Source organism: Pandoraea iniqua, assembly GCF_902459685.1.
Classification (GTDB): domain Bacteria; phylum Pseudomonadota; class Gammaproteobacteria; order Burkholderiales; family Burkholderiaceae; genus Pandoraea; species Pandoraea iniqua.
The window spans coordinates 1-57671 of record NZ_CABPSF010000013.1 but is presented as its reverse complement, the minus strand read 5'-3'; the positions used below and the strand labels follow the sequence as shown (position 1 = coordinate 57671).

Genomic DNA, 57671 nt, shown 5'->3' with positions numbered 1-57671 from the left:
CGAAGATGTTTTGCCGGCGCTAAGACTTACCGTGAGTCAGGCTGCTGAGCAGTTAGGCGTGAGTCGCGTTGCGTTGTCGCGAGTCCTGAATGGGCATGCCGGCATCTCGATCGACATGGCATTGCGTCTAGAGTTGTGGCTTGGCGTCGAGAATGGAGGTAGAGCCTCTGCGTGGATCGCGCAGCAGTCCGATCATGATCTGCGGCAAGTGCGTGAATACGGTGCGCCCAAGGTGGCTCCGGCCCGTCTTCCGAAGGAGCTTGCGCACGCTTGATATGCGCAATACGCGGTAGCGTGAGCCGCGCATTCATCAACCCGTTCGTTTGTCACGTATTTTGCCCCGCCGTTTGGCGGGGTTTTTTATTTCAACGGACAGATACTGTTGAACTCCAATAGAACCGCTGGGAGTTCTGATCCGGAGTGGCGGAGCGCGGTCAAAGTACGCGGTGTCGCCTTGGCGCGCGAAGGCGCGGCCCAGAACTGTCGCTGCTCAGTATGTATATTACTGAATGTCAATGTCCTGAAGAATAGTGCGTGGCGAGTGACAACTACGGCGTCGCAGAAATGTTCCGCTTCATATCGGGATGGTTTGCCAAGGTTGGGGCATCGGATGTGCGCGCGAGGAACGCCCCCAAATTGAGCGACGTGATCCGAAGGCAGTGCCATATCGAGCCACCTTGCGACGCGTACACGAGTGTCGGCCGAATTTATGAGGAAATTCGTGGAAACCGTCGAGCGCGGCTCTGTTTTTGTTCGTCACGTTGTTACGCTGACTGCGCGTAGGTCTGGTTCTTCCTTTTTGACTCGATTCGGTGTATCAGCCTTGGTCGACTGCAGAAAGGGTAATTTGGAGAAATGCGTGGGCACTGATGCTGAACACTTACTTAGCGAGCGGTTTGCGCTCATTTTGCGAGGGGCGCTTTCGGCGGTCTACGTGATGGTGTTGATCTTGGGGGATCCTGCTAAAGGAGCTCCCACAACGCGATGGGCTATGGCCACTGAATACCCCGAATCGACAGTCTCTGGGGAGGGTCTCTCCGCGTTTGCACGTCTCGTCAAAGAAAAATCCCACGGCGAGATTGAGGTCATACCGTCATTTGGCTCAGACATTTCTTCCGCTCAGTTGATCGCGTCGATTAAGCGCAATGAGACAACTGGGGGAGATGCATTGACGAGTGCGTTAGACGGTTCCAGCTCCATTTTTGAGCTCCCGGCACTGCCGTTCATTACGCAGTCAACGGAGGATGCAGTTCATCTGAATGAACGCGCGCGCCCACTATACGAGGCCGAGTTGCGCAAACGCGGCATAACATTGCTCTACCTCTCAATTTGGCCTGCCACTGGTCTTTGGTCGAAGCGACCAATACGAGCGCCCGAAGGCCTCTCCACGCTTTCCATAAGAACGTATGATCAAACTTCCGAGAGTGTGATGCGACAAGCGGGGGCTTTGGCAAAGCAGATGCCGCTCAAGAAAGTATTCCCATTGCTCGAAGACGGAGAGTTCAACGCTGTGATGTCGTCCGGTGACGGCGGTGCTGGTCAAAAATTGGCTGGCTACCTTTCCACATTCACCGCGATCCGCTACGCGTGCCCGGTTTCCATTGCCATGATCCGGACGTCTAGTCTGACGGCACTTCCAGCCAGGCTGCGACATGCGGTATTGGACGCGGCGGCGGAAACAGAACGTCTGCAACGCGCATCGGCGGTCTCCCGCACGGAAGCCAATTATGCAATGATGCGAGCGCACGATGTGACCGTCGTCGATCCCCCTGATAGTGACCTAAGCGAACTGCTCCGCTTCGCAGCTAAGGATGCGATAGAGGAGTGGCAAGCCAAGGCATCGAAAGATGCTTGGGCGATCTTCCAAGCGTTTTCCAACCGACAGTCGACGAAGGACGAGCGTCAACGGTGATTCCTCTCGCGGAATCGATGATTTGAGGGCGAAATGACCTGCCCGGCAGGGTTTCCTATCCGAAGGGTCGTAATTGAAACTGGTCTGCACTCTGTGCCATGGGGGGGCATCCGTTGATGCCATTCTGGTAAGAGATTTTGGATTGCATGGAAAGCGTTCGATATCGTTACATTGGCATGCGCGCATGCGATCCGGTAGTCTCGACTGAGCCATTTCGCGATACCCGATTTGGCGCCTAAATGTCACATTCGGGTGGGCCGAATTTCCTGTGCAGCCTGTTACATAGGGATAAGGCGCCAGGGGCGCTGAGTAATGCGAGCAATGAGTGCCAAGGCCAATCGTAGGCGCCAAACGCGTTGCGGGTCGCGAACGTGATATAGGAAAGCGTAATAACCCACGCCAACAGTAATGCCGAAAGGGTGATTCCGCCTTTCCATTTCGCGAGGGCGGGAAATACTAGCGCAATGATTGCGCCCGCCAGGATTGCTGGAATGCCGCCGAAAAAATATGATCCAAACGCACAAAACAATGGGCCGAACGTGAGCGTAACGAAAACAGATTCGTGTGACTTCGTCAATACACTGACGGCGACGAAAAGGCCTAATACGCCCCCACCCATCGGCGGGCCTGCGATTCCAAGCCAGATAGCCCCATAGAGCGTGCGGGATAACGTCTTGCTAACCATGTTGACGAATCTTTTCACTACCGGCGAAGCGGGTCAAGAGAGTGGATTTGGTGCGGCTCTCTTTCGCGGAGAAAAGTGCGGTTGATGAGAGGTTTCTTGTCTTCCTTCTCCATCGAGTAAGAATTTGGAACTCGGTTGGCCGGGAGTCGTCGGCACGCGTTGGCTTGCTATAAGGGGGGGGCACGCTTGCTCGGGTGAAACAGATCGACAGGTTCGCTTGGCGCGTTAGGAGAATGTCAAACATGACTACCGCGGGAGGGGCCGGAGTGTTTCGTCCCGAAATGTTTGGCGCATCGTTGAGATGTCGTGTTCCAGCAAATATCGGTAATGCTTCCGAAAGATGGCGGCAAGCAGTGCATGATTGGGGCCAACGACGTCCATTCCGCGATCGTCGTAGGGAAGGGCCATGATCCGCTTTTCGAGATTGAAGAGGTAGACTTGGCAATATGGCTGAGGACGGATGTATCCGAACTGTGTGCTGAGGGCGCACCACAAGAGATTCGGAATCAGCGCAACCTCCGTGCGAAAGGCAACGTTGAGAATAACTTCCTCATCATTCGCATCAAGCCAGTCAATCGGCTCGATAGAGTCCGTCCAAATCGAGCGTTCGTCTGGGATGGTAATACCTGCTGCCAAAATCTCGGAGAGCGTCGCTCGATGTGACATAAGTCCCTCACTTTGACGTGTGGGGCGCCGTAGGCATGCAACGATGGTGTCCGTGGAGGGGAAGAGGTCGAGGCATATCTCGCGTGCTTTTCGCATCGCGGTGAGGAATTGTGGGATAGCTGAGCCACTTTCGGATAGCTCGAAGCGAAGGCCGCCCGGATAGGTGAAGAAAAGCGGTCGACAGAATGCCTTCGCATCGAAGATCGTCTCGATAGTGTCGCGAAGATCCAAATTTTCACCCCCGACTAATGCAGCAAGAGCCCCTCGCGAGCCCTAGTGAGGTAACAGCAGTGCAGCCACCGCATTGCGAAGGTGGCCTAGATGTTGTCAATTCAACAGATCCGAAGTTTCAAAAAAAGCCCCGGCTGGTTGGCGCAGCCGGGGCTTTGTCCTGCGAGATGAATCGCTTCCGTACGATTCAAGCCCGATCGTACTCGAGGGGTGCTGCGATGGATGTCAGCGTTCCGTGAAATGCGAAATGCCTCAACAGGAGGGCGATTTTTTGTGGAGTCCATGCCTGGGTTGAGTGATGCAGCACGTGCGCCGGACAAGGTATTACGATCCGCGCGCAGTTGCCCTTTGGGGCAATATTGGCTCCTTGGGATATCGACGCTGTTCAACGTCGGTGAGGTTGTTCTTGAAGTTTGCAGCAGCGAGGCCATGCCGATTTCGCTAACGCTATAGTGCAAGCGGGTGTGCGACGTTTGCGAGGGCGAGATGAATGCTGGTATTCGTGCCGAGTGACCGGTGACGGCAGGAGATGCTCACTTATGGATCAATCATTTGACAGTAAATCTTACGTGGGAACGGGCAGTCGAGTACTTCTATTCGATAAAGGGACGCAAACCGATTGCCCAACTCTTTGGACCTGGCGCGAGCATCGTGAGTCACAAGCTTGGCGTGATGTCCGTCGGGGAGTATGAGCGGCGGCTGGCGGATTCCGCCGATGAAGTCGATCTGATTCGAATCTGTCGCCGAGATTTCGCGGGGAGTCTCATGTCGCTCTACATCCAACTAGATTTCAAAGTTGGGGGTAAGTTTCAGTATGTTGACGTCTTCGAGTTTGATCGCTCGCTGCTGATCAAGCGTCTCTATCTCTGTAGGGTCTCGGACGCATCGTTTGATGGGGATGAATGCCTGTTGACGATATGAGCCACCGCAAGCATCAATGCTTGATGCTTCGAATTCTCCGGTTCACTAAATGGCTTTTTTCTGTCGTTATCTATGCGGGATAAGGTGTAGCGTAACGGCGAGATTAATTGCCGCCAAAATAGAGTGAGATCATGCGTGTGAGCAATCCACCTGCGTTGGGCGTTCCGGGCATGTCACTACGTCAACTTGACCGACGTGACATCGATGCGTGGTTTTCTTACCTTCGGTTGCCGGAGGTTGTCAAGCATACGAGTTGGGACGTTGAATCAGCTCGCGATCTATGTCCTCTATTCGAGGCGATTGAGTCCGACTGCAGTGATTCAATTGTTCGGCTAGCAATCGTGGATGATGCGTCGGGCGCGCTCGTGGGGACCGTCGGGTTCCACACGATTTCAACAGTGCATCTGACAGCCGAAGTTGCATACGATGTAGCCCCGTCGCATTGGGGGCGAGGCATAGGGCGGGCGGCATGTGAGGCAGTTACGAAGTGGGGATTTGGAATTGCTGGATGGGTGAGGATCCAGGCGGTTGTTCTGGAAACCAATGCGAAATCGATCGCTCTTCTCGAGTCTTGTCAGTTTCGGCGTGAGGGCTACTTGCGCTCGTACCGCATGGTTCGAGGTGTGCCGGGTAACTTTGTGATTTTTTCCCGCTTGCGTCAAGAGTTTGAGAGCTTCCACTGACGCGTATTGTTGATGCGGCGAAGGGGATGAAGAAAGACCTCGAGCCCCTTTCAAGGGGTGTGTTCTGCTATTCCCCGTACTTGATCACGCCGGTTTGCGACGCGAATCGGCGGCCTCGACTCGCTGCCGAAAAGGTGGACATGTGACGTTCCGAGCGGTGGACCGCGCGGGGAAAATTCGGTTTCGTTCGGGACAGGGAAGGAAGAAAGAAAACGCCCCGGACTGCGCGCACAGCCGGGGCCCTTTCGCATTCCAAAGATCCCGAACCATCGACCAAGAGGGCATCGGACATGGAAAATGAATCGGGTCAACGATTCAGGGGCTATTGTGGCCAAATGTTTGGGCTTTGGGCTGGGGCGCATGAGTAAACAAGAAGTACCTTGCCGATCATCGTGAGCTGACGCTGGGATTGACCTCGCTTTTGTGGTTCGACGACGACAATCTGAAGATTGGAGTCTGTCGGGAATGGGGCGTCTGTGTGACGATTCTTTCTGCGTAAGCTCGCGAGCCTTGCTCATTTTGATGGGCAACGGCCATTGCCAACGGAGTACCGTCGTCTAGGCCTGAAGAAGGTGTGCTGCGGAAATTCGCAAATTCGTTGGGGCGCGGAGATATGCTTCACAAAGCCGCGTTACGCTGTGCAAGCGTTATGTTGACTCCTGCCGACCTGACGTATTGTTCTGTTCGACCCCTCCATTGGCCTCTCAGGGGCAATGGATTAATGCCGCTTCCCCAAGGAGCGGCATTTTTTTGTGAGGCCATTGTTTGACATGATATCGATGCAGGGGTGTTCTTGTGCTTTGCGTGAGGTAGTTCGCGAAAGCATCTGGACCGTGGCTGAGGAAACGAGGCCTTGGTTATGATGAACGTGTGTCGTGCGCGCCTCTCCGTCCGCATGGCACCGTGTGCTCCAGTTGCCCTGACCTCCGGGGCAATGGCTTCTCGCCGCTCCCTTTGGGAGCGGTTTTTTTCGGCATGTTTGCTAGATGACCTAGTACTTTTGATGCTGTTGAAGAAACGAACGCCGCGATGACATTCAACTTGCGAACATAGGCGATGCCGGCCTAGTCTGAGATTGACTGCCGCGAAGCTCTGGCTTGAAGGGGCCAGAGTCAACGGGCAGTCGGCGGTGCACCTCCACCGCATCCCTCCCTGCCTTGGCCCCTCTGCGGCATGGAGATTAAGCCGCTCCCGCCAGGAGCGGCTTCTTTTTTATGGGCCGAGGAAAGTGCGATGTGAAAAAGCCACACTGGTGATTCGCTTGGGCGACTATTGCACGCCGGGCTTCAAACTCGGTGGGGTGGCGTTAACCGCTTACCGGGGCGGTCCGGCTCCTGCTGATTTTGGCCACAGACCTTTGCGGGAGATTCCGCTGCGCAAACGTCGCGGTTGTTAAGTTCCGCAATTCTCGTTTTGTCAGCTTCATCTTGTCGCCCCGCCGGTTGCGTACGTAATGCTAGGTCATCGTGACCGATGTGTGCCCGAGTTGTTTCTGAGCTTGCCAGATAGGGGGGGGGCGCGACGTTCAGAAACTATGGGGAAGATCAATCCCCCGACATTCCTGAGAGTCCAACCGGCATGGTCGACCCGGGCAAGGTCGATGCGAAGAGCGTGATGCGCCGTGGGACGGTCTCACACTAGCTGGAATTGCGCCTCCGGCTCGTCGATAGATTGCAGATGCAGAAGGGCTCTCAATCATAGGCCAGAAGTGCTTACGATCCCGGCAGCAGTCCACCTGAGAGAACGAAATGTCCGCCAACTAGGACGCATATTTTTGTGGAAAATCGCATTTTTGCGTGCGCTGCTGGTCGTGTGTGCGGCGCTTCGGCTAACCGAGAAGATCGACACATCGACGGCTGCGGGGAAGCTCATCACAAACGTTTTCGCCAGTCTGACCGAGTACGACAGGAATCTAACGCGAGAGCGGACGATGGCGGGCCTCAAAGCCGGCAGAGCGCGAGGGCGTAACGGGGGCCGTCCCCCGAAGATCGGCCCGAAGGAACTACGCGAAATAACGTGTTGCTGGCTGATCCGAGCATGACGGTCACCGATGTGGCGAATCGATACGGTGTTAGTCGCACGACTATCCATAAGCATGTGAAGGGAGGTGCGGATGCTGGCTAAGTTGTTGTGTGAGTTGATTTACAGCGCGCGAAATCCTGTTCGCATTGTGGCGAAGATCTACGCGTGGTGTACCGGCGTGCAGCTCGGCATTCTCTATATCTTGGCGAGCATTGCAGACGCACCGCTTACGACGTTGCTGCATCCCGCGTTGCGTGCTTTGACGGCGCTCGCGATTCTATTTTTGGTGCCACGGTTGTTCGACGCGGCTCTTAAATTTCTTTATGAGCACGCTTGATGCTGCGCGCTCTTCTTTCGGTCGTGTTGGCGGTCGCCGCCGCAAACTGTTCGGCCGTTCTAGCACAGGCACCCACGAACGAGAAACCGTGGTTGTCGCAGGTCAAGAGGTGGACTGCCAGAAACTCGGCAGCGCAAAGGGCGGCCCCGAGGATCATTTCAGGCCGCCGCTTTTGGCTACGGTTATCGGTGCTGGGCGAGCCTACTTATATTCCGCGCCCTCACCCGAGTGCATGACCAAACGCATATTCATTATTCCTGGCGACGGCGTCACGGTCTACAAGCCTTACAAGAATTGGTGCCAGGTCATGTATATCAACCGCAAAACCGACGAAGATTTCGAGGGCTGGATCGAGGGGCGCCGTCTGCGGTTGGGCGGCACGACAGGTGCTGAGAGCGATCAATAATCCAATAGTCGCGTCCACCGGGATTTCACTTCCAGCGATCGAACTTCCGCTTGCTATGAAAGCCGTGACGAGATACCACCTTGCCGACCAGAAAAAGCACCCCGTAGGGTGCTTTTTCACATTCTCCAATTTTATCGTGAGCCGAGTAGTAAATAGGCTCTGCCGACTGTGGGCACCGTGCTGCGCGGGGCAATCGAAATGGAGAATTCCATGCGCCTTTATATTCAAGAAACCATCATTAGCCAGTTTGCCGGCTGGTCGTCGTCCATGATGCCGCTGGTCACTCTGCAAATGCGTTGTGCAAAGAAAGGCATTAAAGCGGCTCAGTTTGAGGAGGCCATTGATGAACTGGTGAAGGCTGGCCGCTTAGAAAAACCGGCCTTCAACCGTATCAGGCTGCTGTAAGTCTCACCAACCAACAACAAAGGCCGGGAAACGTGCAGCTGTAAGCGGCAGCAGAAATGCGCTTGCCAGCGCGGCGCGTTTACTGCTGGCGGCGTGCGCGGCGATGGCACGCTATGAGGCGCGCCCGTTCTATGGCGAGGCCGGTTGATCTGCTGCGAGGCTTGCATCTCGAATGGCATGGACATCGGTTCGGTGCACATGCACGTCGTCAACAACGTGGACGGCTCCACCCGATCACCTGGACCTGTTATTGCTGCCCGCACGCCACAGGTGTCAGCACAGTAGTATTTCATTGGATTGTCCCTGTCCACTATGAGTCGGCGGGGCGGTCGTGGCCGCAGACCTGCCCCTCAAATTGACGATGCAACGGATCTACACAGGGAAGTCGCATTTCTTCCTGGTGGTCACTCGGCGTGCAATCGTTGTGCCTCACTCTAGGCGTCATCGAAATGATGGGAGACTCACGTGGCGATGTTCATAGAGACGATCGGCGGGCATGCGGTAGCAATCGACGTCGGTGAGCGACGTTGCACTGGCTGCTATGACTGGGAATATGTCGCTCGCCTTGGTGAAGACCTAGTGGCGGCTCGAAACTCCCATCAAGCGCTTTCTACTGAGAGGCGAGCTTTGGAAGAGGCTCGACATCACTTTGCACTGCGCGTTGGCGTAAAGTTGGAGTAGCCGAAGGCCGTGCCAGTATAGGAGAGTGGGCATTTCGCTTCAGGCGCGGCGAAGGGGGGGGCGCAGGGTGTGAGCGGTGTTTGTCGAGATGGATGTCGGCGGCGCTGCGCCATTCAAGAGCAGCGGCTATGGCGATGAATTTTTGTCCTCAGCGCTTGCTGTCCTCGTCGAGAAGACGATCGGCGAAGAATTCGCCGACGAACGGGGTGATAGCGGGAGTATTTGGGCTGGGGCAGGGCGACTAAAACCAGATGTAGGAGAGAAGTGCTAGGTCGAGAGTCGCATGGATTTCTTCGTCAGATAGCTCGTACCCGGTGCCGCAATGTTGGCACCTGACTTCCCTGATCTCCTGCTCGCAAACGGCGGCAAGCGACTGTGCGTTGAGGCGGTGACATGCGGGACATTCAGTGCTTATCGGAACGTCGAACAGGTATTCTGGTTTCAGCCGGTTCAGCAGTGTCTTTAGCACGTCTCAATCTCCAGAACGAGTTGGTGAACCCATGGCGCCGGCCTTGATCGCGGACATCGTCGTTGTTCGACGACAGATGCGCATAGATGGTCACCTAAGTCGCGAAGCCGTTAAATGCGGGAAATCGCAATCTATTCTCGTTCGTATTTGCATTCATGTTTTCAAAGAGCGCCGGCATGCAGAGGCGAGGACGCTCCAGAGGACCGCCATTGCGTCTACCAATAAGGTAGTAGCTTCGGGCGACCGATGGTGGGTAACTGGACCAAGTGAGCAAAGGCGCGGCGAGTATTTGACTCGTGCATGTGCTGAGCTGGTTACGTGTCGAACAGTTGTTCCTGCAAAGGCTTCCACTGCACAATATGATGAATCTGGCCGCTTGCGAACCACCTAGTTGCTTCCGTTGATATGGATGTGTGGTGCCGAGCTCACTCAGTGTGCTCGTGATTGACGGTAGTTCGGATGTGGTCTCGAAAACCTTTGGATAGGTGTTCGCCGAACGGGGGGGCATATATCACCAGTGCGCGACGTTTTCTTCGACGTCGTTGCGGTGCTGCGCATCGGTCTGTACGCAGAGGGCGATGGCGTTGGCCCCGTATTTTGTTAGTGAAAGCACGCAGGGATTCCCATGTTCGCTATTTCCGCGTCCCTTTGGCGGGGGGAGCTCGAGCACGGCGACGGCGCTCAGCCATCTGGCACCGGCGATCGTGTTAGTCCGTTGGCGGTAGGCCGGTAATGCGGAAAATCGCAAATCTGTTTGGGCGAAGAGTTGAACGAACATGCATGCGTTAACGTACGCCCCGCGCGCCTCCCCGGCCCCTCGGTGGTCGGCGCGTGTTGTGCTCTCCGTTTGTCTTCCCCGAGGCGAATGGCTTCATGCCGCTTCCCTGTGAAGCGGCATTTTTTTGTGCGTTTAAAAAATGCCGCTCCGCTGTTGGGGCGGTGCTAGAAGTGAACTCGACGCACGCTCAGTAGTTGCGAATGGTATTGGCGACGCCTATCCTGAAATCGGCCGACTTGCGGTTCTACCCGGGGGGGGGGGATTCGCGATCGGTCAATTGATAACTTAAGTGGTGTGCTGCGAGGATGCCGTCTTCCGGTGGATGGCATCCTCATTTTTTTGCTCTTCGTCCGCTGCGAGTCGTTGTATGACTGCACCAAATGTTGAGATGGCAGTGCGAGCACCTTGGTTCGAGGGCGCAATCTGTCGTATCGCGGCGGCGCTCAGTCTCTGTTTGCTGGCGAACGTGCCAGCGTCGTAGCAACTATTCAAAGCGCTTCGGGCGATTTGCAATTGAGCATTGCGAAAACTGTTGCGCGAGGCAATAGGCTGTCCGACGGTGCCGTACGAACAGTAGCAGCCGGACAATTGTGGGTCTCGAGAGTAGCTACGCGCAACGAACTGAACTTGGAATCGCGGGGGGGGGCATTGGTGACGAATATCCCAGGCGACTGAACGACTAGCCCTGTATTTCAATAATTTGTTCAAGGATTCGCGGAATCGAAAGCATGAGTAACTCTGTAAAAAAATACTCTTTCAAGTAGCCGTTTCGTTGGTTCCAGCGTTGGTTTCATGCGCCGCAATGGCCGCGGGTGTGCAACGCGATCCTGCGGTAGTGCTCAACGCGCTTAGGGGGCGCATATACTCTGTGGGAGAAACGACAGGCGAAGTCGACGACATGATCGCCGCCGAAGCAGATGCGGCCGAAGAGATCCTCCATTATGTTATCGGGGGCTCGACCGACGGCCTTCTTGCGCGTGAGAAAGGCAAGTCCCCGCTAGCGATAGCAGCCGAGATGGGCTACCCAAACGTTGTGGCGGCGTTGCTGACGTCCAGCCTTGTAAGGGCGCATATCAATGACGAGGATGAATGGGGAGTGACGCCGTGGATTGCCGCGAATTTGTCTTTGATGCAGAGTTCCTGGGTATGCAATCCTGCAGTTGTCGACGATCCATTCAGGTTCGTACCGATGTTAGTAGCACAGCCGTATTACACATCTAATCCAACCCCCCGAATGGGAAGGTGCGTGCAGTGCTCGAAGAGGCCGGAGCACTCGACGATTTGGCCAAGGCAAAAGATGTGTGGCTGACAAACTGCAAGAATCAATCAGAAGAGGTCAAGGCCGAGGTACAAGCCAGTACAGACCTGCAAAAAACAGTTCAGTCGCTTGGCGCAGCTGCATTGACGTCATCAAATCTCTTAAGAAGACCACAGAAGCGCTAGCAGAATAACAACAGGTCCGAGCCATAGCGACGATGCCGCTGAGCCAAGGCGACGATCTGCGCTCGCAGGGCCTGATTGCGATCCGGCGCCGGTTGATAACGGTAGGCGCTGGCGCTCATGCTGATTACCCGCAGGGCTCGGCGCTCGCTCAAGCCACTATCGGTCATATGGCGCACCAGCTCTTGGCGGGACGGTGCGCTCACCACTTTTTTCGCAACGCCTCGCGCGTCACCTCATTCTCCAGCAGCGATTCCGCTAGCAGTTTCTTCAACCGAGCGTTTTCGGTCTCCAGATCCTTCAGCCGCTTCGCGTCAGAGACATTCGTGCCGCCGAACTTACTGCGCCATAGGTAATAGCTGGCCTCTGAAAAGCCGTGCTGACGGCATAGTTCCTTGACCGGTATGCCCGTCTCGGCTTCCCTCAGGAAGCCGATGATTTGCTCGTCGGTGAATCTCTTCTTCATGTCCAATCTCCTGACTACATGATTGGACTCTAAATCGTCGCGCTACTCAAATTGGGGGAGACGTCGCACATCAATATCCCCGGATTTATGGCTTTCTACTTAGAACTCCATAATACGCCATCTGTATAACTGTTATAGCGAAGGCGGTAGTACCGACCGTTTGATTCTCGGCCTAGGTACCGCAAACTTGAATGCGGGCGCAATACGTAGTAGCGCGCCCGCCGGTCCTCGATCACGAGCTTTGCCTCGATGCAGTTGCGAAACTATTCCATCGCCAAGCATTCATCACGGAATATTCCGCATGCCGAGTCGAGCGCTGCAGCAACCTGCGAACGCATACTGCCGGTATGCGTTGCGAGATCTTAACGCATCGGACTGATGGCGGAGGGCTCACGGAATCTGCCTGGACCATCATCCTAAGGGCTGCATGCAGTTTGATGCGAAGTGCATGTGCCGCGCGCGCCTCGCCGCTTCTAGCCACCTGAATCAGCGTCATGCAGCCCAGCAGCTTGGCGGAGCTCGGAACGTATCGGACGATGCCGGATTGGGTGGGATTGAATAACTGTAGCCAGTGGGATACAATATCCCCATGATAGAACTGCGCAAAACCGATGAATTTGCCCGCTGGATTGACCGACTTCGCGACGTGTGCGCTCGCGCTCGCATCCAGGTACGTATTCAGCGGTTGGCCGACGGAATCCTGGCTACGTGCGAGCGGTCGGCGAGGGTGTTAGTGAATTGAAAATCGACTACGGCCCTGGTTACCGGGTGTACTACACGCAGCGCCGCGGCGTTTTCATACTGCTGCTGTGTGGCGGCGACAAGAGCACGCAGGACAGCGACATCAAGCATGCATTGAGCCTTGCCCGAGAAATGGAGGATTGAGTCATGGCAACAACCACTACCCGTTACGACGTTGCTGGGCACCTGCGCACCGAAGAGGAAATGCAGGCGTACATCGAGGCTGCGTTCGAGGAAGCCGGCGACGATGCCGCCTTTATCGCCAAGGCACTCGGCGACGTTGCCCGAGCGCGCGGTATGACGCAGGTTGCCCGGGATGCCGGCTTGTCCCGCGAGAGCCTGTACAAGGCGCTTTCCGGCGAGCGTAGCCCCGACTTCTCGACGCTGCTCAAGGTCATGCGCGCCCTCGGTATGCGTCTGCACCCAGAGCCAGCCTGAAGCCATGTCTCGAGCCCATCCCCGACCACCACGACAGCGCAGGCCAAGGCGAGCACGTCGCCGCGTCACGGTGTCGATTCCGATTGATGTGAGCGTCATCGAGGCGTTTCGCGCGACCGGGTCCGGCTGGCGCAAGCGAATCAATGCAGCATTGGCCGACTGGCTCAAGAGCCGCAATCCTGAAGACGCGCCGGAGCAATCATGAGCCGTAGCAAACGCAAGACGCCGATTTGTGGCGTTACGAGTGCGGTCAGCGAAGCCGAAGACAAAGCGCTCTGGCATCGTGCTCACCGCCGAAGCGAGCGCGTTGCCCTTGAGCGTGATGGCATCGAGTACATCGCCAGCAACCGCCATGCTCACTCCTCGACATGGAGGATGGGCAAGGACGGCAAACACTTTTTCGACGCTGCCGAGTGGCCGACGGTGATGCGGAAATAAGTCCCACGTCGCCTCCATTGCGAGGCGGTTTTCATTTTGGAAACCCGCGCCAGTGCTAGGGGCCTAGTTTCTGGCGGACGAAATTCGCGTGTACGGGCGGAGGTGCTCTAAACCCACTATCCAACCTACCACAAAATTGCGATTTATTCGGATTGTATCAGACGGGGCCGGACGATTTATTTTCGCCGGTATCAGCGGAGACCCTTGTTGTGATTGGGTTTTCGCGATTGCTTCGGACTGTTTCGGATTGTTCCGAATAGATGATCTGGCGGAGGCGGTGAGATTCGAACTCACGGACGATTGCTCGTCGCCGGTTTTCAAGACCGGTGCCTTAAACCACTCGGCCACACTTCCGCGCTGGAGCGGGTGAAGGGGGGGGGGGGCGAGCCCTCGTCATAAGCTTGGAAGGCTTCTGCGCTACCAGACTGCGCTACGCTCCGTTTCAGTTCACGTCTTTCAAGAGCGAAAATGTACCATGTTGGGATGTGCGAAGAGTCGCATTTATGCTACCAGTCTCCATTGCGAACCTAAGCTTTGCTGTTGAATCACTGCGCTATCGTTCGGCTGCCAGCACTTCCAGCTTTTCATTTGTACGCGTGCTCCATATTCTGAATCCGACCGAGTTGTGTTCTTGTCTGAGGGGGCTCAGACCGCAACCGGTCGTGTCATGTCTCCTCTGTTTTGGGTTTGGGATGTCGTCTACGCATGGACGACATCCCTATTTTTTTCCGATTATTATCGAGTTGGATCGCCCCGATATTCGTGGTGACTCACCTTGCGCCCCCTGAAATCGAGCGCGTTGTAATACATCACACATGTGCCTCCGCGTTTGCCCATGCTTGACTCGCGCGGTGACCGTTCCCGACCCCAAAGCGTCCAATCGCGACGCCGCAATCCTTGTCGGATGGCCCTCAGTCAGTCGTATTCCGATTCGATGCATTATGACGGGCGACGCACCCCCTAAATCCGGCAGTGGTCGGGCAGGTCTCCTCCCAGGAAAAACAGATGAAGCTCTTGGCGATTTCTGGTAGCGCCCGCCGCGAATCCGTCAACACGGCGTTGCTAATAGCATTGAAGGTCGCGGCGCCTAAGGGTGTTGACGTATCTGTGTTCCATCGCCTTGATACCCTGCCTATCTTCTCTCCCGACCTGGAAGGGCCGCGAACGCCGGTCGAAGTTCTGGAATTTCTTGAGCTCGTGTCTGGCTGCCAGGGAACCCTTATCGCCAGCCCCGAGTACGTTCGAGCCATTCCGGGGGGGGCTTAAGAATGCCATTGATTGGATGGTCTCTCGATTCGAGGTCATGGGGAAACCCATCGCGTTAGCGCATGCATCTCATCGCGGTGAGGACATGCTCGACTCGCTTCGGCTTGTGCTATTCACTGTAAGCGATGGATTTATTGGCGATATTTTCCTGCGCGTCCCGTTGATTGGTAAGACGTAATTTGAAATCAAAACTATGCTGCAATTGCCCGAGTGGCAGTCGGAGATAAGTGCATTCCTGTCAGCTTTCGCAACTGCAGTCCACACACGAAAGACCCATGTGAGAGGCTGATGCTCTCCCTTGGTCGCTTCGCAACGGCGCGCAGGTATGCGATAGGTCAGGATTGGCCCTTTGGAGTTTCAATTGGAGTGGGCGTCCGACAAGACTAACCTCGGTGAATGTGACGCCTTGCGTGCCGGCGGTTTCTAGAGGCAATGCCGTGCGGACCGCCAACTGCGTGTCGAGGGGGGGCATCCCAATGCGGAGCCTTTGCGGGCTGTGGTCTAGTCCATCACCGCCCATGCCATGTTTCCCACAGGTCGCGCCAGAATGCGTTAGTGTTGCGACGTGCTCGCCAGCGCAGATCTGGCAACGCAACGCCAAGCCACTGTGCCGCGGCATCGATGCGGCGCTCGCCGAATCGCTCGGGCGCGTCGAATAGATCGAGGTAGGCCTGACGGTAGTGACCGACCATCGTGGCGTCGTCATAGTAAGTTTCCATCCACTTACGTGATGCCGCGCCGATTTCCGCGCGCAACGCTGCGTCCGTCAGTAACTCGACTAGCGGAGCCTCTGCTGCTTCAAGTGGAACGTCGACCCAGGGTAGTTCGCACGCCCCTGTGAGTCGCCGCAATTGCGATTGCACACGATTATCGAGATGTCCCAACGTTGGCTTCCCTTGCGATAGCGATTCAAGCCCAGAGAGGTGATAGTTGCCGGTCACGCATTCGTCGAGTGCAATGGCTGCACGCTGCTTGAGCCGTAGGCAGTCATCGTGTGGCGTGCCGGTGATAAGCCTGACTTCACACAGGCCCCGGCGTTCAAGCTTTCGCAGCAGCCGTAACGTCTGCGGCGCGCCTTTCGTCTCCCATCGCTTGCGCCAGCCGGACGAACGGCCGCTCGGAGAGAACACGACCATCGGGCTTCCCGTCTCGCCCGCGCACTCCGGATGCGGCAAATAAAGCGCGTTGTCTATTGGCACGATGTTGGGGACCACGCGGGCGAAGGGGTAGAAGCGCTCCGGTCCTTGCGCAATCACTAGTTGTGGCAGCGGGTCGTTGACGATTTGCTCGCGCATCACAGCGTCGTCGCGAGACCAGAGTTCGGGAGCGGAGTGAAACTGTCGGATCAGTTTTTTGTCGCCGAAGCGTTTCGGCAGGTCAGCGCCGAACGTTGTTTCCATCGGAAAAACCTGATGGATGTGGATGACGTCTGCAGCTGCAATGGCGTCCAGCGCCTCTTCGCGCTGACGTTGCCAGTCGAGATCGACGGCGAACGTGCGCGACGCATACGCCGCAGCGTTGTAGACAATGTGCCGCGCCGCAATGTCGGTGTGCCGGTTCAATGCGGCGACAATGTTGCCCGGGCTACCCGCGACGGGCGTGTGGGAGAGGTGGACGACCTTCATGCGGAGGGAGTTTAGCCCGACGCACGGCAAATGAGTTTAGGTGGAGCGTCGGGCCAGTTTACGCCGCGTTACAGCTGTAACGCCTCCACGTCAGCATTTCGTCAGTGGCGGGGCGGTGCGCGATCGCCGTCAAAGGTTGCCGTGGCGCGAAATGCTTGGGTAATATTCGATCTGAGCGAGGTCCCTTCACTCCAGTCGAAAGCATTATCGACTGAAAAATTTGGTCGTCTTCATTGGCGCAAACGGGTTGGGCGCCTAGCTTCGGTTTCTGTCGGAAAGGAGGAGTGGGGTGGAGTCGAGGATCAAAATGGGGGGGGCAGTGCATAAACTACATTGGCAGATATGCTCGCAGCGTCGTTAAGCATCCGCCCAACTGACACCCTCACAGCTCATGAATGCGAAACAACAGGACGCCGCCGGCGCTCACCAACTGTCCCCTATTTCGCTTGCCTTGGGAAGGCGAATCAAGCAATGTAGGCACCTGGCGGAGAAAACACAGGAAGCTTTGGCGTTTGAGGCACGTGTAGATCGTACCTATATCTCCGCAATCGAGCGTGGCGTGGCGAACCCGTCGATTGAGACAATCGCGAACGTGTGCCACGTGTTGGGTATGACGCTCGCTGAATTGTTCGGGCCCCTCGGTAACGTATCCCTAGCTGCTACTGGTCTGCGTCGCAGGAATGCTGCGACTCCACCAAGAATCAAGCGTCAGCGTTTGCGCTAACGATTTTGTCGGTCAAGCAACCTGACACCCGCAAAGGATCGCTATGGGCAGGCAACGCACCCGACTGGCAACCCGCTGCCATGTGCTTTTCGCCCGGGCCGACCGCCCATCCCCTGTCGGTTGTCGGGGAAAGGTTATTTCTCAGGCTGATCGAAGAGCACGATGAGTTGGCCTCGTCGTTCGACGGCACTACTACGATACTAGGTCGTAGTAGTACCGCTATCCCATGCATCTCGAGGCCTTATAGAAGGCGAATGGCTGCTGGTTCGAACCGCTATCAATGGCTCGGAATTGTCTTCTGGCTGGGACGCCACGCCTTGCCCCACTGGATGCGACATACTCGTGCGCTGGCCCGTGGTGCTGGCCGGGCGGCCGTTTTCGATAGCCTACTGCACGCGTCGGTCGTCCCTCCCAGGACCTATCTACAAAGCGAGGAAGTTAAACGTTTTCTCCAGATTATTCAGGCCTTCGCCGCCCGGTAGTTACGCCGTGGGCCGGGCGCTAACCCTCAGCGTACAGTATCCGCTTTCTGCGCCAGACTGAGCACGCAACCTACTGAGGTTTCAGCACCATCAGGAAATATATGATGACCATTGCGGCAAACGCAGGGTAGCCCAGAAGCTCCCAGCGGCGAGCATAATGCCAGTAGTGCGCGGGAAGCGTAGATTTCTTCTCATCAGCCGATGCGGCTATGCGGCTCATCCGGATCTGGATCCAGACAACTGGAAGCCAGCAGGCGGCAGCCAGCGCGTATAGTCCCGCGGATGCGACGAGCCATGCAGAATTCAACGGATACCCAGCGAGATGCAGCATATAGGCACCTGAGAGGGGCTGGATGATCACGGTGGGCGTGGTGAACCACCAGTCTGCTCGCACGACCAGGCGAGACACGACGGCGATGGTCTCGACGGAGCCGGATCGATTTGCGAAGAAGAGATAGAACGCAGAGCCAAGTCCTGTGCCAACCATCAGCACTGAGGAGAGGATGTGGATGACTTTGACGACAAGGTATTCCATGGGCGTTACTCGGTCAAGAGAATGAACAGGATGGCAAGGATTGGTATGTTCTTTAGTAGCGGACCGAAAGGGTGAGTGAGGAAGCGCGGCATGGCGACCGCGATAATGATGGAATATCCGAGTACCAGCGCGCCTTGTATTGCCCATAGGGCCCGGCTCGGCCTTGCGAGGCAGGCGATCCCCATGCTCAGGTCAAGCAGCGCAGCTCCATACAGTGCGATTTTGGCCATCTCCCCCGTAAGTCCCACCTCGTTCAGGAGTCCGAGGCTCTCACTTGTCGGATACACGCACAGACTAATGAATGCTGTCAAGATCCACACGACCGCTAACGCTCCACGCAACAATGGGAGCCGCCATGCGGCATGGGCGCGGTGCCGAAGAAGCTCCGCTTCGTCCGGGGCGATGAAGTCATCTATTGCCAATGGTGCGCGGTCTAGCAGGGCGCTCAAGTGCTTCGTGTCGCCGACATTGCCTTGCCGAAGCATGCGCAAGGTTTCCGGGGTGAGCTTGGCCCCCGGAATCAGGGTGCCGATTTTCGCGGCAAGTGCCATCAGTGGTGCAGGAATTGTCAGCCATCGCGGCGGCGGCAAGTGCATTCCCTGCCGATAGCAGTCGAGCATATCTTTGTAGTTGATTCGACTTGCCCCTACGCATTCGATACGCTGCCTTGGCGGCGTTGCCGGACTAATTGCGCTTTCAACTGCTTCGGTAAGGTCGTCAATGTGGATAGGCCGGTACTCCACCCCCACGAGTGCTGGCACCGGAATCACCGGGAGGCTGGCTAGGGCTCTGAACATCGACGCGGATACGCCATTCTGTCCATAGACCAGAGACGGGTATAGGATCTGCCATTCCACAGGCAATCGCATCAAAACCTCATCCGCTGCGCGTTTGCTGCGGAAGTAGGCAGTATCGCCGGTGTCGGCGCCCAGTGATGATATCTGGATGATTCGCTGGACGCCTGCTTTGGCGCAAGCCTCGAACAGCGCGGTCGGTGCGCGAAAATGCACATCTTCGAAACGGGCCGCGTGGCTCTCCGTAATGATGCCAACAGCATTGATGACGATATCGATGCCCCGAACCCGCGGCAGCCAACCCTCAACGGCGGTGTCGACACGGAAGTCGATGGCAACATCATTGCTGAATACCGGCACGCGTACTCCCCTTACCACCTCGTGGCCAGCACGGGTCAGTCGCTCACAGATCGCGCGGCCAATGAAGCCTGATGCACCGCAGACAAGGATCTTCATGAGAATCAAGCCTTGATTACCGGCTGGGACGGGATCGGGATGCTCTTCATGATGGCCCCTGCCATCGCACTAACCGAGACCACAATCCCTGCGGTCGCCATCAGGAGCGCGCGGCGGGCGATTTCGCCCAGCGTGATTGTCGCGTTGCTATTGCCGAACGCCAGAGCAAGTAGTAGCGGTCCGGCAATGAGCATGATGGTCGTTGCGCGGACCCAGAAGGCTGCGCGATTCTCGGTACCGCACAGATCTCCCAGCAACCGTAGCGTTACCCCCTTCAGGTACAGGCTAACAAGCAAACCAAGCGCCAATGGAACTGCGCTCTGAGCGACAAGTCCTGGGGTTTCCATAATCCCCTAAATTTACAGTTGTTTCTGTAAATGCAGAAATAACTTCTTAAAAAGAAGCGGGCGATCGCCCGCAACAGTGGCGCGCATCAGGCGCGTTTGCGTATAGCCCTACTAAGCTTAGCTGTGACGCCGAGTGTTTTCATCAACGTCTCGGGCCTGATGCGCAGCATTTCATCAGCAAGCGTGCTCATGATTTCAATGAATTTCAATGTTTCCTCGATACGTTGGTGGGTGCCGGGATCTTCGGCCGCAATCGCCGGGTTATCGAGACACTCTCGCAGGGCGACGGCTGTCGGCGCAATTTCCCGCTGGCGGCGACCAGCTACAATCAGCTTGAATAGTTCCCAAACGTCAGTTGACGTTTCGAAGTGGTCGCGGCGATCGCCCTTCATACGGACCACCTTGACCAGGTTCCACGACTGCAACTCCTTCAGGCTGTTGCTCACGTTGGAGCGGGCCACCCCTAGTGTTTCTGTAATCTCCTCGGCGTCCATGGGACGTGCCGCCAAATATAGCAAGGCGTGGACTTGGGCCACAGTTCGGTTCACCCCCCACCTCGAGCCCATCTCGCCCCAGTGAAGCACGAATCTCTCGGCAATCGGTTTCAGTTCCATGCAGGGTAGTCTATATATTCCTTAATTTCTGTCAAGACGGAAATTTCGATGTGCTGAGACCTGGGGAGTGGACGAACCTATGGGGCTGAGAGACCCGCGAAGCGATGTGCGAGGTGGGCTGCAGATACCACCCCTGCATCTTGGGGGGGGGCTTGGTGTGCAATATTCTCCGTTTTCTGAAGTGCAGTTCTTGAGGCTTTTCGTATTCCTGCCCCTCGTGTCGCGCCATTGTCAGCGGTATGCGTTATAGATATGAGTTCTCGTCGTAAGCTCGGGCTTGCTAAGGGCTCGATTTGTGACATTGCGTCGAAGGCGTCCTCTTTCGAGGCTCTGCATATTCAATCAGCAAACGGGGACATCAGGCGAGGCATAGTCGGCCATTGATGAGTCCCCTACTCTCGCTTTGATATGGTTAAACAACCGGCTTCCCTGGCGGTTGCGGCTTGGTTCATGATTGCCATGGGCACTTTTTCGCTCGTCAGAATGCCGCAGACGTTGTTGCACCCATCAGCCTTTGACGCCGAATTCCTCCGTCATCTGCGATTTCCCAGTTGGGCCTCTTGGGGAGCCGATATCGTCGGCGCGATTTCTCAACTGATTATTGGATGGGCGCTCTTGACCGGCAGGGCGTGGGCGCGAAAGACGTTCGTCGCGACTACCAGCCTCGGTTTCGCCACGGACCTGATCGATATGTCGCTCCCTATGTGGGGGATGCTGGTCCCGCAAATGCTAGTGGCCACATTGCTCGCCGCCGTTCTCTATCAGCCCTCCGTGACCGCATATTTCGCCTCTAAGGATAGTCTGACTCAGGATACTTTCAGCGGACATTTCCTACGAAAAATGTTAGCAGTTGGCCTCTTCATCATATCGGGATTCTGCTTTTCGTTAGTGATGCTCAGTCAACAACTCGCCTACATCTCCCAAACCATCGTGTGGGGAAAGTTCCTGGTCGGGGTCGCAGGGCTTCTTGCCCTATCTGGAGCCGCGACGGCCTTGGGGGCGGTTGTTTGTGGAGTCAACGCCGGTGCCCGATCCGCAGGCATAGCCGTAATTGCGACTGTCGGAAGTGTGACGTACGTCGGAATTTCGTTGGCAGTAATGCAGTGCTCATCTGGGGTCTGGGCGGCGACGTTGCGCCAACGGTTTCCTTTGGCGGTAGCCATGAACCACTTCTGGCCCGCTACCGCTGTTCTGATTCCATATCTGCTGTTCGGCGTATGGCTTGTCCGCCGCAACTGAAGAGGAGCCTGCCGCCATCGGCGCTTGGTACCTATCATCAAGAAGGTCGATTTTTTGGGAAATTCCCATACGTTTCTTGGCTCGGGGGGGGGGCAGTATGCCGTGCGTCGCCGGTTCATGTGCTTGATTCGAAGCACAGTTCATTTTTAGGCAACGGTATGGAGATGACGCCACGGCACAAGGTCGACGCAGCGCGACAAAAGTCATTTGAATCGTCGGCGAGAGAAGTTGGTGAGTCCTACGCCGTCTTGCGCCTCGTCGGTTCGTCGAGATTGCTTATTTTTCAGAATATCTAATGTCAAAGATTGTCAAGGCAAGTGAATTTCCTGGGGGATATCTGACAGGCATGGGGCGAGGCGGCTCAATTTCGAATTCTCCGTGCTCATTCTTCCTCCCATGCAGGGGATCCGACGTGGGCAATTCATCGATAAATTCAGATGTTGCTGTTGTCTGCTTGCAAGGCGCTTCAATAAGAAGAGTGGGTGGAAATCACGGAAACGATGATTCCAATATTAAGGTAATTTGCTGTGCGAGAGAAAAGGATCTGATTTTCATGGGGTCTTGCCATAGAGATCAATTTGATTCAAGTGGTGGCACGATTTCATACGCCAAACTACGGGGTGGGGAACTCTCTTGTAATGTGAATATTGAATCGCCTGGCGTGCTTGAAGATCTGATTGATTTCACCCAATCTGTGTACGATGAAGTCAATGGTGAAGTATATTTCGGTGTTTATTCTTCAGATTTTGCGGGGTATGTGGTTGTTGATGTGGGGTCGAGGAAGTTCAGAAGGATGATTGACTTGTCTGGGAGTGTTTGCAGCGTAATAGACATGCCGCCCGCCGTCACTAAGGATAGGAAGATCTATCTCCCGGATGGTGATGTGTTTTCTACAAATATTATTTGTTTCGATGGTTGTGCTGGTTCGTTAATTTCCTCGATTTCTTTGGGGGAAATGAATGGATATGGGCATATAGTTGCTGGTATTGCTGTAGATAACGATAGCGATATGATCTACGTGCTATCAAATTACGATAAGCCAAATGGTTTGTCGCACAAAAATTATTTGCATCGGATTGACTCGAAGAGCAATGCTTACATAGGCTGGGTCTGTGTTCGCGATGACCGTAACTACTGTGCGAGTCCGGTACTTGATCGGAGGCGCAGAATTATGTACTGCGGCTTTGGTGAAAGTGGAGTTATTGGCATTGATGTCGCGTCGGGCAGCGTAGTTAACACGATTTCTCTCCCGGAGGATCAGATTGTCGCCGACCTTCACTACAATGATCTCAATAACTGCCTCGTCGCGACGACTAGGGACGGGGCCGGGTCCAATAAAGTTGGCATCTACATGATTTATGATCCCGATGTGAGGTAAGAGTGATTGGGTTCTGATTCGATGAGGTGGGAATTTGTAAGGTGAGCGTCGGAGAATGCTTGTTAGCTACATGGAAATTCCGGGATCTCCTGGTGCTGTTCATGAGTTTTTTCAAGCCCAATTATGTCCCTTCATGAAATCAAGTTCGGGCGATCCTTACGATAATCAGGTACTAGGGACGAGATTTAGTGGATCAGAATAAGGCAATGATTGCGCCGGCAGTCGCATGTCTGGTTGGTTCTTGAGCGTTACGCGGATTCGAGATTGAGGCGGTGAGATGGGCCACGTGAGCGCAAGAGGTTTGGCATCGACGACGACGTACGGTGATGTCTGCGGGGTTGATTCGGATGACCGATATACCGTTGCTCGACACGATCGTCGCCGGACCGTGGTGGTGAGTTCTGCGTCGAGCGGTGATGAGATTGCAAGCATGCGCGCGGGTCACCACCCCGTAGATGCTCAGGAGAACCTTAAATGATTCGCAGCAGACGCGCCCCTCGGGGCAAGAGGGGCTGCAAGCTCCTGGTGGTTGTGGCAATGACAATGGCAATGGCTGTTGCGAGCTACGCCAAAGGAGTGCCGGAGAAGAATTGGGTTGACCGGCCTTTGTCGCCAGATGAGCAAGCAGCGGTGCAGGGGTGCGTTGTCGCGCTGTATCCCGAAGGGGAGCCTGGTGTAACGCCGGAGGCTCGCGCAACGATCTCTGCTTGCGCCAAGCGTACTCAAGAGCGGATGGATGGATACGAGTTGTACGTCCTGCATGTGGCGAAGTTGGGGCGGATACCCACAAATTCGGACGGGCTGCGAACTTTCGCGGTCGAGGCCTGCGCAACCGGCCTCACGATGCGTGCAAGGCCCGATGACATGGCCGCGATCTTCCAGTGCGGCGAAGACGTTGAGCACCGATACCCAGAGTTCTGGGAAAAGTTGCACTGATGACTGTGGCTACGCGGGGTCCGCGGCGTCGTGTGAGGTCGGGAGTATTCCTATTTGCTGTGACCTTGGCGGTAGCTCTTTTTACGGCGTCGTTCGGGTGCTACGCCAAGGGAGGACATCACGCCGGCGGGCATCATGGAGGCGGGAGCGGCTGGTCACATGCGAATGCTCTGCATCGAAGTAGCCGACCCCATCCTTCGAATGAGGAGGTGTCGAGCCGACGCACTTGGACTTGGTATTGGGCGGGAGGTGACAGCCTCTTTGATGAGGAAATTTGCGCCCTGTTTTTGCTGATGGTGATTGTTGCACTGGTGGTCCGTCTTAGGGCGTGGATCATTTGCAGGATGTCAGCCCTCTCAGCTGGGACGCGGATCGAAGAGGGAAGGGGGAATAGCAAATCCCACCGGCCAGACTGACCGCGATTGTTGTACGCAGGGATGTGGGCGGAGGATGGATGTGACAAAGGGAGTTGCAAAGACTATCGCACATGGCGTTTACTCCATAAACCAGTCCCCTTATGAAGGGCAGGGCGCTGGTGTTTCGCCTCTCCGTCATACCAAGAAATGACCAAACTGGTTGTCGTCATGGAGCCTTTGGGTATTTGCGTGAGACGCGGTGCCGATAGAGGTTTTGTGATTCTAGCGTCCGTTTTTGTGAGACTTGCTTGGTGGCGTGCTTTCAAACGAATTTCGCGATGACAAAACGCGGAGTCTTGGAGGATCGGCTATTTTGATTGAGTTGCAGTTCCAGCGGCCCAGATTGACTTTCAATACATGATTCGAAAAATCTCCGCATCGATCCTTGCGTTTGCAGGTTCGTTCATATTTTCTGCATCTTCGAACGCCGCCAGCATTGTCGGTGTGAGCCCGCAGGGCGAAGTCGCGAGTGTGAATCAGGTCGTCGTCAAATTCGACGAAGCGATGGTGCCCGCAGGCGATCCCCGGGCGACAGCGCCCGCTGCGGTGCGGTGTACGGATGCGTCGCTGACCGGCGACGGCCACTGGCTCGAACCCAAGATCTGGGTCTTCGACTTCAAGAGCGACTTGCCACCGGGTGCGAAGTGTTCAGTCGAGATGCGCAGCGGCCTGTCCGCCGTCTCGGGCACGGCACTCTCCGGCACCACGAAATACGCCTTCAACACGGGCGGCCCAGCCGTCTCGTCCATCCGTCCGTCGTACGGTCCTATCGACGAAAACCAGATTTTCATTCTCACCCTCAACGGGGCGGCAACGCCTGCCAGTGTGCGTCAGAACGCCTGGTGCGAAACCGAAGGCGTGGGCGAGCGTATCGGCGTGAAGTGGATCGAGGGCGACACGCGCACGGCGTTGCTCAAGCGCTTCAATCTCGACAAGCAGTCGGCGCGCGTCGTCATGTTGCAATGCAATCGCACGCTTGCGGCCGGTGCGAAGATGCATCTGGTCTGGGGGGCGGGGATTGCCACGCCGTCCGGGGTGCCGACCAAACAGGCGCGCCGTTTCGAATACGACGTGCGTGAGCCGTTCACGGCGAGCTTCAGTTGCGAGCGCGAGAATGCCAATGCGCCGTGCACGCCGTTGCGTCCGCTTCGTCTGACGTTCAATTCACCCGTAGCGCGTGACATGGCCGCGAAGATTCGCGTGCAGGGGGCAGGGGCCGAGCGGTCGCCGAAGGCCAGCGATTCAGACCGCTCGTCGAGCGTGACGGATGTCACCTTCGATGCGCCGTTCCCGGAGAAGGCGGAACTCACGATCACGCTGCCGAAAGGCTTTACGGACGACAGTGGCCGCGCGCTCGACAACGCGAACGAATTTCCGTTGAAGACGAAGACGGCAACGATGCCGCCGCTGGCCAAGTTTGCTGCGGCGCCCTTCGGCATCGTGGAGCGATTCGCCGAGCCGGGCATGCCGCCGATGTTGCCGGTGACGTTGCGCAAGGTCGAGCCGGCGCTGCAAATCAACGGTCTCGGCGTCGCGGGCGAAGCGGCGAAGGCTGCGGGCGCTGGTGAAGCCGGACGGACGTTGCAATTGCGTGTCGACGATGACGCCGAGGTGCTGACGTGGATGTCGCGCGTGCGTCGCTTCGACGAGACAACGATGACGCGCAAGCAGATCGCGCAGGAAATGCCGTCGATCCTGACGGTACCGGCGGCGAAGGAAGCGTTCGGACCCAACGCGGCGGCCATCGTCGAAGAGAAGGTCACGCGATACGACACTCGCAGTCTGTCCCTGCTCTCGGGGCTGCAGGGTGTTCAGGCCCTGACGCTGCCCGTGCCGAAGGAGAAGGATCCCAGGCCGTTCGAAGTCGTCGGTATTCCGTTCCAGAAGCCCGGTTTCTATGTCGTGGAACTGGCGTCTCCCTCCCTCGGGGCGGCACTGCTCGGCAAGTCGTTGCCGATGTACGTGCGCACCACGGTGCTGGTGACCAATCTGGGCGTGCACTTCAAGATGGGCCGCGAGAATGCGGTCGCATGGGTCACGACGCTCGACAAGGGACAGCCGGTCGCCAATGCAAAGGTGCGCGTGCTCGACTGTGACGGCAGCGAAGTCGCGACGGCCGTCACCGACAAGACGGGCGTAGCAAAGATCGACAAGGCCCTCGAACGTTACAGGTACTGCCAGAAGACCGGCCGCTCGGGTTACTTCGTGGTGGCTCGCACGCAGGGCAACGATCCGGACATGGCGTTCGTGTCGTCCGATTGGGATCGTGGCATCGAGCCGTGGCGTTTCCACGTACCGACCGACGGTGGCAACAGCCCGACCGTGCGCGCGCAGACGGTGTTCGATCGCATGCTGTTCCGTGTGGGCGAGACGGTGTCGATGAAGCACTTCATCCGTCAGGAGACGATGCAGGGGCTGGCATTACCGGCGAGCCTGCCGTCGCAAATGACGATCACGCACGAGGGTTCCGGACAGACCTACACACAACCTCTCACGTGGCGTAACGGACGGCTCGCCGAAAACACGTTCCAGATTCCGCAGGGCGCGAAGCTGGGCGAATACGCGGTGACGCTGAACTACACGGACAACGATTCGCGGCCGAAGACCTATCCGCAGTCGCTCGACGCCGGGCATTTCCGCGTGGAGGCATTCCGCCTGCCGGTGCTGGCCGGATCGATCGGCGTGCGCGATGCCGTGAAGTCACCGCTGATCAACAAGACCGAAGCGACGGTAAATGTGCAGGCGAACTACGTCGCGGGAGGTCCGGCGGGCAATTTGCCAGTGCGCGTGTCGGCATTGATGCGCGTGCGCGATCTCACGTTCGACGGGTACGACGACTACAGCTTCACGCCCTATCGCCCGCCGTCTGCCCAAGCGGGGGGCGATGATGACGATCAGGGTAACGACGAAAGTTCGGGATCGAGCGACCAGAAGCTGGTGGCCGACAAGCAACGGCTCGTGCTCGACCGCAATGGGGCGGGCACGCTGACGCTCAAGGATCTGCCGAAGGTCGACCGTCCGAGCGATCTGGTGCTCGAAGCGAGCTTCGCCGACCCGAACGGCGAGATTCAGACGCTTCGCGGTAACGCCACCTTGTGGCCGGCCAATCTGATCACCGGCGTGCGCAGCGAAAGCTGGGTGTCGGTGACCAACAAGCTGCCGGTCAAGGCGCTGGCGCTGGATTTGCAGGGCAAGCCGAAGTCCGGCGTGGCGATGGAGGTACGCGCGGAGGCGCGTATCACCACGAGCAGCCGTAAGCGGATGGTGGGCGGCTTCTATGCCTACGACAACCGCACCGAGGTCAAGGATCTCGGCAAGGTGTGCAGCGGCAAGACGGATGAGCGTGGCGAGTTGTCGTGCGACGTATCGCTTTCTCAGTCGGGCGAGATCACGCTGGTCGCGCAGGCGAAGGACGACAAGGGCAACCTGAGTACGTCGACGACCGGTGTGTGGGTCACGGGCCGGGGCGAAGTCTGGTTCGGCGGTGACAACACCGACCGGATGGACGTGCTGCCGGAGCGTCGCGCTTACGAGCCGGGAGAGACGGCCAAGTTGCAGGTGCGCATGCCGTTCCGTTCGGCAACGGCGCTGGTGGCCATCGAACGCGAAGGTGTGATGGAGACGCGCACGGTGGAGATTTCGGGCAAGGATCCGAACATCTCCCTGAAGGTCGATCCGAAGTGGGGGCCGAACGTCTACGTCTCGGTGCTCGCGGTACGTGGGCGCATCCACGAAGTGCCCTGGTACTCCTTCTTCCAGTGGGGGTGGAAACAGCCCCTGGAGTGGTTCCGCGCGTTCTGGTACGAGGGCCGTGAATATCAGGCCCCGACCGGTCTGGTCGATCTGGGCAAGCCGGCGTACCGGTTCGGTCTGACCGAGTTGCGTGTGGGGACGGCGGGCCAGCGCCTTGCCGTGGAAGTGAAACCTGACGCGGCGACCTATCCTGTGCGTGGTCACGCGAAGGTCCGCATCAAGGTCACACAGCCGGACGGCAAGCCCGTCGCTGCAGGGTCCGAGGTCGCGGTCGCCGCAGTGGACGAAGCCCTGCTCGAACTCGCACCCAACACAAGCTGGAATCTGCTCGATGCCATGTGGCAGCGTCGCAGCTACACCGTCACGACGGCGACGGCGCAAATGGAGATCATTGGTCGTCGTCACTACGGGCGCAAGGCGGTGCCTGCCGGTGGCGGCGGGGGTAAGAGTCCGACGCGGGAGCTCTTCGACACGCTGTTGCTGTGGCAGCCGCGCGTGGTGCTCGACGACAAGGGCGAGGCGACGGTCGACGTGCCGCTCAACGATTCGCTGTCGAGTTTCCGGATCGTGGCAGTGGCGGATGACGGCAAGCCCGGCACGCAGGCGCTCGGCTGGTTCGGTACCGGCTCGGCGACGATCCGCTCGACGCAGGATCTGCAACTGGTCTCGGGATTGCCGCCGCTCGTTCGCGAAGGCGACAACTACCGAGCCCAGTTCACCGTGCGTAATACGACGCAGCACGCCATGCAGGTGCAACTGACCGCGCGTGCAACGCAACTCACGCTCGCACCGCAACGCATCGACGTGCCGGCCGGGGAGTCGCGTGAGGTGACGTGGGAAGTCACTGCACCGACGGGGCTGGCCGACACGCGTGCGCAGCGGGTGCTGTGGGAGGTCAGTGCGCAGGCACCGGCAGCAGGCGGTGCGCCTGCCGCGAGTGACGCCATCAAGGTCGGGCAGGACATTCAGCCGTCTCTGCCGGCGACGGTACAGCAGTCGGTGCTCACGCAGGTCGAAGGCAGCCTCACGTTGCCGATGGTGCCGCCTGCGGGGGCGGTGGCGGACAGCACGGGCAAGCTGCGGGGTGGCGTGCGCGTCAACATGCAGCCACGCCTGTCGCAGGGGCTGCCGGGGGTGAAGCGCTGGTTCGAGCTATATCCGTATGCGTGTCTGGAGCAGCAGGCGTCCAAGGCGCTCGGCTTGCGCGATGTTGCGCAGTGGAAGCGCGTGATGGGCACGTTGCCGTCGTATCTCGACGAAGATGGCCTCGCGAGCTACTTCCCGCCGCAGGAGGGTTTCGCCAATCAGGGCAGCGATACGCTGACGGCCTATCTGCTCGCGATGAGCAATGAAGCGAAGGCGCTGGACCCCGCCTACGGTTTGCCTGACGACGCGCTCGCTCGCATGGAGGACGGACTGACGGCCTTCGTGGAAGGCCGCCTCACGCGCCGCTTCTGGGCACCACGCGACGACCTGACGCTACGCAAGCTCAGTGCGATCGAAGCGCTCTCGCGCTACGGTCGCGCCAACGCCCGCATGCTCGGTTCGTTGACGATTGCCCCGAACGACTGGCCGACGTCGGCCGTGATCGACTGGTACGCAATCCTGCAACGTCTGCCCGATGCGCCGCAACGGGCAGAGCGCATGGCGCAGGCCGAGCAGATTTTGCGGGCGCGCCTGTCGTATCAGGGCACGCGGGTGGGCTTTTCGACGCAGGGCACCGACGGCCTTTGGTGGCTCATGGTCGGTCCGGAGACCAACGCGGCGCGGCTCGCGTTGCTGATGAACGCGAACCCGGCATGGAAGGACGATATGCCACGTCTCGTGATCGGCTTGCTGGGTCTTCAGTCGCGCGGTGCGTGGTCGACAACGACGGCCAACGTCTGGGGCGGACTGGCGGTGGACCGCTTCTCGGCGCGCTTCGAACGCGATACGCCGACGGGGCAGACCACGGTCCAGTGGCAGCGCGACAACCAGACGAGCGGCGGGGTGCAGAGCGTCGACTGGGACAAGCTCAAGGCAGGCACCGTCCCGCCGACCGTATCGCTGCCGTGGCTGAGCAACGCGGCCGCCGGCACCGACAACGCGCGCGATGTGTTGCGACTTGAGCAGTCCGGTGCGGGCAAACCGTGGGCGACGATTCAGAGTGTCGCGGCGGTTCCGCTCAAAGCGCCGTTTGCGGCGGGTTATCGCGTCACGCGCAGCGTTCAGGTGCAGGATGCGGCGGACAAATCCGGCGACAGCTTCGTGCGGGGTGCCGTGTTGCGCGTGCGACTCGATATCGATGCGCAGGCCGACATGCGCTGGGTCGTGGTGAGCGATCCGCTGCCGGGCGGGGCGACGGTACTGGGCGGTGGGCTCGAACGCGACTCGGTCATTGCGACGCAAGGCGAGAAGAGCGAAGGCGCGATGCCCGCGTTCGAAGAGCGCGCGCAGGACGCCTATCGCGCGTACTACGACTATCTGCCGAAGGGGCAGCATCGCATCGAGTACACCGTGCGGCTGAACAACGTCGGTAAGTTCGCCACGCCGCCCACGCGCGTCGAAGCGATGTACGAACCGGCGATGTATGGCGAGACGCCGAACGCGCCGGTGCAGGTGGTGCCGGCGAAGCAATGATGACGGGGAAAGTGTGCTGGCCTTGCTGCGCCGCGGATAAATCTGAGGCGCCTACAAGGAGGGAGGGATACCGAGAAAGGAACGAAATGGGTGCGGCGACTCCAACGGTTGTATGGAGTACCCGTTGGGCTCGTTCTTTGCTGGTGACTTTGATGTGGGTCGGGAGTATCTCACTGGCGCACGCAGTGCCATCGTTTGACGAGGTGCGTCAGGACTGGCGTGCGTCGGACTGGATTCTGCTCGACCGCCATGGCGAGCCGTTGCAACGTCTGCGGGCTGACATGCAGGCGCAGCGCGGCGACTGGGTCACGCTTGCCGATGTCTCACCGGCATTTCGTCAGGCGTTGATCGTCTCGGAGGACAAGCGCTTCTACGAGCACAGTGGCGTCGACTGGCGCGGCGTGGCCGCTGCTGCCTGGGGCAATCTCTGGCATTCGCGCACGCGGGGTGCGTCGACACTCACGATGCAATTGGCGGGGCTGCTGGACGACGATCTGCGCCCCAGCGCACGCAATCGTTCCGTGACGCAAAAGATCGGTCAGGCAGCGACGGCCATGTGGCTGGAACAGCGCTGGCGCAAGGATCAGATTCTCGAGGCGTATCTGAACCTCGTGCCGTTTCGCGGCGAACTCGTAGGCATTTCCGCCGTCTCGCAAACGCTCTTCGGCAAGTTGCCCATCGGTCTGGATGCCCGCGAGTCGGCACTGGCGGTTGCGTTATTGCGCGCACCCAACGCGGCGGCGGCGCGTGTCTCGCAACGCGCGTGCGGCATGCTTCGCGACATGGGGCAGGCGTCGGAATGCAACGGTCTCGAGGGCTACGCGCAACTCGTATTCTCTCGACCGGCCAGCGTGATGACGACGCGCGACGCTGTCAATCTCGCACCGCATTTCGCCCGTCGTGTCTTCGGCGAAAGCCGTCCACCTGCGGGGACCCGTATCACCAGCACGCTGGACGTGAATCTCCAGCGCATGGCCGTGACGACGCTGCAGCAGACGTTGCGGGAGTTGGGCACGCCGGGGCGCTCTCGCAACGTGCAGGACGGCGCGATCGTCGTGATCGACAATGCGAGCGGCGACATCCTGGCATGGGTCGGATCGTCGGGCCCGCTGTCGTCGGCTGCGCAGGTGGACAGTGTGATGTCTGCGCGTCAGGCAGGTTCGACGCTCAAGCCGTTCCTCTACGCACAGGCGATTGCCGAGCAGCGATTGACGGCGGCGTCGCTACTCGACGATTCCCCGATCGATCTGCCCACGGGGGGCGGTCTGTACATTCCCCAGAACTACGATCGGCATTTCAAGGGTTGGGTCAGTGCGCGCACGGCGCTAGGGTCGTCGCTGAATGTGCCCGCCGTGCGCACGCTCGTGATGGTCACGCCGCGCCGCGCCGCTTCGCGCAGACACTCGTCGCGCTGGGGCTACCCCTCACGCAAAGCGGCGACTACTACGGCTTCAGCCTTGCGCTCGGCAGTGCGGACGTGACGTTGCTGTCGCTCGCGAACGCCTATCGCGCGCTCGCCAATGGTGGCGTCGCCAGTGGCGTGAACGAGCGGATGCCACCGCCGCTTCAAAACGCAAACGCGCGCGTCGCTGGGCAATCAAAGGGCGCCACGCGCAACGCACAGCGCACGACCGTGTTCTCGCCGCAGGTGAGTTTCATCGTGTCGGACATGATCGCGGACCGCCAGGCGCGCACGCGCACATTCGGCCTCGACAGCCCGCTCTCGACGCGTTACTGGACGGCGGTGAAAACCGGGACGAGCAAGGACATGCGCGACAACTGGGCGGTCGGCTATTCGCGTCGCTACACGGTCGGCGTGTGGGTCGGCAACGCCGACGGTGCGCCGATGTGGGACGTCTCCGGCGTGTCGGGCGCCGCGCCGATCTGGCACCGTGTCATGGACTATCTGCATCGTCGCACGGCGAGTCTGCCGCCTCCGGCACCGCCGGGTCTGGAGCATGTCGCGGTGCAGTACGCCGAGCACGTAGAACCCTTACGCGAGGAATGGTTTTTGCCCGGCACGTCGCAGAGCACGATTGCACTGTCCGCACTGGCGACCAAAGCGCCAAGCGGACCGCTGTGGCGCATCGCGGGACCGACCGACGGGACCATCGTGGCGCTGGATCCCGACATCCCGCCTGCCAATCAGCGGTTGTGGTTCCAGGTGGCTGCGGCGTGGCCCAAGGGCGCGGCATGGCGGCTCGACGGCAAACCGCTGGCGGGCACGGCTCGGGTCGGATGGTTGCCGTGGCCCGGACGTCACGTACTTGCGTTGGTTGACGCACGGGGGGAAGTGCAGGACGAGGTGCGATTCGAAGTGAGAGGCGCTACAGAAAAGGACGGCGAGAATATGCGCAGTAAGTGGCGAACTGGAACTGAGCCAAATCGGAGAGTTCAATGAGGACGCGGCGATTGGGGACCTGGAAAGATCGGGCATCCACGCTCGCATTGGGGGGCACCGCTGTCAAGTTCATGCGGCGCATGTGGATGAAGAAATAGGGGGCGCATTGACTGGGCGATATGACTGGAACCCGATGCCTCATCTTTTGGACATTAAGTGCCCGCGATGTGGTCGACTTGCCGAGTTCGAGTTTGCGGAGGTCCGCGAAATCGTGCGGCGGCGCGATATCGACTTCTTTCAACGAAGTGATCTGTTTGAGTACCGCAAGTTTCAAAAAACAATCGGCCAATCGTGGCACGGGGCACTCTACCACCAAGGGCTTCACGGTAACCCCGAAAGCTCGATAAAAAACTTGCCAACAGGCTATAAAGCATCAGAATGGTCGCATCCGAAATGCTTTCGAGATCGGCGCGGCGAGGGTGAGGGTGCAATCGCCTGTGCTCAATGTCACCTCAGGAGGAAGCACCTCCTGTTGTGGCCAAACGATGCGTATTTCTCTATTCACTACCGGGCGCACACGCTTTGGGCATTCAATGTGGACTCTGCAATAGAGTTGTTGGACTTCCTTTCAGCAAAAGAGCGTGATCAAGACAGATACAGGTGGAGAGGATTTCTCACGCATGTCCCCACCGTTTTCAAGACGAAGAAGGCGCGTGAGGTGGTGTGTAGGAGGCTGTCGCGACTCCTCGATGGTTGCTTCGGGGAGCGCTAACTATTTGTCGCATTGGCCGACGCCTTCCGGAATGAGTGCAGCCCCTCGTCCTGGGGGGCAAGCCGGAGCCCCATAAAACTCCGTTATTCCGCGGTCTTGAACTCCATTGGCATGGGGGCGCGAATAGGGGGCGACAATGGCACAAAAATTCTCATCTTCTCAAACGATCATTATGTTCATCCGCGTCTTCTTCGCTTGTATTGCCACCGCGTCGTCAGCCCTCGTGGTTGCGGCCCCATCAGCACCTATCGCAGTGAAGACGATCACGTACAAGGGCTCGCTGCAAGGCTCGTTGCCATACGCCCAATCCGGTGATACCAGGCGTGACGCTCGCATCAACAATCTCATCTTCCTCGACATGGTCGAGGGGCCGGCCCCAGCCAGGTATTCCGACGAAATAATACTGACGAAGGATGCGGACGGCACCTCGCAAGGTAGCTCTGAATTCGGCTTCTCGGTGTTTCGCAACGACGATCGAATCTTGGCGCTCGAAGTCGAAGCCGAGGGCTGCGGTGCCTATTGCGAGCATTACGGGAGGCAGTACAACTTCGATGCAACCACAGGGCGGGTGATCTTCGCGTCCGACATATTCACACCGTCAGGCGGCGCGAAGCTCCTACAGAAGAACTCAACGAAACGCACGCTTGAGTACAGGAGAGCCATCGAGAGTCTAAACAAGACCGCAGTCGCCAACCGCAAGCTGAAAGGCGTCGCGACACCTTGGCCGAAGCCTCGCCAAAACAACAGACAGGACGATGAAGAGGAGCGCATTGCGTCAACCATCGGCATGTATGAGAGCTGCCTAGAGTCAATTCCAGATTATGGAAAATACTACAAATTGGCCGATGCAACTCTAAAAATAGAAGGTGAGTCCATCACCTTTCTGTATGAGCGCTGCAGCAACCACGCGATGCGTGCGTTGGACGATGTCGGCAACCAGAAGGTCACTTACAAAATCGCTGATCTCGCGCCGTATTTTACTGCTTACGGCAAGTACCTACTAATGAGTGGCCCGAAGGTTGCGCCACAAGTCGATCCGTATGGACAGATTTTGCAAGGCCGTGTGGGGAAGGCCGCCATCACACTGTATTTGTCCCGGCGCTACAACGACGACTCGCTGGACGGCAGCTACTTCTATGACAAGTACCGCACGCCTATCTCGCTGAGCGGAAAGGTGATTGGCAACGTCGTAGAGTTGAGCGAATTCGACAGCGGCGATACGCCCAAACCGCTGATTCGAGCCGAGGTCAAAGGTGACGAGTTAGAGGGCCAATGGCTCGGCAAGAAGTCCCTCGACTTTTGGGCTGCGCCTTGACGTACCTTGAGCTGGGTTGCCAACCAGTAGCTTGCTGAACGGGGCGCGAACAGCCTATTGTGGGGTAGACGCACATGTGCGTGCCACCGGTCAGCGGCAGATTTCATCGATTGTTCTGCCCGGACATGTTCTTACAATCCTTTCGACGAATACTTAGGTCGTCAGTCTCGGAACCCAAGTCGCCTCACGTGTTAATTAACGCATATTGCACTGTTTCTGAGCCGCCAGACCTTCCGTTTACCCACAAACTGATTTCGTGCCGAACTTTGGTCGCCCCTGAGTTTGCACCGCATCTCGACGATGTCGTTGGCCTCTTGTATTCGAGGCGTGGTGCCGTTATGACGTCGAAGCTATATCAGTGCATTCGGCATGTGCAACGCACACAGGTGCACCTGTGTGCGAACATCGAAACGTCTGAATTTCGTTCTTTCTCCGAATGGGCAAGGGGCGCAAATGCGATCGTCATCTGGCCGGATTCTACCGTTAGGGATCCGATCGGTCGATTGCTCGTCTCCGCAACTACTGGGGATTCTCTGGGTACGGATGGAGAGGTCCCGTTTCCTGAAGAGGCGCAGGCTCGACGTGAGCGGGTACTCGAGGGACTTGCGAAGTGCGGATTGCATGTGCCACGAACTCTGCCTCCAGTCGTATCTGTGCGGGAATTGACGCTTTTCGTTCCGCGCGTGAGGTCGCATTGCGCGCACAAGCCCTTTTGATAGTGGCGTTGCAAGGTGAAGCGCTAGCCACGAAAGGGAATCCGCTTATTGATCGGCTTCGCATGGAATTCCCGGCGGGATTTGATGCACTCAGCCCACTTGAGGCGGAATTCTTACGGACGGCTGCCCCGGAGGAGCAATTACTGATTAATTTTGTTTGGCGCTACGAAGCCCTCCAAGTGCTTGCGTGGGCCTTGGAATTGGTCGAAACGTTGCCGGAACCAGTCCACGTTTGCGACGCGGAGGCTCTCGTTCGTGTTGTTCAAAGTGGAGCAAGAATCAACACCCGCTCTAGGCCGAGATTACGGCAACCTGCAGAAATTCTCGACGTTTTAGATGAACATTTCTGCTTGCACTGGTTGGCTGTGCAGGCGCGGCAGAAGGGAATGAGCCCACCGAATGGCATACACGAAGGCATCATTCGCGAGCGGCATCACGCATTGAACTGGCTGGCATCGTTCCTCCGGGCTGCGTGGGACGATGTCCAAACCCCAACGTGAAAGAACTCCTCGGTTCGCCAGCGAGGTGAACTGCGGGACGGCTCCAGCGACATCCTTTTCACACCCGCATACCGCATGCAAGGATTGTCTCATTCGAGACGCCGTTGAAGGGTGCTATACGTCATGATTGCCTACGGTGGGCTGAGAGCGTATCGAAATCTCTCACATTTGAGCGGACATAGCGGGTGCTGATGGGAGGGCGGAGTGAGGGGAAAGAGCAAGGCGAGCTTTGCGCTGGTCGTGGTCCTGTTAATTGTCTCGAGATTGTCGAGTGCAAATGAGTGCGAACCCAAGGAAATTTCTCGGGTCACGGACGACCGAACCAGAATCACGATGACTAGCGGCGAGATCTATCGTGTGGCGGCCGGCGGTAAGAGAACTGCCATGTTGTGGGCTGTGCACGACGAAGTAGACGTGTGCCCGGGGTTCGAAGACGACACGCTAGTGAACAAGGAGAAGCGAGAAGCTGTAGAGGCTTCGCTTGAAGATTGATGATTGCCAATGCCTGGAGAATTGTCATCGCGGTTTTCGCAATCGGTTACGGCATTGTCGAGACAGTGCTAATACTAAGCGATGCGTGGGATCGATGCGCTTCCTACCGAAAGGTGGAAGGCGATGCCGTAACGGCAAGAGACGGCGGGTGAATAGGTCAAAGCCGGATGTAGGCGACGATCTTATCGTCTTTGCTGCTAAACGGCCGAGCGAAGACGGGAAAGTGATCTATGGCCGGTGCCGTACGGGTTGTTCAGGACGACTTGTTGCCAGTTTTCAAATAATCATGAGAATTCTTCGAACTGTTGCAACCTTAGTTGCGCTCACTCCGCTAATGTTGCCGTTTGCCTGCGCAGCCGGTAAGGCGCACTCGATCGACGGTGCGCGAAGTGAGTTCAGTACCCCAGAGGCAAAGGCGGCCTTCGACTTCGAGATGTCGGGCGAAGCACGCGATGACGGCCTTGGGATTCATTTGCCGGACGGTTTTACTGCGAGCTTGCTGCAGTCGGCATTGGTTCCTGGAAGCGATCCTGCTCGTTTGGTACTGGCCGGTGCCAAGCCGTGGTCAGCACGGCCAGATTCTTTTGTTGCCATTGTCTGCTTGGCACACTCAGGTGAAGAAGCTGCGCACATGCGCAAGAGCGATGAGTGTCGGACCGAAAGTGCGCAGGCTTGGTTCGGCGTTTTCGAGCGTGTCAGCGGAGGGAGTCCGCGCCTGATTGCGAGAACTTTCGCACCAATCGAAACGCCGACAGATTGGGTCGATAGTGATATTGACGTTCCGCATGCTGACGATGACGATGCTGTTCTGCCTGACAATTGGTTGCGGTTTGATCTCGCGGCATTTCGCATCAAAGATGACGAGCCGGCCTTCGGTGTTCGCGCTGGCTGGAGCGACGGCTACGCGGGCGGAAGCGCTTCGTTTGAGGCTCTGTATCTGTTTCGCATCGACAGCAATGAATTGAAAGTGGTGTTTGCGGCGCCCATGATGTACTTCGAGATGATTGCTGGGGACTGGAACCCAGACGGTACACGCAATCACGACATGTATGACGCGAGCAACGTTTTGAACGTTTTGGCGGCGAAAACCGAGGGCTTTCACGATCTGCAACTGCGCCAGAGAAAGGGGGCGTGGCGAAAGACATATCGCTGGTCCGAGCACGACGGCCGCTACCTGCCAAAGTAGCCCCAATTAGCCTCGAAATCTGCTGACAGTTCGTTTGCTCGACGTCGGTCCGGAATCCTTGGTCATCCACTCATTTGTGTCCCCTTATCTGGATAATCCCCCTACCCCACAGGGACATCGAGGATTGCGTGTCTGCTGAGCGGTTTTGATGCCGATACGCGGCTCACGTCCGAACCCTGTCGCGGGGCATGGTTTGCGTGCACCGTCGAAGTGATGATGGCTAAGACCCCGGTTTCAACCTCCAGATGTTGGTTCATCAACGCCTGACCGAATCTCGGACAACGCCATCGAGCCGCGGAGGGGCCTATCCGCGACGCTATTGACCCTGTCGGCGATTCGTTTACGGTTCACTTCTCCGGCATGCGCCAACTCCGGTGAAATGCGAGTCTGCCGGCCTCAGGGCCGCACACCCGGTCATCTGCTCTTCGCAATATCTGCGAAAGATCTCGTTTGGGAGGTTTGCAAGGAGTGTTATATCTTCTCATTGCTATCCAAACAATTGCACGGAGTGTGAGCAGGAAAGGATATGTCAACAAATTGGAGAGCACGAGTGCGGCGGTTGCGCTCGCTAATGCAAGCGTCGCTTCTGGAGATAGCGATCTCTCTAGCGGTGATAGCTGTTGTTCTTGCTGTAGCCGCACTGGCTGCCCTGATGTTCTGAGTCACGGTCTATGAAGGACTCAAGATGAAGGCGCCGCTCATCGTGTCGGGGCTGACCCAAGGATGTGTTTCGGGCCGGAAATGTGGGTAAAAGGAATTTCTCGCAGTTCGCAATAGAGCGGTTGGGGTGCAGCGGAGGCAAAGCGGAAGGTGATGATCGCGGCATCGCCACGCCGTGGCAGTGCACGACAGGATGTCGATTTTAGACGAAGTGGATTGTTTGCTCCGGCGGGTGGGTGCAGAGGACGAGAAAACCCGTGACGGCAATAAGAGGATAGGGATGAATACTGATAATTTGGGTACGATTCTTGTGACGATTGTGGTTGGCTATGGCTGCATTGAATTCATGGTGTTGCTCTGCGATGTGCTGTACGGGCAAATGGAGTCGAGTGACATGGCTGAAAACGTTGGACGTGCCGTAGAAAGTGAGTGAAATGAGTACCTGTTTTTCCTTTGGTTCAAGATCGTGCGTAATGCTTGTTTTTATCGCATCCATGCCGATTCCGTTGGCGATTCCCATCGTTTGCCATGTGAAGGGTGGATATTCCGGAGCACGGCGAACGACCAACCCTCACAAGGGCGGGGCTCACTTCGATGTGAGATCAAGCAAATGCTGCGGGAAGCGGTGATGACGGCGACTATGCAGAATATTGTCGGCCTTGTTGGGTCCCTTTCAGTTTTTGTTGTCGTTGTCTGGATGATCCTACTCGCACTGGATGCATATGATCGGCCTGCGCGACGCGAGGATGACTGCGAATAACGTCTTTGGGCAAAAAGGGCTACGCGCCCAAATACCGCAAACACCTCGCGAAGGCCGTTCGCAATGCGGCGCGTATGTGAGGCATGATTAGATATCAGGCGCCCTCGGGTTCGCTGGTTTGCAATCAGCCTCTGGATAGGCGTGCGGGTTGATTGCGTTGAGCTTGCTCGTGCCGATCAACCTTCACATGGCGGTTGCGCGCTCCCCCGCCGCTATCGGCGTCGGCGAAAAGGAGGTTCTTGCGCCCTGGACTCACGCAGCGCATCGCGTTTTCGGCCAGAGCGTTGCTGATCTCGGCGTAGCCTTCTCCGAAGTACGGCGCGAGGGCATCCCACCGGCAAATCGCGGATCGCTCTGGCCAAACCGGATTTCTTCGACAGCGTGACGAGTTCGTCAGTCACCCACATCTAGATGGTCGTCACCTGCGGCATGAGTTTCTCCTGCCGCACGCGCAGTCGCTGCGCGGCGGGTTTGCCGCGGATGTCCGCCTCGATGTCGTAGAGCCCGCCGATGAGTTCGATCACCTGCCGGGGCGCTGCGGGAGGCGTTTGGACATGCTCGTCGCATATGTTCACCTCGTGTGGTTCCAGCATGCCGCCTCGCGAATCTTGCCGCTCTCATACCGTTCGTCAAAAGCGGTGTTAGCGTCGGCCTGCAAGATACCCTCGAATTCGGCCAATGGGGTTGGGGGGGGGCGGATGCTCTTGCGGTCGGGTGCGTAAACAAATAACACTGCGGTCGGTTCGGTGGAGCCCGAACGGGTGTCGTCGCGCACATACACCCATAGGCCGCCCCGTCTTCCGTCTTCTTGCCGGGCTAAAGTGCCGGGATTGGTGTGTCATCCGCGTGTAGCTTCGGCGGTGCCCTCGAGTAGCGGCGCCATGCCTCGGTCAGCGCGTCGCAAAGGGGTCGTACTGGTCGCCACAGCGGCCCATGCTTGCCGGGGCGAGTTGCACACCGTCGCGCGCGGCAATCTGCTATTGTTGATACAAGGGGGCGTGGTCCGCGTACTTCGGAGGAGGATGTCGGCCATCAGGATCGGATGGGCGATGTCGCACGTTATCGGCAGGCTGGGGCATTGGTGGCTGCGAGAAATGGTCGCCGCATGGACAAACCGGTTTGCGCCGGATCGTACGAGTCACCTTGAATATTGCCGCGACCCGGGCGAGTTGCTCGGCCACGTCTTCTCCGACGGACTGCATCGCGCTGCCGCGATTTGGACATGCTGAGTCAGCCTCCAGCACGCGTTCTTCGCGTGGCAGATGCGGTGGTAGCGCTTCTTTCAGAGATGCGGCGCTCCCAGTGTGCCCGCGCGTGATTGGCGGGCGCGCTGAACATCAGTGACGCCGCGCTTGCCCGTCAAGTCCTCAAGCCAACCTCCCGGTCCAAGTGCTCGGATTGGCGCCCGAATTGCATACGCCTGAGCTTGTCGAGTTGCGTATTGACCTGCTCGACCTCTAGATCCCGCTCAGCAAGCTGAGCACGAGCCTTGAGTAGCAACGCTTGCAAAGTTTCAACATCGTCAAGAAGTTCGGCGCATGTTCGACATGCGGCGCAGTTTACGAGCCCCTGCTCTGTGTGTCTGGGCACTCCTGGGGCACGCGCGCGAGTTCCGATCCGACAACGTTGTCAGTGTAAGCCCTTCATCCGGACCGTCTGTTCATGGTACGGAGTCTTGGGTGATCTGATTCCCGTCAGAAGTAGGTTTACACCTATGCTCCTCCTTCACCAGGCCCTTGGTAGACGTCGTTACTGGACCGCTCACAATCAAGAATGGGCGACTGGACTGCCCCGATGGCGAACTCACGTCCGTTGTCAACCAGTTCTGCAGCCTCGACTTCGACTACCCTCTGCCATTCATCTCTCTCGAATCCGCTGCCTTATTGCGATAGAACCTTGTTGTCGGCATTTCAGTTGACTTGTGCGGTAACCGCGCGACCGCGCACGAGCCCTTCGGCCCGTTCGTAGAAGCGCTCGCGTTCTTCTGCCGGCACCAGCGAGCCGCCCGTGGACCAGATCACATGTGTTGCCTGATCCGTGGCGATGTCGTGCGCACGAAGGTACGCCCGGCCCTCGGCCGAGTTGAGTACCCAGTCCGGGCCGCTCAGACCTGCCGCGGCGGAGGGCTCGACCTCCACGTCGAGGCAAGACTTTAGGGTGTGCAGGTTCACGAAGAGTTCGTCGTCGGCCACCGTGAACACGCCGGAAAGCTGCGAGACCATGAGCGGAGCGACAAGATGCGACGCCTCGCCTACCGCCAGCCCATCGGCGTCGGTCCGGTTGTCGAGCCCGATGTCGTAGACGGACACGGGCGTCTCACGCCCGGACGTGAGTTGCACCAGCATGCAGGGCGAAGCCACCGGCTCCGCGAAGAAGCAGTGCAAGTGAGGTCCGAACAGCGTTTTCAGCCCGAAGGTGATGCCCCCCGGCGCGCCGCCGACACCGCACGGGAGGTAGACGAAGAGCGGATGCTGCGCGTCGACGGTCCGGCCCGCTGCGGCGAGTTGCGACGCGAGATGTCGCGCGCTCGCGGCGTAGCCGTAGAAGAGGAGCGACGATTGCTCATCGTCCACGAAATGACTGTGCTCGAGCGCTTCGGCCTGCGCCCGGCCGCCCGCGACGGCGTGCGCGTAGTCGCCTTCATGCTCGACGACACGAACACCGCGATTGCGCAGCCGCGCCTTCTTCCACGCTTTCGCGTCGGCGGACATGTGGACAACCGAATCGAAGCCCAGCGCCGCCGCCATTACGCCAATGCTCAGCCCCAAATTGCCCGTGCTGCCGACCGCAACGGTGTACTGCGCGAACACGTCACGCGCTGCCGGCGAGGCCAGCGCTCGACGGTCGTCGTCTGCAGCGATCACACCGCGTTCGAGCGAGATGCGCTCGGCAACGGCCAGCACTTCGTGAAAGCCGCCCCGGGCCTTGATGGACCCCGCGACCGGCAATGCGTCGTCCCGCTTGAGAAACCAAGCACTGTTATCGTTGACCGGACCGCCCGCGCAGGCCAGTTTTAACGCATCCGCGGACATCAATGCCGACTCGATTTCCCCGCCCGTCGTGGCCAGCTCCGGGAATAACTCGGCCAGAAGCGGTGCGCAGCGCCGCATGCGTGCCTCGGCCTCAAGGATCTCGGTGGTCGAGCCCGTCGACGTGCGAAGCGTGCTGCCGAGTCGGTCGTTCAGCCACAGTGTCGGGGTTCGGGATTGAAGTCTAGTCAATACGAGTCCAGGTGGAAGCAAAGGGAACATAGTTGGCAGATTTTCCTGAGTTCTTTAATACCTCATGGAATCCTAGCGCCTGATGCCGCTCAAAAACAGCGTTGACTTCTGATGAGTACATTAACTGGACTAATGCTTATGCAGTTGGACTCGTCGATTTTGGGCGCACTACGGCATTTCGAGGCGGCGGCGCGATTGTCGAGCTTTACCCGGGCGGCACGGGAGCTGAACTTGACGCAGAGCGCCGTCAGTCAGAAAATCCGGTATCTGGAGGACCGGTTGGGCTACGTGCTGTTCGTGCGGCAGGCCAGAAGCCTAAAACTCACCGAGAACGGCGAGGCGCTGTTCGATGTCACCGTGCGCGCCTTGGGCGATATTGCGGTGACGCTGCAACGGCTGGGTATTTCGAACGCACCGTTGCAGGTCAGTTGCCTGCCCTCCTTCGCGCTGCAATGGCTGATGCCGAGACTGACTGACTTCCATCGGCAGGAGCCCGGCGTCTCGGTCAGGCTGAAGGCGGAATTCCAGAGTATCGACCGGCAGTCGATGCGCGCCGACGACATTGACGTCGCCGTGCGATATGACCCGACGCAATACTCGGAAGTGAAAGCCGCTGTGCTGCTCGACGAGTTTCTGGTGGCCGTGGCCACGCCGGCATATGTCGCCGCGCACCCGGGGCTAACGGATGACGGGGCGTTTCGCGATGTCGTGTTCCTGCACGACGCTTCGCCATGGGACGGCGCGACGGAGTTCGTTGAATGGCGCACGTGGATGGACGCGAACCATCCGGGCACCACGCAGGACATCGACGGCCCGCAGTTCAACCTCTCAAGTCTTGCGCTGACTGCGGCGCTGAACCATCAGGGCGTCGCCATCGGACGGACCGCCCTGATACACGACGACATCCGGAGCGGTCGTCTTGTGCCGATTTCCGGCAAGCCGGTGAAGTCGCCCGCGCGATATGTGTTGCTTTCACGAGATCCCTTAGACCGGCGTACGGCCATCTTCTCCGAGTGGATTCAACAGGAATGCAGGCGCTTCGACCACGACCGCCTGAGCACGCTTGGTGGCTAGGTGACTGGGCTCACATCAGCGAGTAATTGGGGCGTGCGGTGAGCGCGCTTGGCCCCGCGTTGCAAAGGCATTCAGATGGCGCGAACAGCACGTTCAAAACGAACGTGCGTGGGGAAGTACATCGGCAGATCGAGGGCGGTGTAAATAACGATGGCTGGTTGGACGCTTTTTGCTACGGCGATGATGCGTGAACAGGCAGAGGTGGCCGCGCGAATTCAGGCAGTGCGCTAAGTGGAATGTCCGGGCCCTGACGTGTTCCCGGAAAGTGGACATTCCAAAACTGGAGAGAGGTTGCCTCTCTGGGTCTTACTGATCATTTTTGGACGAACTGTCTTGGGGGGCAGACGGCCGAGCGCGCAGTTTTTCACCGTTGAACGGCGGTGTCACGAAGCCGGCAAGGCTAATTGTCCATGCGCGCCGCCGGAAATTACAGGCGTCACTTGAACGGCAGGGGAGCGTTGATGTCGTTGGCTCGAGCTATCAGCGCAGTCGATGCGCCCGACTCGTATGACTGCTCAACGAAGCGTTGCTTGAGGGCGGCCGGAAGGTTCGGCTGTTGGTATCCCGCGATGGTCCGGCGCTCGTCTGATGTGCTGTCCATTGTGGTATTCACCAGAATTGGTGGGTACCAAATTAACCAACGACCATCCTGACGGTTGTCGCGAGGCGTTCACCAAGTGCCCGAGGTCTTCGGGCCCATTCTGGGGGGGGGGCTGAGCTCGCCGAAAATCGAAAAATTCCCCTTGACTCGCACGAACTGCGTCCGGCTGTGCGATTTCGGTCACTCTCCTAAAAGTAAACCCCGCCGGAGCGGGGCTCCTGTACGCTATGGATGGCGTTAAGCCAAGTATTTTGGCTTCAGATCATACGGCGCAGTGTCTCATCACGGTAGAAGTAGTGGTGCACGAGTGCGGCAAGTGTGTGAAGTCCAATCACCCAATAGAAGAGATTGCCGACGGTCTCGTGAATTCCTTTAATCGATCTAGCTAGCGCTGCGTTCGGCGCCACCAAGGCAGGTAAGCTAACACCGAGAGAAGGAATGTCGACCGTGTAACCCGCGGCGTTGTTCGCGAGATAACCGAGTATGGGCTGTGCGAAAATAAAAGCGTAGAGCATGAGGTGCGCCATCGTCGCGGCGGTTCGCACGGACCGACTTTGACCGGGGAGTGCGGGCGGTGCACCGAAGACCAAACGCCACAACAGGCGCGGAACCGCCAAAGTTAGCACGCCGACGCCCAGCCACATGTGCAATGACATTGCCCAATCCCTTTGGGCCGAGCCGCGCGGCAATTGACCTTTTGCGATGATCGCCGCGTAAGCGAACACGATGAGGAGTGCGACGGCCCAATGAAAGAAAATCGCGGGTGGAGCGAAGCGTGTTACCTCGGCACTTTCGGCCGATGAGCTCGTGCTTTGCATAGGAAATACCTTTTCACGTTGACCAGATGCTGATAGTAAGCGTCAACATTCGCTCGACTCCGCTTTCGCATGGATTGTGCGAATTCCCTCTATGCCACGGCTTGGCCGTTGCCGATCAGCATGCATATTGAAACGAGTGTTTGGTAATTTCGGGTAATCCACGATTCTTGTGGGAATTGTGCTGCGTAGACTATCGTGACCGAATTGTGCTGATGTGCCCCCTAGTGCTAGCGGTTTTTCGGCCCATCTGCATTGATGGGCTTTTTTCGTCGTGGCCATGTTGATGGTCCACGCTAGGCGTTTTGGGAACACGGGAGAAATAACAGGATGGGCACCGGGCTCACGCGTTCGTACACGTATAGAGGGCTGCAAATATCGATTCAGGCTCGGCAAGAGGAACCCCGCGGGAAGTGGGCGGTATTCGTTGCTGTGGGCGAGGCCTGCGGCGCTACGCTATATGAGAGCAATCGACATGGTAATGATTTTGCGTCAATGGCACTGGCCCATCTTGCGGGCTCGACGCTCGGAGAGGAATTTGTCGATGAATGGATCGACGGAAATGCAACTGGCACCTAAATTCGGCCAAGCTCCCAAGCTCGTCCGTGTATGCACGTCAGCCTGTCGGCATGTATTGCTTTGAGCCCGCCACGCAAGGTTGATGCTTCTGACGATACTGCCCCCGAACTGCTTTGACCAAACGGCGACAAATATCGATGTCCGAGCGAGGAGTGCGTACCCCTCATTTTTTCGAATTGGTGGCCCTTACCCTCAAGGGAGAAGCTCGACGAAGCGATCCATCTGATAGAGGGAATGCAGGAGTTTTGCGTCGCCTAGCCGACGTGTCGAGCCGCTCGCTTGAAGGAGATGATGAGCGAATTCAAGATAAACCGCAGATCATATTGTCTCATAAGGCGGGAGCGAGTTTCCGCACGATAATGCGCGGCCGGTTGATGTTCGGGCCGGTGTTCATAAACTACACGGAAAGGATTGTTTAATGGAAAAATCGCATAGCGCTCCTAAGTGTCCTGATTGCGGGGTGCTTGGCATTCAACACATTGTGAGTACGCCGAGCGAGCAACAGAGCTCGGCGGGTGACACGTGGTTCGAGGTGGCGCACTGCAACTCATGTGGGCACGTCTACGGCGCATTCGCAAAAGTCGTCAACCGCCCGACGCCTATTGTGCGAACGAAAAGTCTTGCGATGTATTAGTAAGAGGCAGTCAGCCAGGCGTGCAAGATTTGTGAGTTTTCCGAGCTTGTCGCCCCTTCAGCACATCTAGTATCGGCACAATGCGCCGAAATGCGATTCAGCGCAAGTTCACCCGCACGATGTTTGAACGTCGGTGCGGGGCCCCTTTCATGTGTGGACATCAACTCGTCCGCTTTGAACGATCCCACAGGTTTCATCCATCGGTGTGCCGCTACTTACTGCACGCGACTCCGGGAAACCGCGCGACCCGATGTGCGGTGGTTGATGACCCCCAATGGATGGTGGACCCCAATGGATGCATCGGATAGGGTTCCGGAGTCATTCCCGCGCGACTTGTGAATTATGGCGTTCTGTATTTGATATCCCGAGGTTTGGGGTGAGCGCTTCGGCGAGCCACTTGTTTGCCCTATGTCGCAGAGATTAGTGTGCGAGCGTACCTATCTCCCAACTTCCAATGCAGGGGAGACAGTCTGAACCATTCCCGGCAAATGGAGTGCATATTTGCCCGAATGGCAAGGTCAACTCATCAGGACGTGAGATGTATCTCAGATTATTCAAAACATGCGCGTTCACGGTAGTCTTTGGTCTCTCGCTTCTGCCTCACGTGTCGAGCGCATCGCCAACGTTTCTGATTCGTGGCCACTCCGGAGGTGCGCTATACGTCGTCAATGACGGCGAGGCTAGGAAACCGATGCTCATCGGCGAGTCGATGACGGGGGGAGTTGATCTTAATTCACATTCTGGCGTCGCTTGTGGCTGGGAACAGGGGCAGCTGGGGGGCGAGCACTTCTGGGTTGAGGACCTTATCACGGGCCGAACTCGACTAATGTTTGGTGTCCGTCCTGCTGCCGATGCACCCGCCGCTGCGTCTATCGTCGCGACGAACGGGGGGCATTGCCTTGCTTATCGAGCGCATAGCGTATACAGCTTCTCAACCGAGAACGAGCCTGTTGTCATCCGCATTGGGCGAGACGACGCGCAAGTGCCTGACGAGGTTCGTGGTTTGTTCTTTAGCGATAGCAGAGACGAAACCCTCGTTCTATATTCGGCATCATTTGCCATCGTTAGCGGGAATGGATCTGCCGGGGGTAGGTCGATTCGTATATCGAAAGATATGGTCTCGGGATTGACGCTCCGATCGTTTGGACATTATGCGCAATTGACGGAGGACGGCGCATATGTGTACGCGAATGCATACCTAACTAATAGCGAAGACGAAGAGCTGGTCGCCTTGGTACGACTCGATGCAAAAACGGGGCGTTTTCTCAACATCGTGACGAGTGCGCTTTATCCTAAAGCTGCATCACTGGCCGGCGGTCCGTTTGAATTCAACGACGAGCCGTTTCTGTTTCTGAAAAACGGTTCGGAGCTCATCGGCAGTTTTGGGGGGAATCACTACCTATTTTCACGAACATGTCAGGAGGCATATCGCGGATGCCAAGGCAGTGCTCGCATGTTGTCGATTCGAGACCAACAGCCTGTCATGTTTGGAAATCGTACTGGACGTCGGGAAAGCCGAGTTATCGTACGCCCGTCGGATTCCCACATCTTGGCAGTGTTGGAGCATGATGGTTTGCTGCCTTTCGCACCGGACACTGTCGCGGCTCCTCTGGGGGACCTCATTGCTATTGCTCACGGTAACCGAACCTCGGGCACGTACATCGCACCAAAACTGCGATCGCCCTCGAGCATCGGGGAGTCCGCGATTATCTCAGGACGCTATGCAGTCTGCGAGGACCTAGACGGAAAACCTGACAAGCGGCGGTGTGGTACGCCAGCGTTTGGCACGAAGGTGACGGTCGTCGGTATCCTGGCCGCGGAGAGCGTTGGCGATGGGCCGGACGGCATGTCAGTCGAGATTCCAATGAAGGTCGCTGCGACGAAGCAGTGCAACGGCCCGTGTGAAGTTTGGACTATCAAATCGAATTTACAACTGCAAAGTTCTGATGACTCGGTCGTAGGCATTGGCGTATTGCTCAAAGAGTCTCAAGACCATCATGGGGCTGAAGTAAGTGGCGTTATTCCTGGATCGCCTGCAGATAAGGCATCACTGATGGCCGGCGATCGAATCACTGAAGTGGACGGCACGCCAGTCATGTTGCTCTCGCTGCCAGAAGTTGTCTTCCTCGTACGAGGACGTCCCAATTCGTGGGTTACGTTGGCTGTCAAGCGCGCGGCGCGCCACATAACAGTCAATGTGGAACGAGTTCCGTTGGAAGGGGCGCCGTAAATCCTGTCGGAGACTCTATCTGGACCTGCGGCTTTTCCAGATGCTTACTCCTAGCGCCATTCACGTTGAACCGAAGGCGCGCACTCATCGGAGTTGAGTGATGGGCATGTGGGTAACTGAGAGGACTGGGTCAACATAGAAAGAGGCGATGGTTTGCCGGAATGCGCATCGAATGACCTCTACTTCGCGGCGTGGCTGACGGTCGCAAACTTCAACTCTATTTGCCAATTTCCTGGTATTGGAACAATAGATGAACAAAGTCGTTTTCTGGAAACTGATCGATGACGCTCGTCGAGAGGCTAGCCCATCCGCTGCGGTTGCCGCGCTATTGGTGGACAAGCTTGCCGGTATGAGCGTTGGCGAGATCATGCGCTGAAAGCACATCTTCACCGAGTATCAAAAACTATCGTGCAAGAGCAAGCTTTGGGCTGCCGCCTACGTGATCAATGGCGGCTGTAGCGACGACGGCTTTGATTACTTCCGTGGCTGGCTCATCGCCCAGGGGAAAAGAGTGTTCATGCTGGCCCTCGCCGAACCAGACAGTCTGGCGGAGGTCGATGTCGAGATGGATGATGCTTACAACCAAGAGATGCTTGCTGTGGGCTACGACGCTTATTTCAAAAAGATGGGTATGGCTCAGCGCAACTATGCGACGGCACGGAATGCAGGCTCGGAGTATGAGTTGAGCGAGGACGAGCGACGGGCGCTGAGGGAGGAGATCCACTACGCGTCTGATATCAATCGCACTTGGGACGAAGTCAGTGTAGGTGCGATGGTACCTAAGCTTTTTTCAAAATTCAGTTGATTCGGGGATGGTCTGCGATCGAGGATGTACGTTGATCGCGTTGACCACCTTACGTGAAAGCTCCACTGGTACGCTACCGGCGAGCGCGAGATCTTTTGATTTTAGCTATGTGCGCACGTGAAAATATCGTTGGTCGCTGGAAAATCGTGGCTTGGGAGCAGTTTTATGATGATGGTCGGCACATCTTCCCTCTGGGCAAGGATGTCGAAGGGTACATCCAATATGATCCGGACAATCGCATGGCGTGCATGCTGTTTAGTGCGAGTCGGCAGAAATTCAGTTCGATCGGGCCGTGGGATGCCTCCGCCGAGGAGCGGGCTGCTGCGTTTGGTTCGATGATCGCGTACGCGGGATCATTTTCTGTCAATGGCGACGTAGTCAGCCATCACGTCGAACTAAGCGCATTTCCCAATTGGAAAGAAAGCACGCTCAAGCGGCGCATAGAGGTTTCCGGCGGGCAAAATTTGGTGCTAGTCGCACGGATGGAAGAGGGGACGACGGAGGCGAGAACTGCGCGACTGACCTGGAGGCGAAGCTGACCCCATCGTTCATTGCGCGGCTGCACGGCGGCGTTCTTGCTGGACGTCTTGGCCGGATGAGCGCGTTATGTGTGTAATTCACAGGTGAAGACCGGCGAGCCGGGTTCTCCATCATGGTCCTGTGATTTGGTTCTGGCGTCAGTTGTAATCGAACGCGTTGCGCTAAAACTGGGGCGCGTGAACGGGCACGCCGAGCGCGCGTGCCGTGTCCATAAAGCAATTGTAGGTTGCCTCCGTATCTCGGTCGCCGCGCATAATCATAATTCCTTCGCCTGCCTCGCATCCGTACAGGACGCCTTCCCTCGTTATAGCGACATCGGACGGGTCCGGGTTAGTCGGAAAAATCTTCTGCCCATGTTTTTGGAACGCTTCGCGCTGGACGTGGGCGGTCTGGAGGCACTCCTGGACCCGCTTTCCCACCTCCGGGGTATTTGGCGGTTCGCCCTTCGGATACAGCGATGAAGCACAGCCGGCGTTTATTCCCCTATCCAGAGCGGGCGCCTCTCGGTTAGCACCTACCGCGCATGCGGTCAGCGCAACAGTCACGGCCATTGCGGCCGGTAGCATCAACAATTTACGCATCAGTCTTTACCTTCAATTTCTCGCTCCACCTCGGCCAACTGCGCATGCCATTCTTCATTATCCGTCGCAGCCAGTTGGATACCTTCCACCGCAATATTCGCGGAGGGGGGGCAGTGAATGCGGCGTGGCGTTCTCCTGCGGTCTTGGTGGTGGCGCTGGGAATAGGTAGCAGTATGCAATGACGCCAGCGGCCATCACCAAAATGATGGCCAAGAACGCAGACCATTGCCGGCGCGTCGAGGGCAGGTCCACAAGTCCGCCAGATAGGATGATGACGACGATTTCCGCAACTACCATCGTGCCTTTGGCTAACCATCGAAAACCGACTTCTGCGAATCTTGTCGCAAGGCAGCGACTGCGGAAGATGCGCCGCGACGGCGGGATTGACTCGTCAAAATTGTCCATCTTCTCCTCTTCGTGGGCACGGGACCCAACGAGCGAGCTGGTAGTTTCTCTGCAACGCAGACAAAGTCCACCGTCAGCAGGTCGTAAATGCGGCAATTCCCCGTATTTGGGGTGATTTCGGAGGGAGGGGGCGGCTGGAGGTGAAAATGTCAAATTGGGTGTTCTGGGGCATGCGGCGTGGTCTGGCGACTAGCTCGATTGTGAGTCGGTGTGCTGTCGGTCGCCGGCATTGAGATGCTAGACGCGAGTTCATCCCCATGAAATGGGTGCGGGCACTTGCCTAAATCGAGTGGTTCGGCCAAGTGATCTCTACGTGGACGTTGTTGAAATTCGGATCGTTTTCGTCGCCTTGATGCACGCAGACCATGCCTTCAGGTAGCGTCTGCATGTCGATCTCCTGCTTCTCTGGTATGAGACCGCCGTGCGCTTGGAACGTGATAAGGCGATTGAACAATTCCACTGCTGCTGCTCGGTATCGAGCGGGCACACTGTGCAGACTTAGGTCTGGTCTGCCGTATTTGAGTAAGCCTCGGGTGTGGAACCACTGAAACCCATCCCGTTCTTCGGATACCAAGATGACCACGTGCTCGTGTGGTGATGGTAGAGCAGGCTCGAAAATTTTGGCCTTCCACTCAGAAGGTGACCACCAGGTAACGCTTAGTGGGTCATAAATCGCAGTACCACCGTTATCTATTAGACACGTCAGCAACCCTACGACATCGCGGAAATAATTGAGCGTAGTTTCGTCCGCAAATATGCCTCGCAAAACAACGCATTCCATCTGGGCGGCGATTTGGCCTGCTAATACTGGATCTTCGGCTGTCAACTTGTCCCAGGCGGTCCCGTCGCAGAACGAGTCCAGTACTTCTGGGTGCTGATCACGACCATATGAAAAAAGTTCGACGCCGTCCGGGATGCCTTGGCATCGATACTTTGAGCGTGATAGAGCAAGATTCTCGACGTTGGTCCCAAACACCACGTAGAGGAGATGGGCTTTCGCATCGCTCGCTTGATGAAAATCGCGCTTCCAGTCTGGTAAGGGGGGCATCATTGAGGTTCTCGTGGCACCGTCAATATTCTTTGCCATGGGTAGCAAGCTAATCCGGTGAAAAGTCATGTATGGCACTTCCACCACGCTCATTATGAGGCAGGTTGTCAGTTAGGAAAGCTAAACCGAATAGTCGAAAACAACGACCCCATCGAGGAACGGGGTCACGTAGTCCTTGAACTGATCGTGTTGCAGATCAATGAACTGGGCATCTTGCACAAACGGTCGGCCGACGTAAAAGTTGCGGTCACCTTCTGAGCGGAAGGTGACAACGAAAGCTTGCTGAAGACCATGATCCGCCTGCTCACCACTCGTTTGTGTGCCAGTTTCTATAGACACAATATATTCGCGGCCATTCCTCAATGATCGCTGCAAGGCTACGAAGCGCTGGGTGACCTCGTTCCTCTGAGAGTCTCGGACCTCGTCCTTATAGCGAAAAAGGACGATATGACGAATGATGCCTGGTTTATATCCCGATGAGACGAACTGTTCCGTTCCAACGTCTCTGATTTCCGCGTTCAGGCGTTCCGTTGCCGACGGAGAGCGGTTGCCTGCATTCGCCGCAGTGTGGGCCATTTGACGTCCTTTGAGTGGTGCCGCTATCTGTGCCGCGGCGTCAATTAATGATCAAAACGACGTCCCGTGTTCAATGAATTTGAGCCCGAGCATCGTTCGCTATCGAAGCACTATTCACGGAATTTTAGCCACACGCTGCGGACCTCACATTCCGTACGGCTGGAAGCACCGAGAAAGCGCCAGCTTTCAATAACCGTGCGTACAAATGGGGCGCAACAGCGTTTGAGATTTGGTCGATGTCTTAACTTCGACTCTCAATGGTCTGTCAACCCAAGCTCGGTAAGCAGATCATTGAGTCGCCGTGGTGGCCAACGAACTGACGCAGAGAGTAATCGACGGTCTTGGCCAAAGGGCGTTATACGCTGGAGCGGCGGACGAGTTTCCGACATGGAGGAAGTGACGTGTAGGAGCTAAGAGCGTCGCGCTGAGCGTCGTCATTTGCGGCACATCGCCATGACCTTGTTGAAGCAAGGTCGCGCGGCAAAGATCGGGCTTAAGAAGCACTGTCTAGATCCCCGGGGAGGCACCAATACTTAACGTAACTCCACGGCCGGTGAGCTTCCCGTCTGACTCGATACTTCGATCGACAGCCACGGACAAGCTTCAAGGGGTATAGCGAGAAATTAGATTTTGCTTATGGTGCTCGTCGGGCACTCATGATTTACTACGCCACTTTTGGCCCATGTTCAAGCTCCAACGGGAATTGACCGCGGTGCCTTTTCGTCCTGCTCCGGTCCAGCGCCGCGCGGGCTTCCGGGGCATGCATGCCGTTGATCGTTTGCTCGTGGCGAAATTCTCTCATCTTGAGATCGTCATATTCCGATCGCCAGTCTTTGGTCAAGAACCCAAGCTGCACGAGGAGACGAAATTCGTTCTAGGGAACTGGGGCGTAGGGCGCGGCCATACTGTTGGTGCTCGCCGCTTCCGACGTAATAGAAGTATTTCGCCGGACGTTGCCAAGAGGTGTGGGAGCGCAACTTTCGAACTCGATCATCGGTTCATAGAGGCAGTGTCAGTTCAACGTAGTAGACAACGAAATGAATGCCAAAAACTCATCGTCGGACAAGGCCAACTGTGGCAAGGTGACGCTTCGGTATTTTGCGTACCGCGTCTTCAGTAGTGCATCGAAGCTGACGAAGGCCAACGGTCCGCTGAAGGTAGGGCAAGGACTGATCGCCACCATTTTTGCATTGGTTCTCGCTTCGCTGAGTCTACTCGGCGTGATCGCCTTCCATTACCCGCAATATCTAACCACGCCGGAGTTGCGTCATGTGTACTCCGTTGGCACGCTTCGGCACATGCTATTTGGTGCGCTCCTTGCGGCCGGTGGTTTGGCTCTGACCAGTTGCGTGCTCGGAAACCGCCGTCGCCTCAACGGATTGGCATTCGTGATTGTTCTCGCGTCCATTGCGTTGGGTGGGGCAAATGTTCCAGTCGGTGACTTCCCAGACCATACGCCTTACGTCGGGCTTGATTGGTTCATTCTCGACCTGCTTGGGTCAACGACCATCTTCGTCATGATTGAAAAGGCGTTTCCACTCAACCGTAGTCAAGCTGTTTTTCGCTTTGAATGGCAAACCGATATGGTGCATTTTTCCGTTAATCATCTAGTAGTCGGATTGGTGCTTCTGGTTGTCAATCTCCTGGTTCACGGTGTGTTTGGCTGGCTGGCCAGTGCCAAGCTTCAGTTGCTCGTACGGCACCTGTGGTTCATTCCGCAGTTGCTCCTTTGCATGCTAGTGGCGGACATGATGGAGTACCTTGTGCACCGGGCCTATCACGAGGTACCGATTCTATGGAGATTCCATGCTGTACATCACAGCGTCAGATCAATGGATTGGCTCGCCGGCTCGCGACAGCATATTCTTGAGGTAGTTGCGACGCGTGTGGCTGTGCTCGGTCCGCTTTTCGTCATTGGCTTCAGCAAGTCTGTGGTTGACGTCTACATTATCATCGTGGGATTTCAGGCGGTGTTCAACCACACTAACGTGCGCCTCCCGTGGGGGCCACTCAAATACGTCTTCGTTACCCCGGATTTTCATCATTGGCATCATTCGTCGGAGGACGAGGCTATTGACAAAAACTACGCAGCACACTTTGCCTTTATCGATCGCATTTTCGGAACCGCGGTGAAATCGAAAGCCGCGTTCCCAAGGAAGTACGGCGTTGTCGGGGATTATGTGCCGGATGGCTTCCTCGCGCAGCAAGCGTTTCCATTTTTCGGTAGCAAACGGTCGCAATGATCGAGGTCGTTTCCGACGGGTTGCTGAAGGTTTTCAGGGCATTCGAGAAAGTTGTTGATGCATTTGACACTCGCTCCCCCGCCGCTACGAAATGCTCCCAGCTACCTATGCAGCGCACTGCGTGGCTGGCTGTGCATGGGCAAACCAAAGCCGGTGTAAGCGATTCACATCCTGATATTCGTGTCTTTCTCGCATGTGGCAGCAACAAGCAACGCCCTCACCGATACGGAACGAACGGCATGGTTTGTCCGGTAGGTGGGGAATCGAATCGCGCCGGACACGCCATTCTCGAGGACCTGCGCATCGACGAGTAAGTGTTAGCTTGACGCAGAGGCCGATGATGAGGCTGCGACCATCGTCAAGAGTAGGAAAGGACGCGTTAGCTTACTCAGAGCCGGTCTTAGCCATATCTATGCATATCCCTGCTCTACGGGCCAAGGCGAGTGCTGCGTCTGCATCGGTAACGCTCGACGCGCAGGGATCGTCCCAGTCGGTTCCGGATTGCGCAAGCCATTCGAGAACGTCCTCGCCGATTTGCAGAGCGCGGTTCGAAGCGATAGGAGGACAAGTGAAGATCTACGGTTATTCCTTTGGCGGCGATGCTGAGCTTTCCGAGTTGCACGAAGTCTCCTTTGTTGCCTCTCCGGAGGAGTTGCGAAGGATCGCTCGGTTTCTTGAGGATTGCGCTGCAGGAATGGCTGCATGCGGCGGGGACTGGATGCACGAACATTTGTCTGACAATGTCCAGGGCTTCAAGGGGACGCCCGATGTGGTTGTCGTTAATCCGGTACATCATCCGTGAACAATCGTGCTCGCGACTGCCGCATCAAACTGTTCGGAGTATTGCCCTCAAGTGCCTCCTGGTGGAGCCGCTACGTTCCCTAAAGGGGCGCGGCGGGATCGCCTCCTGAGGCGCGCCTCGCGTGTGTACACGAACACAATGCCGATGCACCGGCCAATTATATTGACGAGTTGCTGGCCTGCAACGGGGCAAAGCACGTGCCGGAATCCGCCACGATTGAACGCATTCAAAAACTCGCGGACGACGCCACTTTAACTGCCGTATTTACGGCACAGACCGATCTCTTCCTGTTGGATCGAATTGCTTGAGGGCTGGTTGGCATATTTGGAATGCCAAACTGTGGCACCAAGTCGAGCGTTTCGAAGAATTTTGCGAGGCTATTCGCATTTTTCCTCATTTCGCGGTATCCCGCGATGACGTGCATCGCAAACTCCTGCCCTTCGCCTAATTGAGATTGCGCTTTTGAAAGTGCAACTCGTGCGGCAATTCAAACGAGTAGTCCACTTATCCAAACCGCGGTCTCGTAAGACATCCTCTACGCTCGACGGGTATAAGGCATTCGCCCTTCGCGTTACTTTTTGCTGCCTGTCGACTTCGGAATGTCCGGGCGTTTGAGAAGACGGCTTGCTGGGGGGGGCTTCCATTGAACGAGTGGGTGCGCAGCTTTCAGGCACCACGACCAAATGAAGAGACCGGTCTAAGGAGTTAGCACGTGAACAAGAATCGACATCGAACTGTATTCAGCAAGCGACTTGGAATGCTCGTAGCTGTGGGGGAGCATGCAAAGAGCGTTGGTCGGGGGAATGGTCAGGCGAAGAGGGTGGGCTGTGGTGCAAGCGTGCGCGCAGTTTCGGGCATCAACATCAAGGTGGTGGTGCTGGCGGTGTTGTGTGCGCTGGCTCAGTATGCCGCTCCGGCATTCGCCCAGCCTTCGATTTCCTATACGGGAAGCGTAACTCCGCCGCCGCCAAGTGGCGTTGCAGACTGGGATAATTCAGGTAGTGACGTGACGGTGGGGAATAATGGTGGTGGAACACTGGAAATTCGCGATGGGGGTAAAGTAACCACCGATGCCTTGTATATAGGCCGGGGTAATGGTTACAACCCAGCGTCGGTCACTGTGGATGGCACAGGTTCGACTCTTGTGCTAAGCAATGGCACTCTGACGATGGGAAATAGTTCAGGTGATAGCTCCGCGCTTACTGTAAGCAATGGTGGCTACGTGGACGTTCATGGAGACGCGCATTTTTACCCCGTGGTGGGCGATTCTCCTGGCAGCTCGGGCCATATTACCGTTACAGGGCAAGGCTCGACACTCAATGCTCACGATGGAACAATTCTGCTTGGCTTTGGGGGGGATGGGGATCTAACGATCTCCGATGGCGGAAAGGTGGCCGGATATCAGCTCATAGCAGGAGACTGGCAGGGAAGTAGCGTAATTTCTATTTCTGGCAAAGGCTCGGCATGGAATGGTCAGAATGGAGTTTTCATCGGTCTGCAAGGTAGCGGTAGGCTGGACCTTTATGACGGTGGCAGCATTAACGACGAGTCACTGGATATTGCTTCCTATCCGGGGGCAACCGGCGTTGTTAATGTTGGTGGTGGGGACGGCCAGCCGGCAAAAGCGGCAGGCAATCTGAATGTGGACTGGATCAAGTTCGGTCGTCATGGCGCTTCCAGTGGCGGTACTTTGAACTTCAACACCACTGACGGGCTGACGGTTCGCGCGAATATCAGCAGCGGTACAGCGGGTGCTGGTACGATCAATCAGGTTGCTGGCACGACGGTCTTCACTGGTGATGATTCCGGCTTCTCCGGCATTACGAATGTCAAAGGCGGCACGTTGCTACTTGGGAATGGTTCGAAACTGGG

The 57671-nt window shown here is 57.3% G+C and carries 47 protein-coding genes, 1 tRNA gene and 3 pseudogenes (1 of these 51 running past the window's edge); 33 read left to right on the top strand and 18 right to left on the bottom strand.

What is annotated here, in order from left to right:
• Positions 1-274 carry the 3' portion of a HigA family addiction module antitoxin gene (locus tag PIN31009_RS27320; protein WP_150740734.1) on the top strand. Its footprint begins 44 nt before the window's first position, so 274 of the gene's 318 nt are visible here — the last part of the coding sequence; its start codon lies beyond the left edge, outside the window; its stop codon occupies positions 272-274.
• Positions 275-721: 447 nt separating this feature from the next.
• A complete protein-coding gene (gene dctP / locus PIN31009_RS27315) occupies positions 722-1912 on the top strand; it encodes a TRAP transporter substrate-binding protein DctP (RefSeq protein ID WP_174991137.1) in 1191 nt (396 codons plus the stop codon).
• Between the two features lie 931 nt (positions 1913-2843).
• Here the strand turns inward: dctP and PIN31009_RS27310 are convergent.
• The gene (locus PIN31009_RS27310; protein WP_150740736.1) at positions 2844-3494 is read right to left on the bottom strand and encodes a DUF3885 domain-containing protein; all 651 of its coding nucleotides are present in this window, start codon (positions 3492-3494) and stop codon (positions 2844-2846) included.
• Between the two features lie 516 nt (positions 3495-4010).
• Here PIN31009_RS27310 and PIN31009_RS27305 point away from each other — a divergent pair.
• The 7 genes from PIN31009_RS27305 (at position 4011) to PIN31009_RS27280 (ending at position 8268) form a co-directional block, all read left to right on the top strand.
• The gene (locus PIN31009_RS27305) at positions 4011-4415 is read left to right on the top strand and encodes a hypothetical protein (protein WP_150740738.1); all 405 of its coding nucleotides are present in this window, start codon (positions 4011-4013) and stop codon (positions 4413-4415) included.
• A 131-nt stretch (positions 4416-4546) separates the two neighbouring features.
• The gene (locus PIN31009_RS27300; RefSeq protein ID WP_150740739.1) at positions 4547-5098 is read left to right on the top strand and encodes a GNAT family N-acetyltransferase; all 552 of its coding nucleotides are present in this window, start codon (positions 4547-4549) and stop codon (positions 5096-5098) included.
• A gap of 1621 nt (positions 5099-6719) precedes the next feature.
• Complete coding sequence (locus tag PIN31009_RS28510) at positions 6720-7139, top strand: recombinase family protein (protein ID WP_174991139.1); 420 nt, start codon at positions 6720-6722, stop codon at positions 7137-7139.
• A complete protein-coding gene (locus PIN31009_RS28505; protein WP_246185898.1) occupies positions 7136-7222 on the top strand; it encodes a helix-turn-helix domain-containing protein in 87 nt (28 codons plus the stop codon). The genes PIN31009_RS28510 and PIN31009_RS28505 overlap by 4 nt, the downstream gene beginning before the upstream one ends.
• Positions 7212-7457, top strand: a complete 246-nt coding sequence (locus tag PIN31009_RS27290) for a hypothetical protein (protein ID WP_150740740.1) — start codon at positions 7212-7214, stop codon at positions 7455-7457. Before PIN31009_RS28505 ends, PIN31009_RS27290 begins: the two co-directional genes overlap by 11 nt.
• A complete protein-coding gene (locus PIN31009_RS27285; RefSeq protein WP_150740741.1) occupies positions 7444-7863 on the top strand; it encodes a hypothetical protein in 420 nt (139 codons plus the stop codon). The genes PIN31009_RS27290 and PIN31009_RS27285 overlap by 14 nt, the downstream gene beginning before the upstream one ends.
• A 210-nt stretch (positions 7864-8073) precedes the next feature.
• Positions 8074-8268: a hypothetical protein gene (locus PIN31009_RS27280; protein WP_150792119.1), complete on the top strand. Its 195-nt coding sequence runs from the start codon at positions 8074-8076 to the stop codon at positions 8266-8268.
• Positions 8269-9929: 1661 nt separating this feature from the next.
• Here PIN31009_RS27280 and PIN31009_RS27275 read toward each other — a convergent pair.
• A complete protein-coding gene (locus tag PIN31009_RS27275; RefSeq protein WP_150740743.1) occupies positions 9930-10196 on the bottom strand; it encodes a hypothetical protein in 267 nt (88 codons plus the stop codon).
• Between the two features lie 1251 nt (positions 10197-11447).
• Here PIN31009_RS27275 and PIN31009_RS28310 point away from each other — a divergent pair.
• Complete coding sequence (locus PIN31009_RS28310; RefSeq protein WP_246185895.1) at positions 11448-11639, top strand: hypothetical protein; 192 nt, start codon at positions 11448-11450, stop codon at positions 11637-11639.
• Positions 11640-11647: 8 nt separating this feature from the next.
• On the opposite strand, the pseudogene PIN31009_RS27265 reads toward PIN31009_RS28310, so the two are convergent.
• Positions 11648-12102, bottom strand: a pseudogene (locus tag PIN31009_RS27265) (transposase); the annotation flags it as partial.
• A 589-nt stretch (positions 12103-12691) separates the two neighbouring features.
• Between PIN31009_RS27265 and PIN31009_RS27260 the strand changes: the two are divergent.
• The 4 genes and pseudogenes from PIN31009_RS27260 to PIN31009_RS27245 all read left to right on the top strand — a co-directional run bounded on the left by PIN31009_RS27260 (position 12692) and on the right by PIN31009_RS27245 (position 13719).
• A pseudogene (locus tag PIN31009_RS27260) lies at positions 12692-12987 on the top strand (type II toxin-antitoxin system RelE/ParE family toxin).
• A 3-nt stretch (positions 12988-12990) separates the two neighbouring features.
• Complete coding sequence (locus tag PIN31009_RS27255) at positions 12991-13281, top strand: addiction module antidote protein (RefSeq protein WP_150740745.1); 291 nt, start codon at positions 12991-12993, stop codon at positions 13279-13281.
• A 4-nt stretch (positions 13282-13285) separates the two neighbouring features.
• Positions 13286-13486: a BrnA antitoxin family protein gene (locus PIN31009_RS27250; protein ID WP_150740746.1), complete on the top strand. Its 201-nt coding sequence runs from the start codon at positions 13286-13288 to the stop codon at positions 13484-13486.
• Complete coding sequence (locus PIN31009_RS27245) at positions 13483-13719, top strand: hypothetical protein (protein ID WP_150740747.1); 237 nt, start codon at positions 13483-13485, stop codon at positions 13717-13719. The genes PIN31009_RS27250 and PIN31009_RS27245 overlap by 4 nt, the downstream gene beginning before the upstream one ends.
• A 266-nt stretch (positions 13720-13985) precedes the next feature.
• On the opposite strand, the gene PIN31009_RS27240 is transcribed toward PIN31009_RS27245, so the two are convergent.
• Positions 13986-14073 (bottom strand) — tRNA-Ser (locus tag PIN31009_RS27240).
• Positions 14074-14724: 651 nt separating this feature from the next.
• On the opposite strand from PIN31009_RS27240, the gene PIN31009_RS28305 reads away from it, so the two are divergent.
• Positions 14725-14985: an NADPH-dependent FMN reductase gene (locus tag PIN31009_RS28305; protein ID WP_246185894.1), complete on the top strand. Its 261-nt coding sequence runs from the start codon at positions 14725-14727 to the stop codon at positions 14983-14985.
• A 509-nt stretch (positions 14986-15494) separates the two neighbouring features.
• On the opposite strand, the gene PIN31009_RS27230 is transcribed toward PIN31009_RS28305, so the two are convergent.
• Positions 15495-16610 (bottom strand): hypothetical protein, encoded by a 1116-nt coding sequence (locus PIN31009_RS27230; protein ID WP_150740748.1) that lies wholly within the window; start codon positions 16608-16610, stop codon positions 15495-15497.
• A 391-nt stretch (positions 16611-17001) separates the two neighbouring features.
• Between PIN31009_RS27230 and PIN31009_RS27225 the strand changes: the two genes are divergently transcribed.
• Positions 17002-17334 (top strand): helix-turn-helix transcriptional regulator, encoded by a 333-nt coding sequence (locus tag PIN31009_RS27225; protein WP_150740749.1) that lies wholly within the window; start codon positions 17002-17004, stop codon positions 17332-17334.
• A 552-nt stretch (positions 17335-17886) separates the two neighbouring features.
• Here the strand turns inward: PIN31009_RS27225 and PIN31009_RS27220 are convergent.
• The 4 genes from PIN31009_RS27220 to PIN31009_RS27205 all read right to left on the bottom strand — a co-directional run bounded on the left by PIN31009_RS27220 (position 17887) and on the right by PIN31009_RS27205 (position 20562).
• The gene (locus PIN31009_RS27220) at positions 17887-18351 is read right to left on the bottom strand and encodes a DUF2269 family protein (RefSeq protein WP_150740750.1); all 465 of its coding nucleotides are present in this window, start codon (positions 18349-18351) and stop codon (positions 17887-17889) included.
• A 5-nt stretch (positions 18352-18356) separates the two neighbouring features.
• Positions 18357-19601 carry an SDR family oxidoreductase gene (locus tag PIN31009_RS27215; protein WP_150740751.1) on the bottom strand — a complete coding sequence of 415 codons (1245 nt, stop codon included), beginning with the start codon at positions 19599-19601 and terminating at the stop codon, positions 18357-18359.
• Between the two features lie 5 nt (positions 19602-19606).
• Positions 19607-19909, bottom strand: a complete 303-nt coding sequence (locus PIN31009_RS27210; protein WP_246185893.1) for a hypothetical protein — start codon at positions 19907-19909, stop codon at positions 19607-19609.
• A gap of 125 nt (positions 19910-20034) precedes the next feature.
• Positions 20035-20562 (bottom strand): GbsR/MarR family transcriptional regulator, encoded by a 528-nt coding sequence (locus PIN31009_RS27205; protein WP_150740753.1) that lies wholly within the window; start codon positions 20560-20562, stop codon positions 20035-20037.
• A gap of 408 nt (positions 20563-20970) precedes the next feature.
• Between PIN31009_RS27205 and PIN31009_RS27200 the strand changes: the two genes are divergently transcribed.
• The 8 genes and pseudogenes from PIN31009_RS27200 to PIN31009_RS27165 all read left to right on the top strand — a co-directional run bounded on the left by PIN31009_RS27200 (position 20971) and on the right by PIN31009_RS27165 (position 38225).
• Positions 20971-21801 carry a hypothetical protein gene (locus PIN31009_RS27200; protein ID WP_150740754.1) on the top strand — a complete coding sequence of 277 codons (831 nt, stop codon included), beginning with the start codon at positions 20971-20973 and terminating at the stop codon, positions 21799-21801.
• A gap of 295 nt (positions 21802-22096) precedes the next feature.
• Positions 22097-23179: a hypothetical protein gene (locus tag PIN31009_RS27195; RefSeq protein ID WP_150792117.1), complete on the top strand. Its 1083-nt coding sequence runs from the start codon at positions 22097-22099 to the stop codon at positions 23177-23179.
• Between the two features lie 474 nt (positions 23180-23653).
• Positions 23654-24115: a hypothetical protein gene (locus PIN31009_RS27190; protein ID WP_150740756.1), complete on the top strand. Its 462-nt coding sequence runs from the start codon at positions 23654-23656 to the stop codon at positions 24113-24115.
• A gap of 773 nt (positions 24116-24888) precedes the next feature.
• Entirely contained in the window at positions 24889-30903 is a 6015-nt protein-coding gene (locus PIN31009_RS27185; protein ID WP_150740757.1) for an alpha-2-macroglobulin family protein, read from the top strand.
• A 152-nt stretch (positions 30904-31055) separates the two neighbouring features.
• Positions 31056-33304, top strand: a pseudogene (gene pbpC, locus PIN31009_RS27180) (penicillin-binding protein 1C).
• 848 nt (positions 33305-34152) lie between these two features.
• Positions 34153-35331, top strand: a complete 1179-nt coding sequence (locus PIN31009_RS27175; protein ID WP_150740758.1) for a hypothetical protein — start codon at positions 34153-34155, stop codon at positions 35329-35331.
• A 610-nt stretch (positions 35332-35941) separates the two neighbouring features.
• A complete protein-coding gene (locus tag PIN31009_RS27170; RefSeq protein ID WP_150792116.1) occupies positions 35942-36547 on the top strand; it encodes a DUF4272 domain-containing protein in 606 nt (201 codons plus the stop codon).
• Positions 36548-37325: 778 nt separating this feature from the next.
• Complete coding sequence (locus tag PIN31009_RS27165; RefSeq protein ID WP_246185891.1) at positions 37326-38225, top strand: hypothetical protein; 900 nt, start codon at positions 37326-37328, stop codon at positions 38223-38225.
• 862 nt (positions 38226-39087) lie between these two features.
• Here the strand turns inward: PIN31009_RS27165 and PIN31009_RS27160 are convergent.
• From PIN31009_RS27160 to dsdA, 6 genes are all read right to left on the bottom strand, one after another.
• Complete coding sequence (locus PIN31009_RS27160; protein WP_150740760.1) at positions 39088-39405, bottom strand: hypothetical protein; 318 nt, start codon at positions 39403-39405, stop codon at positions 39088-39090.
• 364 nt (positions 39406-39769) lie between these two features.
• Entirely contained in the window at positions 39770-39937 is a 168-nt protein-coding gene (locus PIN31009_RS28300) for an IS66 family transposase (RefSeq protein WP_246185897.1), read from the bottom strand.
• A 115-nt stretch (positions 39938-40052) separates the two neighbouring features.
• On the bottom strand, positions 40053-40238 hold the full coding sequence (locus tag PIN31009_RS28295; protein ID WP_246185900.1) for a hypothetical protein: 186 nt from the start codon (positions 40236-40238) through the stop codon (positions 40053-40055).
• The gene (locus tag PIN31009_RS28290) at positions 40217-40420 is read right to left on the bottom strand and encodes an IS66 family transposase (protein WP_246185890.1); all 204 of its coding nucleotides are present in this window, start codon (positions 40418-40420) and stop codon (positions 40217-40219) included. Before PIN31009_RS28290 ends, PIN31009_RS28295 begins: the two co-directional genes overlap by 22 nt.
• A 202-nt stretch (positions 40421-40622) precedes the next feature.
• Complete coding sequence (locus PIN31009_RS28285) at positions 40623-40847, bottom strand: IS66 family transposase zinc-finger binding domain-containing protein (RefSeq protein WP_246185896.1); 225 nt, start codon at positions 40845-40847, stop codon at positions 40623-40625.
• Positions 40848-41555: 708 nt separating this feature from the next.
• On the bottom strand, positions 41556-42896 hold the full coding sequence (gene dsdA / locus PIN31009_RS27150; protein WP_150740761.1) for a D-serine ammonia-lyase: 1341 nt from the start codon (positions 42894-42896) through the stop codon (positions 41556-41558).
• Between the two features lie 102 nt (positions 42897-42998).
• Here dsdA and PIN31009_RS27145 point away from each other — a divergent pair, with 102 nt between their 5' ends.
• Complete coding sequence (locus PIN31009_RS27145; RefSeq protein WP_246189264.1) at positions 42999-43940, top strand: LysR substrate-binding domain-containing protein; 942 nt, start codon at positions 42999-43001, stop codon at positions 43938-43940.
• A gap of 858 nt (positions 43941-44798) precedes the next feature.
• On the opposite strand, the gene PIN31009_RS27140 is transcribed toward PIN31009_RS27145, so the two are convergent.
• Positions 44799-45359, bottom strand: coding sequence for a cytochrome b (locus PIN31009_RS27140; RefSeq protein WP_150740763.1), 561 nt, complete (start codon positions 45357-45359; stop codon positions 44799-44801).
• Positions 45360-47260: 1901 nt separating this feature from the next.
• Between PIN31009_RS27140 and PIN31009_RS27130 the strand changes: the two genes are divergently transcribed.
• The 4 genes from PIN31009_RS27130 (at position 47261) to PIN31009_RS27120 (ending at position 50143) form a co-directional block, all read left to right on the top strand.
• A complete protein-coding gene (locus tag PIN31009_RS27130; protein WP_174991149.1) occupies positions 47261-48799 on the top strand; it encodes a PDZ domain-containing protein in 1539 nt (512 codons plus the stop codon).
• A gap of 250 nt (positions 48800-49049) precedes the next feature.
• A complete protein-coding gene (locus tag PIN31009_RS28110; protein WP_217426854.1) occupies positions 49050-49175 on the top strand; it encodes a DUF4240 domain-containing protein in 126 nt (41 codons plus the stop codon).
• A gap of 6 nt (positions 49176-49181) precedes the next feature.
• Complete coding sequence (locus PIN31009_RS27125; RefSeq protein WP_150740766.1) at positions 49182-49604, top strand: DUF4240 domain-containing protein; 423 nt, start codon at positions 49182-49184, stop codon at positions 49602-49604.
• Between the two features lie 107 nt (positions 49605-49711).
• The gene (locus tag PIN31009_RS27120) at positions 49712-50143 is read left to right on the top strand and encodes a lipocalin-like domain-containing protein (RefSeq protein WP_150740773.1); all 432 of its coding nucleotides are present in this window, start codon (positions 49712-49714) and stop codon (positions 50141-50143) included.
• Positions 50144-51410: 1267 nt separating this feature from the next.
• On the opposite strand, the gene PIN31009_RS27115 is transcribed toward PIN31009_RS27120, so the two are convergent.
• The gene (locus PIN31009_RS27115) at positions 51411-52217 is read right to left on the bottom strand and encodes a hypothetical protein (RefSeq protein WP_150740767.1); all 807 of its coding nucleotides are present in this window, start codon (positions 52215-52217) and stop codon (positions 51411-51413) included.
• Positions 52218-52298: 81 nt separating this feature from the next.
• Entirely contained in the window at positions 52299-52754 is a 456-nt protein-coding gene (locus PIN31009_RS27110) for a Dabb family protein (protein ID WP_150740768.1), read from the bottom strand.
• A gap of 1037 nt (positions 52755-53791) precedes the next feature.
• On the opposite strand from PIN31009_RS27110, the gene PIN31009_RS27105 reads away from it, so the two are divergent.
• The 4 genes from PIN31009_RS27105 to PIN31009_RS27090 form a co-directional block, all read left to right on the top strand.
• Complete coding sequence (locus PIN31009_RS27105) at positions 53792-54997, top strand: sterol desaturase family protein (protein ID WP_150740769.1); 1206 nt, start codon at positions 53792-53794, stop codon at positions 54995-54997.
• Positions 54994-55311 (top strand): hypothetical protein, encoded by a 318-nt coding sequence (locus PIN31009_RS27100; RefSeq protein WP_150740770.1) that lies wholly within the window; start codon positions 54994-54996, stop codon positions 55309-55311. Before PIN31009_RS27105 ends, PIN31009_RS27100 begins: the two co-directional genes overlap by 4 nt.
• 254 nt (positions 55312-55565) lie before the next feature.
• Complete coding sequence (locus PIN31009_RS27095; RefSeq protein ID WP_150740771.1) at positions 55566-55799, top strand: Imm32 family immunity protein; 234 nt, start codon at positions 55566-55568, stop codon at positions 55797-55799.
• Between the two features lie 712 nt (positions 55800-56511).
• Positions 56512-57671: ESPR-type extended signal peptide-containing protein (locus PIN31009_RS27090; protein ID WP_281349261.1), on the top strand; the 1160-nt coding region annotated here is incomplete at its 3' end.

Coding starts and splice junctions, on each gene's coding strand:
- PIN31009_RS28285 (WP_246185896.1), bottom strand. CDS start 40,847: ATGCAGTCCGTCGGAGAAGACGTGGCCGAGCAACTCGCCCGGGTCGCG.
- PIN31009_RS27290 (WP_150740740.1), top strand. CDS start 7,212: ATGCTGGCTAAGTTGTTGTGTGAGTTGATTTACAGCGCGCGAAATCCT.
- PIN31009_RS27190 (WP_150740756.1), top strand. CDS start 23,654: ATGATTCGCAGCAGACGCGCCCCTCGGGGCAAGAGGGGCTGCAAGCTC.
- PIN31009_RS27285 (WP_150740741.1), top strand. CDS start 7,444: ATGAGCACGCTTGATGCTGCGCGCTCTTCTTTCGGTCGTGTTGGCGGT.
- PIN31009_RS27230 (WP_150740748.1), bottom strand. CDS start 16,610: ATGAAGGTCGTCCACCTCTCCCACACGCCCGTCGCGGGTAGCCCGGGC.
- PIN31009_RS27110 (WP_150740768.1), bottom strand. CDS start 52,754: ATGGCCCACACTGCGGCGAATGCAGGCAACCGCTCTCCGTCGGCAACG.
- dsdA (WP_150740761.1), bottom strand. CDS start 42,896: ATGTTCCCTTTGCTTCCACCTGGACTCGTATTGACTAGACTTCAATCC.
- PIN31009_RS27205 (WP_150740753.1), bottom strand. CDS start 20,562: ATGGAACTGAAACCGATTGCCGAGAGATTCGTGCTTCACTGGGGCGAG.
- PIN31009_RS27175 (WP_150740758.1), top strand. CDS start 34,153: ATGGCACAAAAATTCTCATCTTCTCAAACGATCATTATGTTCATCCGC.
- PIN31009_RS27165 (WP_246185891.1), top strand. CDS start 37,326: ATGAGAATTCTTCGAACTGTTGCAACCTTAGTTGCGCTCACTCCGCTA.
- PIN31009_RS27185 (WP_150740757.1), top strand. CDS start 24,889: ATGATTCGAAAAATCTCCGCATCGATCCTTGCGTTTGCAGGTTCGTTC.
- PIN31009_RS27130 (WP_174991149.1), top strand. CDS start 47,261: ATGCTCATCGGCGAGTCGATGACGGGGGGAGTTGATCTTAATTCACAT.
- PIN31009_RS27145 (WP_246189264.1), top strand. CDS start 42,999: ATGCTTATGCAGTTGGACTCGTCGATTTTGGGCGCACTACGGCATTTC.
- PIN31009_RS27140 (WP_150740763.1), bottom strand. CDS start 45,359: ATGCAAAGCACGAGCTCATCGGCCGAAAGTGCCGAGGTAACACGCTTC.
- PIN31009_RS27200 (WP_150740754.1), top strand. CDS start 20,971: ATGGTTAAACAACCGGCTTCCCTGGCGGTTGCGGCTTGGTTCATGATT.
- PIN31009_RS27280 (WP_150792119.1), top strand. CDS start 8,074: ATGCGCCTTTATATTCAAGAAACCATCATTAGCCAGTTTGCCGGCTGG.
- PIN31009_RS27100 (WP_150740770.1), top strand. CDS start 54,994: ATGATCGAGGTCGTTTCCGACGGGTTGCTGAAGGTTTTCAGGGCATTC.
- PIN31009_RS27105 (WP_150740769.1), top strand. CDS start 53,792: ATGAATGCCAAAAACTCATCGTCGGACAAGGCCAACTGTGGCAAGGTG.
- PIN31009_RS27250 (WP_150740746.1), top strand. CDS start 13,286: ATGTCTCGAGCCCATCCCCGACCACCACGACAGCGCAGGCCAAGGCGA.
- PIN31009_RS27220 (WP_150740750.1), bottom strand. CDS start 18,351: ATGGAATACCTTGTCGTCAAAGTCATCCACATCCTCTCCTCAGTGCTG.
- PIN31009_RS27115 (WP_150740767.1), bottom strand. CDS start 52,217: ATGGCAAAGAATATTGACGGTGCCACGAGAACCTCAATGATGCCCCCC.
- PIN31009_RS28110 (WP_217426854.1), top strand. CDS start 49,050: ATGAACAAAGTCGTTTTCTGGAAACTGATCGATGACGCTCGTCGAGAG.
- PIN31009_RS27160 (WP_150740760.1), bottom strand. CDS start 39,405: ATGGGAATCGCCAACGGAATCGGCATGGATGCGATAAAAACAAGCATT.
- PIN31009_RS27255 (WP_150740745.1), top strand. CDS start 12,991: ATGGCAACAACCACTACCCGTTACGACGTTGCTGGGCACCTGCGCACC.
- PIN31009_RS27300 (WP_150740739.1), top strand. CDS start 4,547: ATGCGTGTGAGCAATCCACCTGCGTTGGGCGTTCCGGGCATGTCACTA.
- PIN31009_RS27120 (WP_150740773.1), top strand. CDS start 49,712: ATGTGCGCACGTGAAAATATCGTTGGTCGCTGGAAAATCGTGGCTTGG.
- PIN31009_RS27225 (WP_150740749.1), top strand. CDS start 17,002: ATGAATGCGAAACAACAGGACGCCGCCGGCGCTCACCAACTGTCCCCT.
- PIN31009_RS28505 (WP_246185898.1), top strand. CDS start 7,136: ATGACGGTCACCGATGTGGCGAATCGATACGGTGTTAGTCGCACGACT.
- PIN31009_RS27245 (WP_150740747.1), top strand. CDS start 13,483: ATGAGCCGTAGCAAACGCAAGACGCCGATTTGTGGCGTTACGAGTGCG.
- PIN31009_RS27215 (WP_150740751.1), bottom strand. CDS start 19,601: ATGAAGATCCTTGTCTGCGGTGCATCAGGCTTCATTGGCCGCGCGATC.
- PIN31009_RS27275 (WP_150740743.1), bottom strand. CDS start 10,196: ATGTTCGTTCAACTCTTCGCCCAAACAGATTTGCGATTTTCCGCATTA.
- PIN31009_RS28295 (WP_246185900.1), bottom strand. CDS start 40,238: ATGCTGGAACCACACGAGGTGAACATATGCGACGAGCATGTCCAAACG.
- PIN31009_RS28305 (WP_246185894.1), top strand. CDS start 14,725: ATGAAGCTCTTGGCGATTTCTGGTAGCGCCCGCCGCGAATCCGTCAAC.
- PIN31009_RS27195 (WP_150792117.1), top strand. CDS start 22,097: ATGTCAAAGATTGTCAAGGCAAGTGAATTTCCTGGGGGATATCTGACA.